Below are 55354 nucleotides of genomic sequence, written 5' to 3'. Positions count from 1 at the left end.
CCAGGTGCTGTCGGGCTGGACGCAGACGAGCACGAGCAGCTACACCAAGTGGGTGGCAGCCCGCGGCAACCAGGCCGCGTGGGCGGCGTACCGCTTCGACTGGACCACCGACTACTGCTCGAAGTCGCCCGACAATCCGCTCGGCTTCCCCTTCCAGATCTCCTGCGCGCGGCATGACTTCGGCTACCGCAACTACAAGGACGCCGGGACCTTCGACGCCAATAAACCGCGTCTGGACAGTGCTCTGTACGAGGATTTGAAGCGGGTCTGCGCGCGCTATTCAGGCGCGAAGAAAGCCTCCTGCAACGGGCTGGCCTGGACGTATTACCAGGCGGTCAGGAAGCTGGGCTGACGACGCCGGGCGGGGGAGGGGCGCGCGGGCCGTACGCCGCGCGCTCCTCCGCCATCGGATGGTCAGCCCTTGTCCGGGCCCGTCCCCGATGCCGGTCCCGGATCCGTGCCCGTCTCGTCGTAGGTCGAGGTGCCCTCGTCCAGCAGCGGTGGCTGGGCCTTGAGATGGGCCGGGGCCAGGGCGCGGAGCACGTGGTAGCCGGAGAGCACCACGATCGTGCCCAGCGCGATGCCGCTCAGCTCGAAGTTGTCGCTGATCTTCAGGCTGACGCCGCCGACACCGATGATGACGCCCGCGGCCACCGGCACGAGGTTGAGCGGATTGCGCAGGTCCACCTTGTTGTGGATCCAGATCTGGGCACCGAGCAGCCCGATCATGCCGTACAGGATCACGGTGATGCCGCCCAGGACACCGCCGGGAATCGCGGCCACGACCGCGCCGAACTTCGGACACAGGCCGAAGAGCAGGGCGAAGCCGGCTGCGGCCCAGTAGGCGGCCGTGGAGTAGACCCGGGTCGCCGCCATCACGCCGATGTTCTCGGAGTACGTGGTGTTGGGCGGGCCGCCGAGCGCGGTGGAGAGCACCGAGGCCGCGCCGTCAGCGGAGATCGCGGTGCCGAGTTTGTCGTCCAGCGGGTCGCCGGTCATCTCGCCGACCGCCTTGACGTGTCCGGCGTTCTCCGCGACCAGCGCGATCACCACGGGCAGGGCGACCAGGATCGCCGACCACTCGAAGGCGGGCCCGTGGAAGGACGGCAGCCCGACCCAGTCCGCCGAGCCGACCGCGGAGAAGTCCAGCCGCCAGTGGTCGACGACCTTGCCCGCGCCGTTCACCGAGTGGATCATCCCGAAGGCGCGGTCGAAGACCCAGGAGAGGGCATAGCCGAAGACCAGGCCGAGGAAGATCGCGATCCGGGACCAGAAGCCGCGCAGGCAGACCACGGCGAGCCCGGTGACCAGCATGGTCAGCAGTGCCACCCACTGGTCCTGCGGCCAGTACGTACTCGCCGTCACCGGCGCCAGGTTGAAGCCGATCAGCATCACCACCGCGCCGGTGACCACCGGTGGCATCGCCGCGTGAATGATCCGCGCACCGAAGCGCTGCACGGCGACGCCCACGAGGAAGAGCGCGACGGCGACCACCAGTACCGCACCGGTGACGGTCGCACTGGTGCCGCCCTGCGCCCGGATGACGGCTGCGACACCGACGAAGGAGAGCGAGCAGCCGAGGTAGGAGGGCACCCGGCCGCGGGTGGCCAGCAGGAAGATGACGGTCGCGACGCCGGACATCATGATCGCGAGGTTGGGGTCGAGCCCCATCAGCACCGGTGCGACGAAGCTCGCGCCGAACATCGCGACCACATGCTGGGCGCCCAGACCGGCGGTCCGCGGCCACGACAGCCGCTCGTCCGGCCTGACCACTGCTCCAGGGGCCGGATTGCGTCCGTCGCCATGCACGGTCCAGCGCACCCCGAGGCCCATGACTGCTCCACTTCTTCCACGGTGATCGACCGGCCAATGTTAGGGCGGGCCACGTTCGCTTCATCCCGATAGGTGGCAATCCGAGAATCATGTTTTCGGTCACGCCGCCCACCGGGCAAAGCATTCTAAGCGTCCGCTTACGATGGCGGAGTCCCAGCGTTTCCCCGTCCCGGCAGCAGCAACTGCACCAAGCACTTCAGGAGCACCACCCGTGAGCGTCGAATCCCTGCAGGCCACCACCCCCGTCCCGTTCGGGCAACTGGTCCCCGTCACCGTCCACTTCGACGACCTCGACGCGCTCGGCATGCTCCACAACTCCCGCTACCCGCTGATGGTCGAGCGCGCCTGGGCCGAGTACTGGCACGGTCAGGGCTTCGGCTTCGACGGCGACTGGGAGGCCGCGGGTGACATGTGCAATGTCATCAAGGAGATGCACGTCTCCTACGAGCGGCCGGTCACCAGGCCCGGCCGATACGCCGCCCACCTGTGGGTCGAACGCCTCGGCCGCACCGGTCTGACGTACGGATTCCGGCTCTGCTCCGCCGACGGCGACGAGACCTACGCCCACGGCCACCGGGTGCTGGTCCGCGTCGACCCGCAGGCCCTGCGCCCCACGCCGTGGTCCGACCGCGCCCGCGCCGTCGCCGCGGACCTGGTGCGTCCGGAGGCCGACGCCGCGGCGATCGCCGAGGCCGACGCGGCCTGAGACGCCACGCCCCAGGACGCCGCCGGCGCCACCGGTACGGCCGGGACCGGGGCCGGCCGCGCGGTGGTGGCCGCCGGGCGGCGTCGGTCAGGGCTGTTTCGCGTCGCTCGCCGGCGCCGCCAGGTGCCGACGCGTCTCGCGGCCCGGCACCCGCAGCACCCCCGCGCCCACGACCAGCCCGAAGGCGAGCAGGGTGACCAGCGCGAACGACGCGGTCAACGAGGTCGCCTGGGCGATCCCGCCGATCGCCGAGGGCGCGATCAGCCCTGAGGCATAGGTGATCGTGGCCACGCCAGCGATGGCCTGGCTGGGCGCGGGGCCGCTGCGGCCGGCGGCGGCGAAGGCGAGCGGGACGACGACCGCGATGCCGAGGCCCATCAGGGCGAATCCGCCCATCGCCATCGCGGGATGCCGCGCCGCCACGATCAGCAGTCCGCCGGCCGTCGCGAGCACCCCGCCGACCCGGACGGTGCGCACCGCGCCGAAGCGGGCCACCACCCTGTCGCCGGCGAGCCGGGCGGCCGCCATGGTGCAGGCGAAGGCCGTGGTGGACGCCGCCGCCAGGCCCGCGTCGGTGCCCAGCGCGTCGCGCAGATAGACCGCCGACCAGTCGAGGCTCGCGCCCTCCGCGAAGACCGCGCAGAACCCGACCGCCCCGATGACGAGCGCCGACCGAGGTGGCAGCGCGAAGCGCGGTGGCGGATGCTCCTCGGGGGAGCTGCGCAGATCCAGCACTCCCTGGCAGGCCAGCGCGCCCAGGGCGGTCAACACCAGGGCGGCGCCGCCCAGATGGAGCCGCGCGTCGGTGCCGGCATGCGCGGCGACGGTGCCGGCCGCGGAGCCGAGGAGTGCGCCCACGCTCCACATGCCGTGCAGCCCCGACATGATGGGCCGGTCGAGCCGGTTCTCGGTCTCCACCCCCAGCGCGTTCATCGCGACGTCCGACATGCCCGCGGTGGCGCCGTAGAGCAGCAGGACCGGGCAGAGCACGTACAGACCGGGGGAGAGGGCGGGCAGGATCAGCGCGAGTGTCCAGAGCGCGAGCAGACCGCGCAGGGCGGTGCGGGCGCCGAAGCGATGGCTGATCCGCCCGGCCAGCGGCATCGCCAGCGAGGCGCCGATCGCGGGGAAGGCGAGGGCCAGGCCGAGTTGCCCGGGGCTGATGCCGGTGTGCTCCTGGATCCAGGGGATACGGGTGGCGAAGTTGCCGGTCACCGCGCCATGGATGCAGAACACCGCGGCGACGGACCAGCGCGCGCGGCGCAGCTCCGCCGGGGAGAAGCGGGAGGGCTGCGGGGAGGGGCTGGCGGAGCTACCGGTACCGACCATGGGCGCTAAATTATCAGGAACCCTGCCTGTTAATAGGACGATCGCCGCGGAGGGTGCAAGGATCCCGCCATGCACGCACCCCGCGCGGCGACCGCAGGCCGCACCGCCTCACCGAGCACCGCACGACGGATCAACGACCGGCTGGCACTCCAACTCCTGCAGTCCGAAGGGCCTTTGACGGCGCATCAGCTCAAGACGATGACCGGCCTTTCCCGTCCGACGGTCGCGGATCTCGTCGACCGTCTCCAGGAGGCCGGCCTGGTCAGCGTCGTCGGCGAGAGCGGCGCGCGGCGGCGCGGACCCAACGCCCGGCTCTACGGCATCGTCGCCGACCGGGCCCACCTCGTCGGCCTGGACCTGCGCACCCGCAGCGCCACCGTCGCGGTCGCCGACCTGCTCGGCCGGGTGCGTGCCGAACGCACCGTGCCGATCGGCCCGGACGACGCCCCCGAAGAGGCCGTCGAGAGGTCGCTGGCCGCCGTGCGCACGGCGCTGGAGGCGGCCGGGGCGGGCACCCCGCACACCGTCGCCGTCGGCGCTCCCGGCCTGGTCGACCCCGCCACCGGACGATTCGGGGACACCGGCTGGATCCCCTCGTGGCACGCCACGCTGGTCGCCGCGCTGCGTGAGCGCACGGCCGTACCGGTGCTGTTGGAGAACGAGGTCAACCTCGCCGCCATCGCGGAACAGCGGGACGGCGCCGCGCGGGACCGCGACACCTTCGTGCTGCTCTGGCTGGGACACGGCACCGGCGCCGCGGTCGTGCTGGAAGGCAAGCTGCGGCGCGGCGCGTCCGGCGGCACCGGCGAGATCGGCTTCCTGCCGGTTCCGGGCACGGCAGCCCTGCCGTCCGCCGACGGCTGCGACGGCGGCTTCCACTCCCTGGCCGGGTCCGCCGCGATCTGCGCGCTTGCGGCGGAACACGGCTTCCCGAACGCGGCCGGCGCCGTGCCCGGGACGCCCGGCGTCGACGGCGCTCCGCCCGCCGAACACCTCGTGAGGGCCGCCGCCGAGGGGGGAGCGGGCGCCGCGTTCCTCGACGCGCTGGCCGCGCGGATCGCCCTCGGAGTGGCGGCCGTGTGTGCCGTGCTCGACCCCGGATGCGTCGTCCTCGGCGGCGAGATCGGCCGCGGTGGCGGCGATGTGCTCGCCGGCCGCGTCGCCGGACATCTGGCCCGGCTGTCCCCGCTGCGTACCGACGTGCGCGCCGGGACGGTCGGTGGGCGGGCGGTGCTGCGCGGCGCGGTGCTCGCCGCGCGGGACGCCGCCCAGGCCGAGCTGTTCGCGCCCGCGGGCTGAGCCGTCCAACGGGTCGCGCCGACCTCCACGGGCCGGCGCGAGGTACACCCGTGGGGGAGAACTACCGGTCGAACAGGGCGAGTTGGGCTGCGGGCAGAGCCCGGAGGCCGCCCGGGAACCCTTCGCCGGAGGGCCGCCAGGCGCCGGGCGCAGGGCGGGCCGTCACCGTGCCGGTCCGGTCCCCGTGCGCTCGGCAAGGAACTCGGCGTACGTACGCCGACCGTCGGCGTGCTCCGGCGTGAGGTTCTCGCCCCGGCGCACCGCCGCGAACGTCGAACCCGGCAGCCACAGCGGCATCAGCAGCCGGCGTCGTCCGCCCGCCTCCAAAGTGGCCTGTGCGAGCTCCTTGAAGTCCAGCACCTCCGGCCCGCCCATGTCGGGAACCCGCCCGGCCGGCTCGCCGGCCGCCAGCTCCGCCAGCCGGTCCGCGACCTCCCGCACGTCGACGGGCTGCAGCCGCACCCCTGTCAGGACCGGCAGTACGGGGGAGCGGGCGCCGGTCTTCACCAGCCCGAGCACCAGATTGTGGAACTGCGTCGTGCGCAGCACCGTCCAGCCGAGGCCGGAGTCCTCGATGGTCCGCTCCACCGCGAGCTTGGCGCGGTAGTAGCCCAACGGGATGCGGTCCACACCGACGATGGAGATGTAGACCAGATGGGGGACCCCCGCCGCCTTCGCCGCGGCCACGAGTCGCCCGGCCGCCTCGGTGTCGCCACCGGTCGGGGAGGTCGCGCAGTGCACGATCGCGTCCACGCCCGCCATCGCGTCGTCCAGCCCGGTGCCGTCCCGCAGGTCGACCGCGAACGCCCGTAGCCGGGGCCGCTCCGCGAAGGTGTGCGGCCGCCGGCTCAGCGACCGGACGTCGTGGCCGTCGTCGAGCAGTCGGTCGACCAGGGCCCGTCCGAGCGTCCCCGTGCCGCCGGTCACCAGAATTGTCGCCATCGCGCATCCGTCCTTGAAAGTGGGAGCCGGGGCGAGTGTTTCCCCCGCCTGCGACGAAACACGCCCCCCGGCTGTGACACCCGGCCCCCGCTCGGCCCTGTGAGACACCCCACAAGGCTTCGCCCGCATGGGCGACGGCCCGACGTGGCAGACTGAAGCCGTACTGACATGAAAGCAGCAGCGCACTCCGGGGTCGGTGTAATTCCGAACCGGCGGTAACAGTCCGCGACCCGTCCGCAGCCAGCGGCCGGTTGAGCAGGTGAAATTCCTGCACCGACGGTGAAAGTCCGGATGGGAGGCAGTGCGCGGCGGGCGAGCTTCGGTACACCGCCGTCGGCGGCGCGTCCGGTTTCCTCTTCGGACGGTCGGCACATCCGGCTCGTGGTGTTCCCGTGGCCTTGTTTCCGCTTCTGTCGTTCCAGACAGCCCCGGAGTCCATGCCCTGAGAGGCAGGAGGACCCGGTGGCCACCCCAGCCCCCGTCGAGACCGCGGCGATGCGCCGGGCCATCGAGCTCGCCGCCCGCGGGCTCGGGCACACCAGCCCCAATCCCGTGGTCGGCTGTGTGGTGCTGGACTCCGAGGGCCGTACGGCGGGCGAGGGCTGGCACCAGCGCGCCGGCGGGCCGCATGCCGAGATCCACGCGCTGCGCGCGGCGGGCGACCGGGCGAGGGGCGGCACCGCGGTGGTGACCCTGGAGCCCTGCAACCACACCGGCCGCACCGGCCCCTGCGCCCAGGCACTCGTCGAAGCCGGTGTCGCCCGCGTCGTCTACGCCGTCCCCGACCCCTACCCGGCCGCCACCGGCGGCGCCGTCACCGTGGCCGAGGCCGGGATCGACGTCGAGGGCGGGCTGCTCGCCGACGAAGCCGCAGCCGGCAACGAGGCGTGGCTGACGTCGGTCCTGCGCGGCCGCCCCTTCGTGCTGTGGAAGTACGCCGCCACCCTGGACGGACGGATCGCCGCCGCCGACGGCACCAGTCGCTGGATCTCCTCGCCCGCCGCCCGCGCCGACGTGCACCGACTGCGGGCCGCCGCGGACGCCGTCATCGTCGGCTCCGGCACCGCCCGCGCCGACGACCCCCAGCTCGGCGCCCGGATCAGCGGGCTGTCCGACGACGAGATCAGCCAGCCGCTGCGGGTCGTCGTCGACTCCGGCGCCACCGCCGTCAAGGCAGGCGCCCGCGTCCTGGACGGCACGGCGCCCACCCTCGTCGCGGTGGCCGAGGACGCCGACGCCGCGCACCTCGAAGGTCTCGCCCCGCTGCTCCGGCTGCCGCGCGCCGCCGACGGGCGCGGCCTGCACATCCCCGCCCTGCTCCAGGCCCTGTACGAGCGCGACGTGCGCTCCGTGCTGCTGGAGGGCGGCCCCACCCTCGCCGGCGCCTTCCTCGCCGCCCGGTCCGTCGACAAGGTCGTCGGCTATCTCGCGCCGGTCCTGCTCGGCGCGGGCCCGACCGCCCTCGGCGACGCCGGAATCGGCACCATCGCCGACGCGTTGCGGCTCGATGTGACCGACACCGAGCGGCTCGGCCCCGACCTGCGCATCACCGCCACCCCCATCCGCCACGCCCTGCACGAGGAGAACTGAAGTGTTCACCGGAATCGTCGAAGAACTGGGCGAGGTCGTCGCCGTGGAGAAGCTCGCCGACGCCTCCCGCTTCCGACTGCGTGGCCCGGTCGTCACCGAGGACGCCGCGCACGGCGACTCGATCGCCGTCAACGGCGTCTGTCTGACCGTCGTGGACACCGCCGACGGCGAGTTCACCGCCGATGTGATGGCCGAGACCCTCAACCGCTCCAGCCTCGGCGCGCTGGCCACCGGCTCGCGGGTCAACCTGGAGCGCCCCATGGCGCTGGGCGGCCGGCTCGGCGGGCACCTCGTCCAGGGCCACGTCGACGGCACCGGCACCATCACCGAGCGCGTGCCCGGTGAGAACTGGGAGATCGTCAAGGTCTCGCTGCCCGCCGCGCTCGCGCGCTACGTCGTCGAGAAGGGCTCCATCACCGTCGACGGCGTCAGCCTCACGGTGGTCGAGGCCGCGCAGGACTACTTCACCATCAGCCTCATCCCCACCACTCTCGCGCTGACCACTCTGGGCATCAAGAAGGTCGGCGACCCCGTCAACCTGGAGGTCGACGTGCTCGCCAAGTACGTCGAGCGGCTGCTCGGCAACGGCGCCACACCCACGGAACCGATCGAGGGGGCTACCTCGTGAGCGCCCTGACCTGGCTCAACGGCGAGGCGTTCACCGCCTTCGGGCAGCACGTGATCTGGTCCGACATGGTCGGCAACACCATCGGCCTGGCCGCGCTCGCCCTCGGCTGGCGGCGATCGCTGTGGACCTGGCCCGCCCAGTTCCTCTCCGGCGTCATCCTCGTCGCCGCCTACGCCTCCGCCCACCTCAGCGGCGGCGTCGGCAAGCAGCTCCTGGTCATCGGCGTGGCCGTGTGGGGCTGGCGGCAGTGGCAGCGCGGCCGTCAGCAGGCGCAGGACGGCTCCATCGCCGTCCGCTTCGCCACCTGGCGCGAGCGCGGCCTGCTGCTGGGCGGCACGGCCCTGGGCACCGTCGCCGTCGGCAGCCTGTTCACCCTTCTCCCGCAGCTCTCCTGGAACCCCTGGCCGGACGCCTACATCTTCGTCGGCACGCTCGCCGCGATGGTCGCCCAGGCACGCGGCCTGGTCGAGTTCTGGTTCGCCTGGCTGCTCGTCGACCTCGTCGGGGTCCCGCTCGCCTTCAGCAGCGGGCTGGCCTTCTCCGGCTTCGTCTACGTCGTCTATCTCGTCCTTGTCCTGTGGGGCATGCGCGACTGGTGGCTGCGCTCGCGTGCGAGCGGCCGCCCCGTCCTGGAAGGAGCACTCCCGTGAGCGACGTACGCGTGGCCGCAGGGCCGCAGGCAGTACAGACATCCGCACTTCAGCGCCGCACCGGCGGGGAAGCGAACGAGGGGGCACAGGCATGAGCGCATTGCAGAGCTGGTACGACGCGGAGGCCTTCGACGGTTCCGAGGCGGCCGAGTTGGCGCTCGACCCGGTCGAGCGGGCCATCGCCGACATCGCCGCCGGCCGCCCCGTGGTCGTGGTGGACGACGAGAACCGCGAGAACGAGGGCGATCTCGTCCTCGCGGCCGAGAAGGCCACCCCCGAGATCGTCGCCTTCATGATGAGCGAGTGCCGCGGTCTGATCTGCGCCCCTATGGAGGGCCCGGAGCTGGACCGGCTGGAACTCCCGCAGATGGTCGAGCACAACACCGAGTCGATGCGGACGGCCTTCACCGTCTCCGTCGACGCCACCGCCGCACACGGCGTCAGCACCGGCATCTCCGCCGCCGACCGCGCCGCCACCCTGCGGCTGCTCGCCTCCGGCGAATCCGTCGCCGGTGACTTCGTGCGGCCCGGCCACATCTTCCCGCTGCGGGCCCGACCCGGCGGCGTACTGGTCCGCGACGGCCACACCGAGGCGGGCGTCGACCTGGCCCGGCTCGCCGGACTGCGCCCGGCCGCCGCGATCGTGGAGATCGCCGGTGAGGACGGCACGATGCTGCGGCTGCCCGAGCTGGTGCCGTTCGCCCGCAAGCACGGGCTGGCGATCATCTCCATCGAGGACCTGATCGCCTACCGCCGGATGTCGGTGCCCACGGTCCGCCGCGAGGCGCAGACCCGGCTGCCCACCGCGCACGGCGAGTACACCGCCTACGGCTACCGGTCCACCGTCGACGGCGTCGAGCACATCGCGCTGGTCGCCGGCGAGATCGGCGACGGCGAGGACGTCCTGGTCCGGGTCCACTCCGAGTGCCTGACCGGCGACATCTTCCACTCGCAGCGCTGCGACTGCGGGCCTCAGCTGGAGGCCTCGCTGGAGCGGATCAGCGAGGCGGGCCGCGGCGTGGTGATCTACCTGCGCGGCCACGAAGGACGCGGCATCGGGCTGCTGTCGAAGCTGCGCGCCTACGAACTCCAGGAGCGCGGCCGGGACACCCTCGACGCCAACCTGGAACTGGGGCTGCCTGCCGACTCCCGCGACTACGCCGCCGGCGCGCAGATGCTCCAGGACCTCGGTGTGCGCTCGCTGCGCCTGATGACCAACAACCCCGAGAAGACCGCCGCCATGGTGCGGTACGGCCTCGACGTCACCGGCCGCGAGCCGATGCCCGTCAAGGTCGGCGAGCACAACCTCCGGTACCTGCGCACCAAGCGGGACCGGATGGGCCACGACCTGCCCTGGCTGGACGGCGACCGCGCCTCCACCTGCGGCAACCAGTAGCACTGCTGCCCGCCCACGGGCAGCAGACCAGCGGCGACACGTCGGAAACGCACCGCAACAGCAGCAGACCGTCAGCACCACCAGCACCATCACCTGTACGAGGAGAATCGTGAGCGGCAAGGGCGCACCCGAACTGACCGTGAAGAACTGTGGCGACCTCCGGGTGGCCGTCATCGCGGCGCAATGGCACCAGCAGGTCATGGACGGCCTCGTGGACGGCGCACTGCGCGCCCTCACCGAACTCGGCATCGACGAGCCGACACTGCTGCGGGTGCCCGGCGCCTTCGAGCTGCCGGTCGTCGCCAAGGTGCTGGCCGGCCGCGGTTACGACGCGGTCGTCGCCCTCGGCGTGGTCATCAAGGGCGGCACCCCGCACTTCGACTACGTCTGCCAGGGTGTCACCCAGGGCCTGACCCAGGTCTCGGTGGACACCGGCGTACCGGTCGGCTTCGGCGTACTGACCTGCGACACCGAGGAGCAGGCGCTGGACCGTGCCGGCATCGAGGGGTCGTCCGAGGACAAGGGCCACGAAGCGGTCACCGCCGCGGTCGCCACCGCGGCCACCCTCCGTTCGGTCTCCGAACCCTGGCGCTGAGAGGGACGGGGCGACCGCGTAGGGTAGGCAGCACCATGTCCAAGAAGACGTTCGAGGAGCTCTTCTCCGAGCTCCAGCAGAAGGCCGCCACCGGCGACCCCGCCACCTCCCGCACCGCAGAACTGGTGCAGGCCGGTGTCCATACCATCGGCAAGAAGGTCGTCGAAGAGGCGGCCGAAGTGTGGATGGCCGCGGAGTACGAATCCGACGAGGCCGCCGCCGAGGAGATCTCGCAGCTCCTCTACCACCTTCAGGTGATGATGGTCGCCAAGGGAATCTCCCTCGACGACGTCTACGCCCACCTGTGATCAACCCCGTCTCCCCAACACCCCCTCGCACGAAGGAATCCGCTCTCATGCTGCGCATCGCTGTCCCCAACAAGGGTTCACTGTCCGAGCCTGCGTCGGCGATGCTCCATGAGGCCGGCTACCGCCAGCGCAAGGACCGCAGGGAACTGGTCCTGGTCGACGCGGACAACGAGGTCGAGTTCTTCTTCCTGCGCCCGCGGGACATCGCGGTGTACGTCGGCTCCGGCAAGCTCGACATCGGCATCACCGGTCGTGACCTGCTGCTGGACTCCGGCTCGCAGGCGGAGGAGATCCTTCAGCTCGGCTTCGCCGGATCGACGTTCCGCTACGCCACCCGCCCGGGCACGGCGAAGGACGTCACGGAGTTCGGCGGCATGACGATCGCCACCTCCTTCTCCGGTCTGGTCACCCAGCACCTCGCCGACAACGGCGTGGACGCCTCCGTCGTCCACCTCGACGGCGCCGTCGAGACCGCCATCCAGCTCGGCGTCGCCGAGATCATCGCGGACGTCGTGGAGACCGGCACCACCCTGCGCAACGCCGGCCTGGAGATCATCGGCGAGCCGATCCTGAAGTCGGAGGCGGTCGTCATCCGCCGTACCGGCGCCCCCGACGACGACCCCAAGGTCCGCCAGTTCCTGCGCCGTATGCAGGGCGTCCTGGTGGCCCGGCGCTACGTGATGATGGACTACGACATCCGCGTGGAGCACGTCGAGAAGGCCGTCGCCCTCACCCCGGGCCTGGAGTCGCCGACCGTCTCCCCGCTGCACCACGAGGGCTGGGTCGCGGTCCGCTCGATGGTCCCCTCCAAGGACGCCCAGCGCATCATGGACGAGCTGTACGACCTCGGCGCCCGCGCGATCCTGACCACCGGCATCCACGCCTGCCGGCTGTGACCGAGCCCCGCTGACCCCGGTACGCCCTGCCCACGACGGAAGACCACGACGTGTCCGCGCCTGACGCCCTGCCCAGCCTCCCGGTGACCTTCCGGCCGACCCGCACCCGGGTCGTCCTGTACGCCGTCGGCATCGCCCAGCTCGCCGCCCTCGCGGCGATCGCGGCGCTGCTGCCGAAGCTGAGCGGTGGCGAGCGGGCCAGCTTCGTGCTCACCGGCTTGCTGGTCCTGGCCGTCCTCCTGCTGCTCGCCCGCCCCAAGGTGGTCGCGCGCCAGGAGGGCGTCACGGTCGTCAACCTCACCACCAAGCGGGAACTGGCCTGGCCCCAGATCCTGCGCGTCAATCTCCGCGTCGGCGACCCGTGGGTCCATCTGGACCTCGCCGACGGCACCAGCCTGCCGGCGATGGGCATCCAGCCCGGTATCGCCAAGGACCAGGCCATCCGTGACGCCCGTGCGCTGCGCGGACTCACCGAGACGCATGGCAGCGGCCGCCACACGGCGCCGTGACCCTGCCCCAATCCGGGCCCTGCTGATTACTCTGTTCTCCGGGGTGCGCTCCGCGCCCCGCCCTTCAGAGGGCCGAACTGCGACCCGAGGAGTGACTCCCTCCGGCAATGGACGGATCGTCCTGTAGTACCTGCGCCGCCCCTTCGAGACCCCCCAGTACCACGGAGGCGGCGGCATGACCGGCCCCCTGCTGCTGCTCGCAGCGGCACTCGTCCTCATCCTGGCCAACGGTTTCTTCGTGGCCGCGGAGTTCGGACTCGTCACCGTCGAGAAGGCGGACGCCGAGCGGGCCGCGGCCGACGGCGACCGCCGCGCCCGCACCGTCGTCTCCGCGCTGCGTGAACTCTCCTTCCAGCTGTCCGGCACCCAACTGGGCATCACCATCACCTCCCTGGTGGTCGGCATGCTCGCGGAGCCGGCCCTGGCCCAGCTGCTGGCCGACCCGCTGCTGGCGACCGGCCTGCCCAAGGGCGCCGTCCCGACCACCGCGGTGGTCATCGGCATGCTGCTGGCGTCCGCCGTCCAGATGGTCGTCGGCGAGCTGGTGCCCAAGAACTGGGCGGTGTCCAGGCCGTTGCAGGTCGCGCGCTTCGTCGCCGGCCCGCAGAACGCCTTCTCGCACCTCTTCCGTCCGGTGATCACGCTGCTCAACACCACCGCGAACCGCCTCGTCCGCTCCCTCGGCGTGGAGCCCACCGACGAGCTGGCGTCCGCCAGGACCCCGGGCGAGCTGGTCTCGCTGGCCCGCCACTCCGCGCAGGCCGGCGCGATCGAGCAGGACACCGCGGACCTCTTCGTCCGCACCCTCTCGCTGGGCGACCTGACCGCGGAGAACGTCATGACACCGCGGGTACGCGTGAGCGCCCTGCAGGCGTCCGCCACCGCCGAGGACGTCGTGAACCTCACCCGCGCCACCGGCCTCTCCCGCTTCCCCGTCTACCGCACCAGGCTCGACGAGGTCGTCGGCATGGTGCACCTCAAGGACGCCCTGGCGGTCCCGGCCCACGAGCGGCTGCGCACCCCGGCGAGCCGGATCGCGGTGCCGCCGCTGCTGGTGCCCGAGACGCTGCCCGTACAGCCGCTCCTGGAGCGGCTGCGCAGCGAACAGCCGATCGCGGTGGTCGTCGACGAGTACGGCGGTACCGCCGGCGTGGTCACGCTGGAGGACATCATCGAGGAGCTCGTGGGCGAGGTGCGTGACGAGCACGACCGGGTGGACCTGCCCGAGCTGGGGCATGCCCCGGCCGAGGAGGGCCGCCCCGCGTGGGACGCCGACGGCGGCTGCCGGGTGGACACGCTGCGCAAGATCGGCCTGGCGGCACCCGACGGGCCGTACGAGACGGTGGCAGGACTGGTGGCACACATACTCGGCCGGATCCCGGCCCCCGGTGACATCGCCGAACTCGACGGCTGGCGATTGCGGGTGCGGCTGGTGTCCCACCACCGCGCCGAGCGGATAAGGATCGTACGGACGGCGCCCCTCGCCTCCGCCACCGCGGCGCCCGCCGCACCCGAAACCCCCCGCGAGCGGGTCCCGGCCGGCGCGGAGGTGGCTCGATGAGCCTGGTCCAACTGCTGTTCGCGCTGCTGCTCGTGCTCGCCAACGGCTTCTTCGTCGGCGCGGAGTTCGCCCTCGTCTCGGTACGCCGCAGCCAGATCGAGCCGCTGGCCACCGAGGGCTCCAAGCGGGCACGCCAGGTGCTGCACGGCCTGGAGAACCTCCCGCAGATGATGGCCGCCGCGCAGTTCGGCATCACCGTCTGCTCCCTGACGCTCGGCGCGGTCGCCGAGCCGACCGTCGCCCACCTCCTGGAGCCGGTCTTCCACGCCGCGCATCTGCCCGAGCCGCTGGTGCACCCGCTCGGCTACGTCATCGCCCTGGCGCTCGTGGTCTTCCTGCACCTTGTCATCGGCGAGATGGTGCCGAAGAACATGGCGATGGCGGCGCCCGAGAAGACCGCCCTGTGGTTCAGCCCCGGCCTGGTCGCCTTCGCGCGGCTGTGCCGCCCGGTGACCGCCCTGCTCGGCGCCTGTTCCCGCGGTGTGCTGCGGCTCTTCGGCGTCGAGCCGAAGGACGAGGTGGAGGCGGTCTTCACCAGCGAGCAGCTGACCCATCTCGTCGAGGACTCAGGTCAAGCGGGGCTCCTCGGCCCCGCCGAGCAGGAGCGGCTCTCCGACGCCCTGGAACTGGGCAGCCGCCCCGTCACCGACGTGCTGCTCGACCCGGCGGGCCTGGTCACCGTCGACGCGACCGTCACGCCCCGCCAGGTGGAGGAGCTGACGGTCAAGACCGGCTACTCCCGCTTCCCGGTGTGCGCGTCCGGCGGTGCGTACATGGGCTATCTCCACGTCAAGGACGTACTGGACCTGGAGGAGCGGGACCGCGCGGTCCCGCAGCGGATCTGGCACCCGATGGCGACCCTGCGCGCCGAGCTGCCCCTGGACGACGCCCTGACGGCGATGCGCCGGGCCGCCTCCCATCTGGCGGCGGTCGCCGACGCGACCGGCCGGGTGCTGGGTCTGGTCGCGCTGGAGGACGTGCTGGAGATGCTGGTCGGCGAGGTCCGCGACCCGGCGCACCGCGACGGGCCGGGCGCCCGGCCGGCACGGCGGAGCGCGGGCGAGCGCATCGCCGAGCCGCGTGCGGAGACGGCGCTGCCGGCGGACGAGCGGGCGCTGGCCGGCTGACCGGGTGTGCGCCGGGGTGTCCCGGCGCACCTCGCTACAGGTCCAGGCCCCTGGGCGGCGTCTGGGGGTCGGGGCCGCGGCCGGAGAGCACCTCGCCGTATGCCTGCATGAGGTCCGGCAGGCGGAGGGTGGCGAGGTCGTCGCGGCTCGGGGTGCCACGCCAGGTGGACAGCCGCAGGTCGCGGTAGGCGCAGCTCTTCTCGTAGAGGGTGCGCAGGAAGCGGCCGTTGCCCAGCTCGTCGATCCAGCCCTGCTCGACCACATGGCCGCTGATGCTGGCCAGCTCGTCGATGGCCTCTTCGTCCCAGCGGTCGCCGTTCTCCGCGGCCAGCACCTCACCGATCGCGGTCAGCTCCGAGGGACGGTAGCTGGGGAAGTCCACGCGGCTGGTGAAGCGGGAGGACAACCCGGGGTTGACGGCAAGCAGCCGGTCCATGCCCTCCGGATAGCCGGCCAGGATGACGACCAGCCGGTCGCGGTTGTCCTCCGCGCGTTTGAGCAGCACCTGCAGTGCCTCGTCGCCGTACGCGTCGCCCTTGCTGTAGCCGGAGTTGGACAGGCTGTACGCCTCGTCGACGAACAGCACCCCGCCCAGCGCCGAGTCGATCAGCTCATTGGCCTTGACCGCGGTCTGGCCGAGGAACTCCCCGACCAGATCGGAGCGTTGAGCCTCCACGAGGTGGTCGCCGCCGAGCAGCCCGAGGGCGTAGAAGACACGGCCGAGTATCCGGGCGACGGTCGTCTTGCCGGTGCCCGAGGGCCCGGAGAAGACGAAATGCCGCTTGGGCGGCTGCACCGGCAGGCCCTGGCTCGCCCGCAGCCGCGCCATCCGCAGCTGCGCCGACAGCGCCCGCACTTGGCGCTTGACCGGCTCCATGCCGACCATCCGCTCCAGCTCGCCCAGGGCCTTTTCCAGCAGTACGGGGTCGGCAGGGCCCGCGGGCAGCCGTTCGGCGCCGCGCGGCCCCGGTGGGGTGGCCTTGACCCGCGCGGCGGTGTCGCTGCCGGCCGGCGGGCCGCCGAGGTCGGCGAAGTCGCCGTCCGGCGCTTCGGCGTCGCCGGCCGCCAGCAGCTCGCGGCCGTCCACCGGGTCGAGGGGCGAGAGCGGGTCGAGGTCGCCGCCCGCCTCCTGGCCGAGCCCGGAGGCGGAGACCGTCGCCAGGTCGGAGCCCTCGTCCAGGCCGTCCGCCTCGGCGATGGCGGCCAGCCGCGCCGCGGTGTCCATGAAGGCAGGGTCGACGCGGTGCACCGCGCGGTAGAGGGGGAGGGCCGCGGCGCTGCGGCCGGTGCCCTCGTGGGCGCGGGCGAGCCAGTAGCGCAGCTCCTTGCGCTGCGGCTGTTCGCTGCGGCAGCGCATCAGCGCGGCGGACAGCAGCGGCTCCGCCTGGCCGTACATCTCCAGCCGCACCCTGGCCATCCCCCCGAACAGCCCGGCCTCGATGCCCAGGACCGGGTCGTCGAGCAGCGGCTCGGTGTGCCGTACGAGCTGGTCCCAGTCCTTGACGAGGTAGGCGCGGCAGGCGTGCAGGAAGCGGACCTGCGGATCGGTGTCCACCGGCGGACAGCCGGCCAGCGCCTGGTCGAGTTCGGCGACATGCCGTCCGTCCAGCCAGTGGGAGGCGTGTGCCAGCAGCAGATCGCGGCCGGATTCCAGCACCGGCTGGACCCACCAGCCCAACCAGTACCAGGAGTTGAGGGTGCGGCGATGGCGGGCGCGCTGCTCACCGAAGCGGTCGCGGTGGCGGTGCATGCGCAGCAGCGCGGTGGAGGTGTCGGCGCGCAGCGCGTGCAGGCCGAGCCAGGCGTCGGCCATGGTGGGGTCGAGGCGCACCGCGGCCCGGAACTCCTCCTCGGCCTGCGGATAGGCGCCCACGGTGTAGGCGTCGACCGCGCGCAGCCAGGCGAGTTCGGCCGGGGCGGGCGAACCTTGCGTGCCGAAATCCATCCCGTCCCCCCACAAAACGTCCCCCCGTGGTGTGCCGCCGGGCCGGTGCCGGGCCGCAGCCCCCCGAACCGGCGTACGACGGGCGGAAGTTGCTCCTCCACACGTACCTCGGTCCGCGCCCTTGGTGGCACAGACCCGCATCGTACCTGCGGGAGAGGGTCGTGCCGTAGAGGGCGGCACGGCGGAGAGCGATACAGAATCCGCAGCTCGGCGGCGCGAAGATTGCGGTGACCGAGGGTGAGGGATTGGCGGGGGACGACACCGCCGGAGGGGGCTTTCGCACAGTACGAAGCCCCCGATCACGGGGGAACAACCGGGGGCTTCGCGCCTGCGGGCGGTCCGTAGAACCGCACATTGAGAACGTAAGTCCTGTACGCCCCACAGGTCAAGCCGAGTTGGGGCACTCGGCGGGACCCTGTCGGCGTCGCCCCGCACCCGGGCCGTCGTCCGCTACGGAGGGTGAGAAGTGGGACGGGTCAGGGCCCGCCGGACGGTCCCACACGTATCTCGTACCCCGTCTGTCCCTGCCGCACCAGGAGATCGGCATGCGGACGCGAGGGATCGGCCGCGAAGTGCCTGCGCTCCGCCGGAATCCAGCCATCCCAGAAGGTGGCCAGCGCCGGGCCGTCCCGCAGTTGACCCCTTTCCCAGGACTGCTCGGGCGTCAGTTCCATCCACAGCAGGCGCGCCAGATGCGGGCGCAGTGTGCGGCGGCCGGTGCCGACCCCCTCGACCACCACGACGGGGGCGGGCGCCAGCTCCCGCCGTTCGGTGAACTCCCGGCGGCCCCAGTCGTAGACGCCGTAGCGGGCGTGTTCCCCCCGCGACAGCGGCTCCAGTACCTGCTCCCGGAACCGGTCGCCCCAGGCGAACAGCTCCTCGTGGGTGGCGAGGTCGTCGGTGTGCAGCACCGGCGCGCCGCCGAGAGCGTCGGCCAGCAGTCCGGCGAAGGTGCTCTTGCCCGAGCCCGCGTGGCCGTCCACCGCGACCAGCCGCACCGGCCCGCAGGAGGGCGGCAGGGCACGCAGCCGGGTCGCGAGCGAGGTCAGATCACGGTCCATCGCGTCAGCGTACGCCAATGGTCCACACCAATATTCGTTGCGCGACGCGCACCGAACCGCCTTCCGCAGGCCGCGCGGAACGGTGATAGTTGAGCCACTGCCGATCCGCCCCGCCCGCTGCCCGGCCCGACTCCTCGTACCGGCTCGCCCGAATCCGACTGGGGGACCTCATCATGACCAGCTCAGCGCCTCGGCGTACCCTCCTGGCCGCCGCGCTCGCCGCCGCGGCCGGCGTCGCCACCCCCTTGGCGCACGCGGCCGGCGGGCCGCGCAAGGCCGCCCCGACCGCCGCCCGGCCCGAGCCCGTAGGCGCCCCGGAAGCCGCCGCGCCCCGATCGAAGAGGCTCGTGGACTATCACGCGTGGACCACCGCCGCCGACTGGAACCGGGGCAAGGACGACGGCACCGGCGTCGCGCACGGAGCCCGCCCCGGCATCCGGATCGAGCGCCCCGCCGGAGCCGTCGACTACCGCGACCCGCACACCGGCAAGAGCGCGACCTGGGAGTACGCGACGTGGACCGGCCCGGTGTATACCCTCAAGGTGCCGGCCACCGAGCTCGTCGCCTCCTGGAACGCCCGCACCCCCGCGGGCACCTGGATCGCCATCGAGTTGCGCGGCACCTACAGCGACGGCGGCCGCACCCCCTGGTACGTCATGGGCCGCTGGACGGCGGGTGACGGAGACGGCGACATCAAGCGGACCTCCGTCGACGACCAGAAGGACGGCAAGAGCAGCGTCTACACCGACACCTTCGCCATCGACGACCCGGCGAGCGGGCTGCGCCTGGCCGCGTACCAGCTGCGCCTCACGCTCCACCGCAAGCCCGGCGCGACCCGCACCCCCGTCGTCTGGCGGGTGGGCGCCATGGGCTCGGACGTCCCCGACCGCTTCGAGGTGCCCGCCTCCACGCCGGGCCCCGCCGCCGGCCGCGAGCTGTCCGTGCCGCGCTACTCCCAGGAGATCCACAAGGGTCAGTACCCGGAGTACGACAACGGGGGAGAGGCGTGGTGCAGCCCCACCTCCTCGCAGATGATCATCGAGTACTGGGGGCGCAGGCCCAGCCGCGAGGACCTGGCGTGGGTCAACCCCGACTACGCCGACCCGCAGGTCTGCCACGCCGCCCGCCACACCTTCGACAGCCAGTACGAGGGCTGCGGCAACTGGCCCTTCAACGCCGCCTACGCCGCCACGTACAAGGACATGCAGGCCGTCGTCACCCGCCTCGGCTCCCTCACGGACGCCGAGCGGCTCATCCACGCGGGCATCCCGGTCATAACGTCACAGTCCTTCCTGAAGACCGAACTGGACGGCGCGGGCTACGGCACGGCGGGCCACCTGATGACCGTCATCGGCTTCACGAAGGACGGCGACGTCATCGCCAACGACCCGGCGTCCCCCGACAACGCCGCGGTCCGGCACGTCTACAAGCGCCGTCAGTTCGAAAATATCTGGCTCCGGACGAAGCGGAAGAACGCCGAGGGCAAGGTCGTCAGCGGCACCGGCGGCGTCTGCTACCTCTACTTCCCCGCGCGGCCTACCGCTGTGCAGCGGCGGGTGCTGGGGGAGCTGGGGATCCGCTGAGCGGGTGCGCCCCGAAGGTCGCCTCGATGACCTGACGGAGGCAGCCGCCGCCGTCGAGGTGAGGTGGCCGCGTTCGGTCCGGCGCGATCTTGTTGGAGCTGTGTGCCCATCCACCGCGACAGCTCGTGGATGGGCACCTGGAAGTAGTCCCCGGGCGAGTCGCCGATGACGGCCGCACCGGCCCAAGGAAGCGCGCCGCCGGTGATCGGCGCCTCCGCGCGTCACCGGCTCGGATGCTCCGGCTGGTGGCAGGGTGCGCAGTGCGTGCACCTGATTGCGCGCCATTGGACCAGTGTGCCGCCATCGAGGAGTCGCGATGCACGTCACCGGCATCACAGCGGACCTGCGCGTCCCGGACATCGCCGCCGCCCGCGATTTCTACACCGGCTACCTCGGCCTGAGTGTCGCGGGCTTCGATCTGGGCTGGGTTGCCCAATACCGGTCACCCGACGGGCGCGCGCAGCTGCAGCTCCTGACACGCGACGCCACCGCGCCCCGGGATCCCGTCGTCTCGGTCAAGGTCGGTGCGGCTGTCGACGAGGCATACGCCGAGGCACGACGGCGCGGATACGAGATCGTGCACCCGCTCACCGACGAACCGTGGGGTTTGCGGCGGTTCTTCGTTCGCGCACCCGACGGCAACATCCTGAACATCGTCAGCCATCGAGATGACTGAGCGCCGCGGATCCTCCCGTCGGCGGCGGCGATTCGAACCGGTAACTCGTGAGAGGCATGTGTACGCGAGGAGAAAGCGCTCGGGTTCATCCTGATGAGGGAGGCCCGGGGGCAGTACCCACTGTCCGAAGCCCCGGCGGGCCTAAGGTCGGCGGATGACCTTGGAATGGGAACAGGTACTTGTTCACTCGGTGGATCCGGCGGCCCTTGGGCAGTGGTGGGCCACGGCTCTTGGCTGGGTCGTGGTGCACTCCTCCGATGAGGAGTTCGAGATCCGCGCCGAGCCGGATCGCCTGCCGGGGTTGGACTTCGTCCGGATCGAGGAGAGCAAGAAGGCCAAGAGCCGACTGCATCTCGACTTCAGGCCTGATGACCAGGACGCCGAGGTGGCTCGTCTGGTGGCTCATGGCGCACAGCGTGTCGATATCGGCCAGGGTGAGCAGCCGTGGGTTGTACTGGCAGACCCCGAAGGCAACGAGTTCTGTGTTCTTGGCCCGCGGCGTCACTGAGGCTCACGCCTGGGTGGGGTGGATGGCGAAGCATTCGGGGTGGGCGTTGCGGCCCTGACGTGGGGGCATCGTTGCCGGCCGGTAGCTCAACGAGGCGGCTTCCCCGGATGGCCTGCGCGATCACATGCGGTGACCCGGGGTGACGAGGATGTCTTCGGACGCGGCGACGACGAGGGTGGGGGCGTCGATGTGCTGGAGGTCGTCGCGGACGTCGAGGCCCAGCGCGAGGTCGATGTGCTGCCGGGTACCGGGAGGCAGGGCGGCGGCTGTCTCCTCGGCACGGCGGTCGGTGTCCGCGGCGCTCAGGTGGGCGAGGGCGGTTGGCCCACAGGACAGGGTGCATAGGGAGCGGCCGAGCAGGCCCGGTTCGGCGTCGCCGTCCAGCAGCCCTCGCCAGGTGCGCAGGGCCAGTTGCGGGCGCGCGTCCGCTCGTGCGAAGCCGGCGACGAGGGCGAGCGCGGCAGTGCGGTCACGGTGGCGGATGGCGTGGCGTACGGCGATGGCGCTGCCCACGGCGTACCCGACGGCGGTGGTACGAGCCTCGGCCCGGGGTGCGTCCTTCAGAGCGATTCGCCGGGCGCGAGATAGCGGTAGCCGTGCCGGGTCTCCTCGGCGAGCCAGCCGTTGACGCTGCTGAGGCCGCGCTCGTTGATCTGGGCGTCGTGAATCGCGAACGCCCGCCGCGGGGCGACGGCCTTGACGAAGTCGATCGCCTCCGCCGTCTTCATCCACGATCCCTGCACCGGCACCAGGAGGGTCTCGACGGGCTGTTCGGGCACGTGCAGCGAGTCCCCCGGGTGGTAGATCGCGTCGTCGACGACGTAACCGAGGTTCGCGCAGTCCGGTTGGCCGCCGTAGACGACCGCGTGGCGACCGCCGACGGCCCGGACGCGGAAGCCGGCCGCGGTGAACTCCGCACCGGGGGAGACCCGGTTGACCTCAAGCCCCCCGGGGATGTCCGCCTCCCGGGGGGCGTGGACCGGCACGCCGAGGCCGGCCAGGCGGAGGACGTCGATGTGATCGGTGTGTTCGTGCGTCACCAGCACGGCGTCGGCTCCGGTCAGGGCGGCGGGCTCGCTCCACGTCCCGGGATCGATGACCAGTACCCGGCCCTCGTGTTCCAGCCGTACGCACGCGTGGGTGTACTTGGTGATGCGCATGACGTCTCAACGTACCGCCGCTGTGGAGGGTGCCCGGCGGGGCGGAGAGCCTTCGCTGTGGCGGGGTTGTGTCCGGTTCTCGCTGCCGGGCCACCCGTCGGATCCGTCGCCCGGCGTCCGTGCCGGGTAGTACGGGCGTGGATACCGCGCGGGCACATACGGCAGGTAACGCGCCGGCGAGGCCGGATCCGCCGTCCGCGCGGAGGCGTTGAGGGCGTGGGGTGAGGTGTCGCCCCAGTGCCCGGTGTGCACGCGGTGGTCGAGAGCCTTCACCGCGGCGGCCAGTTCGCCGGGCGAGAAGGTGCAATGCCCGGCATTGTCGACGTACGCCTGCCGCAGCAGCCGGGAGCTGCCGGTGCGGTCGGCGGCGTGCCGGTAGGCGCTCTCGGTCTGGACCGGCACCAGGGGGTCGCCGGTGGTGTGGATGTTCAGCTGTGGTGTGCGCAGCCGCCCCGACAGGGTCAGGTTGCGCTCGATGTAGGCGACGGCCTCGTGGTCCGCACGGATGCGGGGGGCCTTCGCGAGTGCGCGCAGGTCGCCTTGGAGGGAGAGCCCTGCCGTCTTGTAAAGGTCCTTCACCTGTTGGTAGTTGACCGAGTGGCGCAGCATCTGCGAGTAGTCCACGCCGGTGTTCCAGGACATGTTGCCGCCCGCGCGGGATTCGGCCTCCTGACGCCAGGAGAAGGCGGGACCCGCGATGAGGGACTGGATGACCGGGTACTGCGCGCGCTCCGCGTCCGCCGGGTCCCCGGGCTCGGGGCGGGGCAGGTCCGGGTCGTTCCAGCTGGGGATGTTGTGCAGGGCGGCGGCGAGGGCGATGCGGGCGCGCCCCTGCTCGCCGCCCTGGGCACGCTGGACGACGGCGCTCAGTGCGGCGGACGCGTTCCGGGCCTCCCTCTGGTTCCGGAACCCCACGAGCGGGGTTCCGGAACCGGGGGCCAGCAAGGTCTTGAGGGCGTGGACGGGGTCGAGAGTGTTGTTCCAGTTGGCGACGCCGCCGTGCACGAGCCCGCACACGGACAGCGAGCCGTCGAGGCGATCGGAGTGGCGTTCGGCGAGGGCAGTGGTGACGAGCCCGCCGTACGACTCCCCCCAGGCGAGGGTGGTCCGGGCCCTGCCGACGCGGCGGGCGAACGCGTCGAGGGTGTTCAGCTGGTCGGGCACGGCCTGTTCGCCGGCCCAGCCGGTGGTGGCGTACGAGGATCCGGCGAGCGCGTAGCCGCGTCCGAGGAGCAGTGCGCGGGTCGCGTCGTCGGGTGCGTCGGCGGCCGGGTTGTCCATACCGGCGGGGCGGTAGCCGTGGCTGAAGAGGAGCACGGTGCCGTTCCAGTGGGCCGGCACGTCGATCACGTAGTCGGCGCCGGAGGCGAGCGTGCCGGTCAGATGGCGGGACTGTCCGCCGACTCCGTCGGCGAGGGCGGTGGCGGGCAGCCCGGTGGCGAGCAGTGCGGCGAGCGCGGTGACCGTGGTCCATTGCCTGCCTTTGCGGCGTGCGGTGCTCATCGGTGAGTTGCTCCTTTGGCGGGGGCGAGGGGTGCCGGTGGAGTGGCCGTGTCGAGCTGTACGCCGCTGGTCTCCTTGATGTGCCACAGGGCCAGCACCGTGATCGCCGCGGCGGTGACGAGCATCAGGGCGACCGGGACGCTGCTGTCGTAGGAGGCGACGAGCGCGCCCGCGACGAGCGGCGAGAACCCGGCGCCGACGAGGGTCGCGGTCTGGTAGCCGAGCGAGGCGCCGGTGTAGCGAACCGAGGTGGCGAACATCTCGGTGAGCAGGGCCGCGAGAGGGCCGTACATCGTGGACTGTGCGACGCCGTGGCCGAGCACGCAGGCCACGATCAGCAGCCCGGGGCTGCCCGAGTCGATGAGCGCGAAGACCGGGAAGGCGAGCGAGGCCGAGAGCACGGCGCCCGCCGCCACCACCGGCCTACGGCCGACGCGGTCGGACAGCGCGGCGGCGAGCGGCAGCGCCAGCAGCGCCGTGGCCGAGGCGAGGGTGACGCCGAGCAGCGCCTGGGGGCGGGTGTAGCCGTGCTGGACGGCGTAGGAGATGAGGAAGGTGGTCATGATGGTCTGCGCCGCGAACGGTGCGATCCCCACGCCCGCGCCGAGCAGTACGGCGCGGGGCTTGCGCAGGACGGCGAACAGCGGAGCCTTGGCGGTCTCCGACCGCTGTACGGCGGCCGCGAAGAGGGGGCTCTCGGCGATGGTGAGGCGGACGTAGAGCCCCAGACCCAGCAGCGCGATGCTGAGCAGGAACGGCACGCGCCAGCCCCAAGTGCGGAATTGCTCGTCCGGCAGGGTGGCGAGCGCGGTGACGACGGCCGTGGAGACGACCGTGCCGAGCGGCGCGCCCATCTGCGTCAGCGCCGTCCACCGGCCGCGCGGGCGCTCTCCGGCGTGCTCCGCGGCCATGAGCGTGGCGCCGCCCCATTCGCCGCCGATCGCGAGGCCCTGGACGACGCGGAGTACGACGAGCAGGACGGGCGCCGCGACGCCGAGGGTGTCATAGGTCGGCAGCAGGCCGATGGCGAAACTGCCGCCGCCCATCAGGCCCATGGTGAGCAGCATCATCGATTTGCGGCCCACCCGGTCGCCGAAGTGGCCGAAGAGGATGCCGCCGAGGGGGCGGGCGACGTATCCCGCGGCGAACGTTCCCAGGGATGCGACGGTGCCGACGGCGGGGTCGGCCGAGGGAAAGAACAGGTCGTTGAAGACCAGGGCCGCGAGGGTGCCGTAGACGAGGAAGTCGTAGAACTCGATGGTCGTGCCGAGGAGCCCGGAGAGGGCCACTCTGCGCAGTTCACGGTCGGAGGTTCCGGCGGGTGCGCGGGCAGTCATGGGGAGCCCCTAGGCGTAGAAGCGGGAGAGGCTGCGCAGGACGGCGGCAGGCTTGGGGCCGTTCTCGATCTCGATGGTGCCGTCGACCGCGATCTGCACGCCGTCACCCGGCACCTCGTCCACGGAGGCGAGCCGGGCCGCCAGCCGGATGCGGGAGCCCACCGGGACGGGAGCGGGGAAACGCACCTTGTCCAGGCCGTAGTTGACCTTGGTGGTGACGCCGCGTACGTCGAGCAGGGCGCTGAAGAGCGGGATGAAGAGCGAGAGGGTGAGGTAGCCGTGGGCTATCGGGGCGCCGAACGGGCCGTCGGCGGCGCGCTCGGGGTCGGTGTGGATCCACTGGTGGTCGCCGGTCGCGTCGGCGAAGGTGTTGATCCGCTCCTGGGTGATCTCGATCCACTCGCCGGTGCCGAGCTCGCTGCCGGCGAGCTTCTTGAGTTCGGCGAGGCCGTTGATGGTCACGGTGCTGCTCATGAGGTGCTCCTTGAGGTAAGTGGTATGCGGGTGTGCCGAGTTGGGGGCCTCAGGCGTCGTCGCCGTGGAGCTCCCGCAGCAGGGGCTTGCGGAGCTTGCCCGAGGCCGTGCGCGGCAGCGCGTCGGCGAGCCTCATGGACTTGGGCCTCTTGTAGGAGGCGAGGCGCCCGTCGAGGAAGGTGCGGAGGTCGTCAAGGGAGGGCGGCGCCTGCGGGTCGGCCGGGACGACCACCGCGCGGGGCACCTCGCCCCATGTCGCGTCGGGTACGCCGATGACGGCGCACTCCGCTATCGCGGGGTGGCCGGCCAGGGCGTCCTCGACCTCGGCGGGATAGATGTTCTCGCCGCCAGAGATGATCATGTCTTTGAAGCGGTCGACGATGGTGATGTAGCCGTCGGCGTCGACCCGCGCGGCGTCGCCCGTACGCAGCCATCCGTCGGCGCGCGCCCGCGCGCCCGCCTCCGGCAGGCCCCAGTACCCGGCCATCACGTGCGGCCCGCGCACCAGGACCTCCCCGGGCTCGCCGACGGCGGCGTCGGTGAGGTCGGCGCGTACGACGCGTACGTCGGTGAAGAAGTGCGGCACCCCGGCCGAACCCGCCTTGGCGACGGCGTGTTCGGAGTCCAGGAAGAGGACGCCGGGGGCGGCCTCGGTCATGCCGTAGCCCTGCTGGAAGGTCAGGCCGCGCCGCAGGTAGGTGTCGATCAGCGCGGTCGGTACGGGCGAGCCGCCGCACTGGAGGGTGCGCAGCGAGGACAGGTCGGCGGACGCCCAGCGCGGGCCTGCGGCGATCCGCTCGTACATGGTGGGGACGCCGAACATGGTGGTGATGCGCTGTTCCTCGATCAGGTCGAGGGTGCTGTCCGGGTCGAAGGACTCCACGAGGACGCAGGTGCCGCCCTTGAGCAGTACGGGGAGGGTGAGCATGCCGAGCCCTGCGGTGTGGAAGAGCGGGGCGGTCACCAGGGCCCGTTCGTCGGCGGCGAGGTCGGCGTCGACCAGGACGTTGACGCTGTTCCACACCAGGTTGGCGTGGGTGAGCACGGCGCCCTTGGGCCGCCCGGTGGTGCCCGAGGTGTACATGATGAGGCAGGTGTCGGTGCCGGCGACCGCCTCGTCCAGGGGAGTCGCCGGCGCGGCGGCGAGCAGCCGTTCGTACTCCTCGCCGGTCTCCACCGTCCGCTCCGGTGCGACGCTCTTCGGGACCAGGTGCGCGAGCTGCGGGGCGCGGATCAGCAGGCGGGCGCCGGAGTCGGTGAGCTGGAAGCCGAGTTCGTCCGGTGCGAGGCGGGTGTTGAGCGGAACGAAGACCGCGCCGAGGAGCCCTGCGGCGAACAGCGTCTCCAGATAGGAGGGGTGGTTCGGGCCCAGGTAGGCGACCCGGTCGCCCCGGCGGACGCCGTCGCGGCGGAGGGCGTGGGCGAGCCGGGCGGTGCGGTCGTGGAGCTGTGCGTAGGTGACGGTGGTGCCCTCGTGGACGAGGGCGGTGCGGTGGGGGGTCTTGCGTGCCCGGTGTGCGGGCCACGACCCCAGCCCCTCGTTGCGCATCGTCGCGCCCCTCTACGAGTTACGGGTGGGTAAGCCCGAGCAGGCGGGCGGCGTTGTCCTTGAGGATCTTCGGCCGGACGTGGTCCTTGATCGTGAGCTTGTCGAAGTCGGCGAGCCAGCGGTCCGGTGTCAGGACGGGGAAGTCCGAGCCGAACAGCACCTTGTCCTGGAGCAGGCTGTTGGCGTAGTGGACCAGCTGTGGCGGGAAGTACTTCGGGGACCATCCGGACAGGTCGATGTGCACGCCCGGCTTGTGGGTGGCCACGGCGAGCGCCTCGTCCTGCCAGGGGAAGGACGGATGGGCCAGGATGATCTTCAGGTGCGGGAAGTCGGCGGCGACGTCGTCGACGCACAGGGGGTTGGAGTACTTCAGGCGGATACCGCCGCCACCCGGGACGCCCGCGCCGATGCCGGTCTGGCCGGTGTGGAAGAGGGCGATGGTGCCGGTCTCCTCGATGACCTCGTAAAGCCCGTAGGCGAGCCGGTCGTTGGGGAAGAAGCCCTGGATGCTGGGGTGGAATTTGAAGCCCCGGACGCCGTACTCCGTCACCAGCCGGCGGGCCTGCCGGACGGCGGCCTTGCCGCGGAACGGGTCGAGGGAGGCGAACGGAATCAGCACGTCGGGATGGGCCGCGGCGGCCTCGGCGACCTCTTCGTTGGGCACCGGCGCGGTGCCGGTGGCGGACTCGGCGTCGACGGTGAACACGACGGCGGCCATGTTCCTTTCGCGGTAGTAGGCCGCCATCTCCTCCAGTGTCGGCTTGCGCTTGCCCTCGACCTTGAAATAGGCGCCGGACGCGTCGTGCAGGTCGTCGGCGAGGGAGGAATGCCCCCGGGCGGAGACCTCGGCGTGGGTGTGTACGTCGATCGCGGTGAGCGTGCTGACGTCCATCCTGTTCAGACCTCCGGGACGCGCGGGGCGGGGATGCCGACGGACTCCGGGCGGGCGCCCACCGAGGTGTGCCAGGCGTCGGCGATGGCCTGCGGGCTCCAGCCGCCGTCGGCGTACGCGGTGGCGGCCTCCCGCGGATGCGACCACAGTGCGAGCCGGTCCCCGCCGATGCCCACGCACTGCCCGGTCACATCACGCGCCGCGTCGGAAGCGAGGAAGGGGACGAGCGCCGCGCAGTCCTCGGCGGTGCCGAAGCCCTCGCCCTTGCGCAGGAAGTCCGGCAGCGGCGTGCCCTGGCCCAGCGCTCCGACGTACGGCGCGAAGGCGGGAATGGTCTCCGTCATCGCGGTGGCGGCCACCGGCACGACGGCGTTGACCGTGATCCTCGCCTTGGCCAGCTCCATCGACCAGGTACGGGTCATCGCGGCGATCCCGGCCTTGGCCGCGGCGTAGTTGGTCTGCCCGAAGTTGCCGCGCTGGCCCGCGGGGGAGCCGACGAGGATCAGGCTGCCGCCGTCGCCCTGTTCGCGCATCCGGACGGCGGCGGCGCGGGCACAGGTGAAGGTGCCTTTGAGGTGAGTGGTGATCACCGCGTCGAAGTCGTCGTCGGACATCTTCCACAGCACCCGGTCGCGGAGGATGCCCGCATTGGTGACCAGGACGTCCAGCCGCCCGAACTCCTCGACGGCACGGCCCACCAGGCGGTCGGCGGCCTCGGCCGTGCCCACGGCGACCGCCTCGGCCACGGCGCGCCCGCCGCTGTCGCCGGCGGCCTCGGTGACGGTCTTGGCGGCGTCCTCGGCGACGGCCTCCTCCAGGTCGTTGACGACCACGGATGCCCCGGCGCGGGCGAGGGCGGTGGCGTAGGCGAGGCCGAGGCCGCGGCCGGAGCCGGTGACCACAGCGACCTTGCCGGACAGGTCAACAGTGTGGGAAGCAGGGGGAGTTGGGGCATTGCTCGGTGCCATGCGGGAGGTCCCTTCGGTATGCGGTCCGGCGAAAGGAAGCTAAGTCCAATAGTTGTTGACGTCAATAGTTGTTGCCGACTCGAATGTGTGGCATGCTGACCCTGGCGGCGCCCCGCCGTTCCCCGTGCACGGCCACGACCACGGAGTACGTCATCAGCACCGAACCCACCCCCAGCGCGCCCCTCGACGCGGACGAGCCCTGGATGCGGGGCCTGTACGCCGACACCGGCTACCTGCTCTACCGGCTCGGTCTGCGCTCCGGTCAGCTCTTCAACGCGGCCCTCCAGGAATCAGGCCTCCGGCTCCGCCACTACGCCCTGCTGCGCTACCTCGCCACCGTCGAAGGCGCGCTCCAGCGGGAGTTGAGCGCCCGGCTCGGCTACGACCCGAGCGCCATCGTCGGACTCGTCGACGATCTGGAGGAGCGGGGCTTCGTCGAGCGCGCGCCAGCTCCCTCGGACCGTCGCAGCCGGGTCGTCGTGCTCACCGAAAAGGGCGAGGCGTTCCTGCGTGACACGGACGAAGCGAGCCGCCGCGTGACGGAGAGCCTGACGGCACCCCTGCCCGCCGCCGACCGCGAAACCCTCCAAAACCTGCTGCACCGCCTCGCGCGCCCGGAGGCGACCTGACGGGACGGGCCGGCGCGACGCCGCGCCGCCGGAGCTCGATCGCCGCGTCGATGCCTGGGATGACCGCCACGGCCCCGTATCCGCGGCCGGCTCGGGCCTAGTCGCCGGAGGTGCCGGTGGAGTTGCCGCTCCCGGTCGTGTCGAGGCCCAGTTCGCGGGTGAGGGCGTCCTCGACCCACGCCGGCATCGTGCGGCGTGGCAGCGCACCCGCGTAGGTGATCGCCTGTACGGCGAAGCCGTCGAGCAGGGCGGTCAGCCGCCATGCCGCGCCCTCCGCGTCGGTGCACGCGAACTCGCCGGCGGCCGCGCCCTCCGCGATGACCTCGGCGAGTGCCGCCTTCCAGCGCCGGTCGAGGTCCTGGGCCACGTCGCGCAAGACGGGCTCGCGCAGCGAAGCGGCCCAGCCCTCGATCCACAGCTTCCAGCCCTTGGCCTGCCCGGTGGGGGAGTACCAGCGCAGCGCGGCGCGCAGGCGGCGCAGGGCGCTGCCGCGCCGGCCGAGGAGGGACCGGAGGTGGGCCAGATCGGCCTCGGCGGCGTAGCGGAAGGCTGCCGCGACGAGCTTCTCCTTCGTCGCGAAGTGGTAGAGCACCAGCGCGTTGCTCACCTCGAGTTCGGCGGCGACGTCGGCCACCCGCAGTGCCGCGACGCCGCGCTGCTCGATCTGCCGCACGGCGGCGCGCAGGAGTTCCTCGCGCCGCTCTTCCACGCTCAAACGTACCCTCGCCACTCCGTCACCCTACTCAGTGGTCGGAGCCCGGCGTCCGCTCGTCGTTCCCGAAACATCGCGACGACCCCTTGACCGGCCTGTGCGGCGGCCTCCACAGTCTGCTCTTACTGACTGCGCGTTCAGTCAGTTTAGTTGGTCGCCGCTGAACGCCACGCCCGTAGGAGGCCGTGCCCGTGACCCCACCCCCGTCCCCGCCGGAAGGCAACGCACCCGATCTGTCCGCGGGTTGGCGCGAGCAGCGCTCCCGTCTACGAAAGGACCTGCGCCGGCTCGATGTCTTCTTCTTCCTGGTCTGCACCCTCGTCGGTCTGGACACCATCGGCTCGGTGGCCGCCGCCGGGCCACAGGGGCTGACCTGGATGGCCGTGCTGGCCGTCGTTTTCTTCCTGCCGTACGGCCTGCTCGTCGCCGAGCTCGGTTCGTCCTTCCCCGTGCAGGGCGGGCCCTACGTCTGGACCCGGCTCGCCTTCGGGCGGCTGACCGCCGGGGTCAACCAGGTGCTCTACTGGCTCTCCAACCCGGTCTGGCTGGGCGGCAGTCTGTGCATCATCGCGCTGACCACCTGGGAGCAGTTCTTCACGCCGCTGCCGGGGGTGTGGAAGTACCTCGCCGGGCTGGTGTTCATCTGGGCGGGTGCGCTGGCGGTCGTCCAGTCCGTGCGGATCGGCAAGTGGGTGCCCATCGCCGGTGCCGTGGCCCGGATCGTGCTCCTCGGCTTCTTCCTCGTCTCGGTGATCCTCTACGCCGTCCGGCACGGCGTGCACCCGCTGCCTCCCGCCGAGTTCGCCCCCACGTACGTCGGGTTCGTGGCCCTCGTCCCCGTCCTGATCTTCAACTACGTGGGCTTCGAACTGCCCAGCACCGCCGCAGAGGAGATGACCAACCCCAAGCGCGACATCCCGCTGTCCATCCTCCGCTCCGGGATGGCCTCGCTGGTGCTCTACGGCGGTCCGATCCTGGGCATCCTGTTCGTCCTGCCCAGCGACCGGATCGGCAGTCTCGGCGGCTTCATCGACGCCTGCAAGGCGGTGTTCACCGTCTACGGGGGGCACATCTCGGACGACGGCGCCGTCACCCTGACCGGTTTCGGATCCGTCCTGGGCAGCATCGCGGCTGCCGGGATGATCGTCGGCGTCCTCACCAGCGGCGTCACCTGGGCCATGGGGGCCCACCGGGCACAGGCCGTCGCCTGCGCCGACGGCGCCGGGCCCGCCTGGCTCGGCCGGTTCTCCGAGCGTCACGGCACTCCGGTCCGGGTCAATCTGCTGTCGGCGGTCCTCGCCTCCGTTCTGCTGATCGTGGCGCTGAACCTGACCGACGGGGACGGGGAGAAGTACTTCGCGGCGGGCCTCGGGCTGACCATCAGCACCACGTTCATCTCCTACGTGATCACTTTCCCGAGTCTGCTCGTGCTGCGCCGCAAGTACCCGGACACGCCCCGCCCGTACCGCGTGCCGGGAGGCCGCGCCGGGGTCTGGGTGGTCACCGTCCTCGCGACCGGGATGGTCGCCTTCACCGTCGTGGTGCTGATCTGGCCCGGCTTCGGGGTCGGCTGGTTCGGTACGGAGGGCTCGTCGGCGGCCTCCCTCCCCGAGAGTTTCGCGGGGCAGCGGCTGCAGTACACCCTCAGCCAGGTCCTGCCGTTGCTCCTCTTCCTCGGGGTGGGCCTGCTGTTCGCCGTACTGGGGGCGCCGGCCCGCCGCCGTAGCCGGGCCATCGAGGCCGCCGCCCGCGCCGAGCGGGGTGAGGACGCGGGGGAGCAGGCCGCGTCGCCGGTGGAGCAGTAGCGGCGGGTGCGGGGGCCGGGCCGGGAACCGGGGGCGGTGGATGCCCCCGGCCTCCTGTGATGGTCGGTAGGGCGCGCTGGGGACCGACGTTCAGGCGACCCTCTCGGCATGCGAAAGTCCCACGGCCCGCGCCCGGTTCGACGGGAACGGGCCGCGGAGGCCGATGGGGGCGGCTACACGCCCGGGACGGTGGTCCGCCCGTACACCTGCTTTCCGAGCCACTGTCCGCCGTCCACGGTCAGGCACTCGCCCGTCACGTACGCCGCGCGGTCGCCGAGCAGGAAGAGCGCGGTATCGGCGATCTCCCGCGGGGTGGCGAAGCGTCCCGCAGGGACGCCGGAGAGGACCGCCGCACGGGCCTCCTGCGTCGCCCACAGTGCCGCGCCCGCGCCCTCGGTCTCCGTGGGGCCCGGAGCGATGCAGTTCAACCGGATGCCGAGCGGGGCGAGTTCGACGGCCAGGGTGCGGGTCATGGCCAGCACGCCGGCCTTGGCGGCGGCGGAGTGCACCGTGCCGGGGTGGCCGTGCCAGGCGTAGGTCGCGATCACCGACAGGATCGCGCCGGGCGTGCCCTGCTCGCGGAGTTGCCGGGCGGCGGCCCGGGTGCAGAAGAAGGAACCGTTGAGCACGATGTCGACGACGGCGCGCCAGCCGTTGGGACTGAGGTCGATGCCGGGCGTGACGAAGTTCCCGGCCGCGTTGTTGACCAGGCCGTCCAGGGCGCCGAAGTGGTCCACGGCGCGGGCCACGAGCGCGTCGACGGCTTCGGGGTCGCGTACGTCGGTCGGTACGGCCAGGCCCTGGGCGCCTGCCTCATGCAGCAGGCGGACGGTCTCCGCCAGCTTTCCGGGGGTGCGTCCAGCGACGACGACGCGCGCACCCGCCGCCCCCAGGGCGAGTGCGATGGCGCGCCCGATGCCGCTGCCGCCGCCGGTCACGACGTAGGTGCGGCCCGGGAACTCCTGGGTGGCGGGGGTCATGGTCGATCGCCTTTCGTGCGGGCCGCCGCCGGAACGGCGTGGGCGTCCAGCGCCAGCACGCCACCGGGATGGCAGAGCAGGGGGTTGATCTCGATCTCGGACAACTCGGGGTGCTCGCAGGCGAGTCGGCCGAGCGCTACCAGTGCGTGTGCCGTGGCGTCGAGATCGACCGGCGGCGCACCACGCCAGCCGGCCAGCAGGGGCGCGCCCCGCAGCGAGCGCAACAGGTCGCGAGCGCGGTCGAGCGTCAGCGGGGCGAGCGCGAGCGCGGTGTCGGCGAGCAGCTCGGCGGTCACCCCACCCATGCCGGCCATCAGCACGGGACCGAACGCCGGGTCCCGGCGCACGCCCGCGATGAGCTCGACCGCGTGCGGCGGCGCGGCCATCGCCTCGACCGCGAACGCCGAGGCGCCGGTCACCGCTGCCATCCGGGCGAACGCCGCACGCAGCGCGGCCTCGTCGCGCAGCCGCAGCGCAACGCCACCTGCCTCGGTCTTGTGGGCCAGGCCCATGGCCTTGAGGACCACGGGATAGCCGATCCGGCGGGCGGCGCGCGCCGCCTCCTCGGCGCTGTGCACGAATGTTGCCTCCGGGAAGTCCACGCCGTACGAGCGCAGCAGGGCGCGCATCACCGGGTACGAACCGTCGGCGACGGGCCGCGCGAGGCTGCCGGGGCCCGCCCCCGCCGGCGGCGGATGCGAGGAGCGCCGTTGCCACAGCGCGGCGTTGGCGAGGGCGACGGCGGCCTGTTCCATGCGTTCGTAGACCGGTATGCCGTGCTCGCGCAGGACGGACAGGGCCGCGGTGTCCCGCGCCATCGAATGCACCAGCAGCGGCCGTCCGTGTGTCGTGACCAGCGCCGCCAGCTCACGGGCGGTCGCGCACTCACGCTCCTCCTGAGCCGCGTTGGCCGTCGCGTAGTCCCCGAAATAACCCGTCAGGACAGCGGCATCGGCCTCGCCGCTCGCGAGCAGGGCCCCGCTGACGCGCACGTAATTGCCGAGATCGGCCTCGCCCGCTCCGGCCAGGTCGACGGGATTGCCGGCCGGGACGCCGGCCGGCAGGTGCGCCGCGACAGCAGCCGCCGCGCCCGGTGAGAGCCGCGGCACGTCGAGACCGTGTGCCGTCAGCGTGTCCGCCGCCAACGCCCCCTGGCCGCCGCTGTCCCCCGCGACGGCCACCCGACGCCCCCGGGGGAGTCGGGGGGCGAGCAGGGCGACGGCCGTGTCGACCAGCTCGCCCGCGCTGTTCAGCAGCAGTGCGCCCGCGTCCCGGCAGACGGCCGCGACGGTGGCGTGCGCGCTGACCAGGGCACCCGTGTGGGAGGCTGCGGCCCGCCCGGCGGCCTCGCTGCGGCCCGCCGACAGCAGGAGCACGGGCTTGCCCGCCGTCCGTGCCGCCGCCAGGGTCGCGGCCATGCGACGCCCGTCCCGGAAGTCCTCCACGTACGCGGCGATCACCCGGGTCGGCGGGTGCGGGATCAGTGCTTCGAGGGCGTCGGCGGCATCGAAGTCCGCCTGGTTGCCGAGCGAGACGAAACGGGACACGCCCTGTCCGGCACGGGCGAGCAGCCGCGCCGTCTCCAAGGCGAGGTTGCCGCTCTGGGAGACCATGCCGACGTCCCCCCGGGGGAAGTCGCCCCAGGTGAGCCTGAGTTCGCTGGCGGTGTCGACGACGCCCATGCAGTTGGGGCCGAGCAGCCGAGCCCCGTGCGCGGTGACGAGCGCGGCCAGTTCCCGGTCCTCGGCCGCCGTCCCGGGACCCGACGTGATGACGGTGAACCAGCGGGCGCCGGCCGCCACCCCGTCCGCGACCACCTGGCGGACGCCGGACCGCGGCACCGCCACGACGATGTGCTCGGGCGGGCCCGGCAGCGCCGTGAGAGCGGGCAGGAAGGGCACGCCCCGCAGGCTGCCGCCGCGCCGGTTGACGAGGTGGACGGTGCGGCGATGGCGTCCCGAGAGGGCGCCCACCGCGAGCCGGTAACCCCATTTCTCCGGGTTGTCGGACGCCCCGACGACGGCGACGCTACGTGGATCGAACAGCGGCTCCCAGGCCGTGGCGTCGGGTGGGGAGCCGGTCACCTGTGGTATCCGTAGCGCTCGGTGATCTCGGGGAGCCGGTCGGCGACCAGGGCGTGCGCGGCGGCGCGCGGCGTGCTGCCGTCGGCCGCGGCACGGGCCAGCATCCGGTCGATCAGCCGCCGCATCGAGGTGCGGATATGGGTGAACGCCTCCTCCGGATCGGCGCCGATGTCCCCGAAGAGGGTCCACCACCACCACGCGTTGGTGGCGGAGTTCACGACGACGTCCGGCAGCACGGTGATGCCGCGAGCCGCCAGCAGCGCCTCCGCCTCCGGCACGACCGGCATGTTGGCCGCCTCCACGATCCAGCGTGCGGTGATGCGTTCCTGGTTGGCCGCGTGCACGCAGTAGGAGACGGCCGCGGGGACGAGGACGTCGGCGTCGGCCGCGAGCCACGCCTCGGGCGGCAGTTCCACATCACCGGGACGCAGCGCCGTACGGTCCATGGCGCCGAAGGCGTCGCGACCGCGCAGCAAGGCCTCGACGTCCAGACCGCGCGGGTTGGCGACCGTTCCCTTCACATCGGCGACGGCGACGATCCGCAGACCGGCGCGGGCCAGGAAACGGGCGGTGGCTCCTCCCATCGTGCCCAGCCCCTGGAGCGCGACGCGGGTGCCGCGGTACGGCGTCCCGGCTCGGTCGAGGGTGGCCAGCACCGCCTCGGCGACCCCGCACCCCCCGGCCAGCTCGTCCAGTCCGATGCCGTCCACCTCGGCGGCGAAGGCGTCGGCCAGCCGCTTCCGGGCGGCACGTTCGTCGTCGAGCAGTGGGTAGACGGCCTGGATCGAGGAGACCAGCCCGGCCTCCGCCGCCGCCTTGTCCACCAGGTCCTGGGTCAGGCCCAGGTCCTCGCCGGTCGTCCAGAACTGCTCGATGTAGGGGCGCGTCGCCTGGAGGTAACGGGTCAGCACGCCGTACGCGGCGGGGTCGTGCGGGTCGCAGTCGATGCCGCCCTTGGCGCCGCCGAGCGGGATGTAGCGGGCCTCCGGGTCGTAGTGGAGGGCTTCCTTCATGGTCATGCCGCGGGCGAGTCCGGTGACCTCCTCCAGGGTGCAGCCCGCCCGCATCCGCAGTCCGCCGCTGGCCACACCGCGCACCAGACGGTCGACGACGAGGTGGCCACGGTGGCCGGTGAGCGGGTCGGTCCAGGTCAGGGAGATCAACGGGGCGGTGCCTGCGCTCATGGGTGTGCTCCTCCGGTGGGGGCGGGGCCGGTGCGGTCGGTGTGTCGGGTGCGCTCGGCCGGTCCTGTGGACCCGGTCGGCTCGGGGACGGTGATCACGGTGGGGCCCGGCACCGTCAGCGCGGTGCGCAGCGCGTCGGCCAAGGCGGCGGGCGTGTCCGCCCGGGTGCCCTGTCCGCCGTACGCCCGGGCGAGGGCGCTCAGATCGAGCGGCGGACGGTCGACGGCCACCGGGGCATCGCCACGGGCGGCCATCTCGTCGCGGATCTCCCCGTAACCGCCGTTGTCGAAGACCACGACGGGCAGGGGCATGCCGAGGTCGGCCGCGGTCGCCAACTCCTGCACGGTGAACTGCAGTCCGCCGTCGCCGCTGAGCGCGACGACCGGCCGTTCGGGGGCGCCCGCCTTGACCCCGACGGCCGCGGGCAGCGCGTAGCCCAGCGTGCCGAAGCCCGTGGGGTGGAGGTAGCGGCCCGGCGGGTCGACGGGGAGGTGCGGGAGCGCGCCGTGGTAGCAGCACTGCGCGCTGTCGGAGGTCCAGACCGTGTCGGGCGGCAGAACGGACCGCATCGCCGCGAGGAAGGGCAGCCGTCGGGTGTCGCGTGTGTCGAGCGTGGCGTCGGCGGCCGACCGCAGTGCGGCAGTCGAGCCGAGGACGGGCACGGACCCGCCCGGTTCCGTATCGGGGCCCGACCCACCGGCCGGCAGGGCGAGTTCGCCGAGGAGTCCGCGCAAGGTCTCCTGCGCGTCACCCACCAGCGGGATGTCCGCGGGGTGGCCCGCGTACATCTGGGCCGGGTCGATGTCCACGCGGATCAGCGCGCCGGTGAGCGCGGGCAGCGCGGACCACAGGTCCGATTCGGCGAGTTCGGTGCCCACGGCCAGGATGGCGTCGCATTCGGCGAGCCACTTCTGGACTTCCGCACTGTGCAGGCGGACACCGAGCGCGAGCGGATGCGACTCGGGGAACGCCCCCTTGCCGTTGGCGGTGGTGACCACCGGGACGCCGAGGCGTCCGGCCAGCTCCCGCACCTCGTCCTGCGCGCCGTGGGCGCCGCCGCCGAGCACCAGCGCCGGCCGCCGGGCCCGGCTCAGGACCTTCGCCGCCGCCCGCAGGCTCTCGGGCCGCGGGCGCGGTGGCAGGTGCGGCGGCGCGAGGCGGGCCGGGCCGGCGGGGGCCTCGGCCGTCAGCAGGTCGAGCGGGACCTCGATGTGTACGGGCCGGGGCCGCCGGGAGCGGAAGCGGGTGAAGGCACGGGCGACCGCCGCGTCGATCTCCTCGACCGAGGTGACGCGGTGGCTGAAGGCGGTGAGATGCCCGAACGCCTCGCTCTGGCCCGGCATCTCGTGCAGGGCGCCGGTGGCCAGGCGCGGGTGACGCAACGGCATGCCGGGGGAGACGACCAGCAGCGGAACGCTGTCGGAGTGGGCCTGGCCGACCGCCGCCGCGATGTTGAGCAGGGCGGGCCCGGTGGTGGTGATCGCGACGCCGGGGCGGCCGGTCGCGCGGGCGTAGCCGTCCGCGGCGTACCCGGCGCCCTGTTCGTGGCGGGGCGCGATGTGCCGGATCCCGTGGGCCGCGAGATGCCGGTAGATTTCCAGGTTGTGCGTGCCCGGGATGCCGAAGGCCAGGTCGGTGCCGTGGGCGGCGAGGGCGCGGACGAGAGCCTCGCCTCCGGTGACCGTGCGCGCGGCCATCACAGGCCCCGGGCGATGACGAGCCGCATGATGTCGGAGGTGCCCTCCTCGATCTCCTCCAGCCGGGCGTCGCGCATCCACTGCTCGACCGGGTACTCCCGTGAGTACCCCCAGCCGCCGAGGGTCTGAACCGCGGCCCAGGTGCAGTACGCAGCCGTCTCGGAGGCCGTCAGCTTCGCCATGGCGGCCTCGGTCGTGGCGTCCAGTCCGGCGTCCAGCCGCTTGGCGGCGCGCCAGGTCATCAGCCGGGCCTGCTCCAGCCGGTTGCGCATGTCGGCGAGCCGGAAGGCGACGGCCTGGTGCTCGATGATCGGCTTGCCGAACTGCGTCCGCGTGCGCGCGTAATCGACGGCGTACTCGTAGGCGGCGCGGGCAACTCCGGTGGCGGCGGCACCGAGCACGGTGCGGGAGATGTCGAAGGTGCGCATCAGCCCGCGGAAGCCCTCGCCCTCCGCGCCGAGGCGGTTCTCCGCCGGCACGAAGGCGTCCTGAAAGAAGATCTCGCGGCAGACGATGGCGCGCTGGCCCATCTTGCGCATCGGCTCGCCGAAGGCGACGCCGGGAGTGCCCTTGCGGAGCAGGAACGCGGACACGCCGCGCGCGCGTCGGGTGGGATCGGTCTTGGCGAAGACGACGTATCGATCGGCTTCACCGGCGTTGGAGATCCAGGCCTTCTGACCGTTGAGCAGGTAGCCGCCGTCCGTCCTGGTCGCGGTGGTGGTGATGGCTGCGGCGTCCGAGCCCGCGCCCGGTTCCGTGGTGGCGAGCGCGGTCATGGGTGTGTCGGCCCCGGCCAGGGGTGTGAGCCAGGTCCGCTGCTGTTCCTCGGTGCCGAGGGCGAGCACCGGGTCGGCGAAGAAGCCGTTGGAGCACAGGAGGTTGCCGATGCCGAGGTCGCCGACGCACAGCTCCTCCTGGACAAGGACCTGGGTGAAGACATCCGTGAAGCCGCCGCCGCCGTACGCCTCGGGGAGCATGAAGCCGGTGATGCCGACCTCGGCGGCGGCTCGCCACAGGTCCCACGGGGTGACGGTGTCGGCCTCGTCGACCGCGCGGGCCCGCGGCCGGATCTCCTCACGCGCGAAGGCCCTGGTGAGGTCGACGATGTCGGACTGCTCGGGGGTGAGCGGGACCAGTTCGACGGGGAGCACGGACACGGTGCCTCCAGGAGGGGCGGGCGGCAGAAGAGTTGCTGAACCGCGAGTTACTGAACCGCCAGTCAGTATCCGGAGCGGCGAAGGGGGGTGTCAACGGATGTGGTGCTGAATTCCCGTTCAGTAATAGGGAGGAGACGGGGTCCTCTCAGGTGCGGCGGCACTGCGGGCCCCTTGCCGGTCACACGGCGACCGCCGCCCCGTGACCGGCCCGCCGGCAGGCCCCCGAAGCCTCCCGGGGAGACGGCCCGCCCCGCCTCAGCCCACCAGGTCCAGTACCGGCCGCAAGCCGTCGGGACGCTGGTGTACCGGGAGGTGGTCGACCTGCATGAACCCGCAGCCGATCTGCGTGGCGCCGCCGTCCGCGGTGCGACTGTCACCGACCATCAGGACGTGGGCCGGGGGGAGTTGCAGGGAGTCGCAGGCCAAGCCGAAGAGCCGTGGGTCCGGCTTCTGCATGCCGTGCTCGTAGGACAGGACGAAGCTGTCGACATACCGGGCCAGGCCGTGGGCGCGTAGCACCGGCCGCAGGTCCCAGCCGATGTTGCTGAGCACGGCGGTGCGGATGCCGCGCCGATGGAGCTCCGCCAGCACCTCGGCGGCATCCGGGTAGGGCGCCCAGGCGTCCGCCGTCTTGTGGCGGTCGTAGAGCGCGTCGTACAACTCGGGCCTGGGCAGGGGCACCTGGCGGGCCAGGCCGGTGTACAGCTCGCGGTGGTGGGTGGCGTCGCTGTCGCGGATCGGCCACAGGTCCGCCAGTTCGGTGGGCAGTTCCTCCGGCGCGGGGCCGCCGGGCAGGGCGCCGGCCCGTTCCAGGGCGGCGGCCAGGCGGAGGATCTCGGCCTCGTCCAGGGGTGTACGGGACGCGGCCGACGACGCCCGCAGCCAGGATTCGGCGGACTCGATGCGCAGCAGGGTCCCGGAGAAGTCGAAGAGCACACCTTTGATCGTCGTCATGCCGCCATCTTGCCGCGTACCGGATCCGCCCGCGGCTCCCTCAGCGATCTGCCCCTGCGCCCGGACCCGTTCCGGTTCCTGTCGTCGTTCCGGTTCCCGCCCCCGGGCCGGGGGCGTCCGTGCGGCGCTGCAGCGCCCCGTACGCGCTCGCCGCGCCTGCCACCAGGGCGCCGCCCAGCAGCCACCCGCCGACGACATCCGAGAGCCAGTGCACCCCCAGGTAGACGCGGGTGAAGCCGACGCCGACCACCGAGAGCCCGGCCACCGCGCCGGCGGCCCATCGCCACAGCGGGCGCGCCCCGTGGAGCCGCAACAGCCACAGCATCAAGGCCCCGGCGACCAGGGCGGACATGGCGTGGCCGGAGGGGAACGCGGCGTAATGAGCATGGTCGACCGGGTCCTCCCACACCGGCCTGGCCCGGTCGACCAATGCCTTCAGCGCCTGCTGCAGCGCCGTACCGGCGAGCGCGGTGCCCGCCACGCACCAGGCGAGACGCCGTTCACCACGGCGCAGCAGCCACCAGAAAGCCGCGGCGAGCATCGCGCGCATCGCCCATGGGTCCCACACCCAGTCGCTGAACAGGCGGTTGACCCGCGTCAAGCCCGGGGAGGACACCGCGACACGGTGCAGTGCGTGCGTCACGGCCGCGTCCACGGACATCAGGGGACCCCAGTCCAGCACGACCAGGACGGCGAGCAGTCCTGCCGCGGCCGCCAGGAGGACGGCGAACGAGGCCGGGGGGACGAGGGCGGCGGGGATGCGCGCGGGGGAGGCTTGGGTGGCGGTGGACGTGTGGGCGGGGGGCTGCGGCGTCGGTGCCATACACCGATCCTCACCGATCGACGCCCGGACATGCCATGACCGCGCTGTTCCGGCACGCCGGGCGGCGCCGGGACGGCAGGCACGGCTCCGGTGCGCCGTGGCCGGTGCTACGCCAGCGCGCTGAGCCCCGGTATGAAGGTCACCAGCAGCGGGACGGCGGGGACCAGCGCCGCGCAGGCCGTCATGCGCAGCCGGCGGCCGGGCGTGAAGCGGGGTGCCGGCGTCAGCAACCGGTCCACCCGCTGCGGCACCTGCGCGAGCTGCGTCGGGCAGGGGCCGAACACACCGCGGTCCTCGTTGAGTTCGACCAGTGCCAGGGCGAAGGTCATCCGCCCGAAGCGACGCGAGGCGACATCGTCGGCGGCCAGCTCGACCAGGCGGTGCACCTGGTCGCGGAACGCGGCGAAGACCGGGATCTGCGGGAAACCGACGGCCAGGGCCGAGGCCCAGTGCAGCAGAAGGTCGTGACGGGCCCGCGCGTGTCCCTGCTCGTGGGCGATCAACGCATCGAGCTGACGGCCTTTCAGTCGGCGCAACGCCGCTGTGGTGATGACCAGTTGGGGTGAGGAGTGCTGCAGCCACCACGCCTCCGGGCGGTCACCCTCCAGGACCACCAGGCGTTCCCCGGCAGGCTCTTCGCCCGGCAGCAGTGGCGAACGGCGGAGGAGGTCGGCCCTGCGGTGCCGCAGCCGGGCCCGGACGGCGCGTACCTCACGGGTCAGCGCGAACGCGGTCCATGCCGCGCCACCCGCCAGGAGCAGGGCCAGTGCGCCGGCCCACGGTCCGTGCGCCTTGAGGGCGTACGCCTCGACGACCACCTGCGGGGCGAATCCGAAGACCGGGCCCCGTACGGCTTCCCAGGCGGCGGCCGCGCTGAGCGACATGGCGAGGGCGCAGCACAGCAGGACACCGGCGACCACGCACTGCCACACCCACAGGGCGAGCACCGGTTCGCGGTCGGGCCAGTCGGAACGGGCCATCAGCCGCGGCGCCGTCGCCGCGGCCAACACGCCGAGAAACATCAGCGCGAGGGGGACCATCATGGCGCCAGCCTATGAGCGCCTGCCTACCAGTGGGTACGGTCAGGCTGGGGAAGTGACGCACACCACCCTCGTCCGAGGAGGGTGCCTTTCGCGGCCGCGGGGCCCGCAATTGCGCCGTGGGAAGCCGCTCGCCGCAGGTCAGAGAGCCAGCAGCATCGCGAACATCGCCATGCCCATCGCCACCTGGCACGCCCGCACCATGGCGGGCCGCTCCGGGCCCGCCGCGGGCGCCGGGCCGTCGGCCGCCACGGCCGCGGCCGGGACCAGCCGGACGCCCGCCGCGAGGACGAAGACGATGTAGTAGACCAACAGCAGCCCGGTGAGCAGGGGTGCCCCGCCCGGTGCGGTGTGCTGCGCGTGCGTCAGGTCCGCCGAGTGCCCGTCGGCGCCCTGGCCTGCCGCCATCGTGAGCGCCATGTGGACCATCGCCAGTGCGCCCACCGCGTGGTGGCCGTGCCGGCGGGTCAGCGCCCACAGGCCGACCGCGCCGAAGACGGCCGTGAACGCCCACGGGGACCACCACGGCGCCGCCACCGCCGACACCGGCAGCGCCATCGCCGCCATGCCCAGTCCCATCAATGCCTCGCCGCGCGCCGCCACCCGGTGGGCGGCCGGGCCGGTGCGGACCTGTGCCAGGCAGTAGCCGCCCGCGGCGGCGCAGAGCAACACGAGCAACCAGCCGACCAACGGCGGACCGTGCACGGCGCACCTCCCGGGGACGCGTACGGCTCACGCGTACGGCTCACTTCTGCCCGCAGGCTGCCCGGCGGGGACACCGCGCACGGGAGCGCATGGGCGCAACGGGGGAGCACGTCGGCGGGCGCGTGCGCGCATGACGGGCGCTGCCGCGGCGAAGGCCTCCGGATCCGGCAGACGGCAGACGGCAGACCGCGGTCGGATGCCGTGCACGCGGGATCGTGGGGTCGCGGCCCGCAGGCCGTCAGGGGCGGTAGCGCAGTGGGTGGTCCGCCGGCACCTGGGTCAGCACGATCCGGTGGCCGTCCGGATCCGCGATCCACATCTCGATCAGTCCCCACGGCTCCTGAACCGGCGGCCGCAGCACCTCCACCCCGCGCGCCGCCAACTCCTCGTGGGCGGCGGCGGCGTCCGCGACCTGGAGCCACAGCTGGAGCGTGCCCGTGGCGGGCTCCGCGGAGCGCCCGGAGACCTCCAGGAAACCCCCGCCGAGGAAGTACACCGTGCCGCGCTCCGGTCCGGTGCCGAATTCCCGGTAGATCTCCAGACCCAGCTTCTCGCCGTAGAACGCACGCGACCGCTCGGGATCCGACGGCCGCAGAAGCACCCTGCTGCTCAGTACCTGCACCATGGCACGGACCCTACGCCGCCGGGCCGCGCGGCCCCGGGACCCGTGCCGGGACGAGCCGGGCGAGGCGCGGCGGCGTGCGGTGCCCGGGACGATTCCGGCTGCCGAAAGGCCCTGACATGGACGGCAAACGACTTGTTAGCCTCCCTTCCAGCCCTTCGTCCGGCCCGAGAGGACCCCGCCCGCCATGCCCACCAGCCAGCTGACCTTCCGTACCGCCACCGACGCCGACATCCCCGAGCTCGTCGGGCTCATCGAGTCGGCCTACCGCGGGGACACCAGCCGGGCCGGCTGGACGACGGAGGCGGACCTGCTGGAGGGGCAGCGCACGGACCCCGAGGGCGTCGCCGCCGTGGTGCGCAACGAGACCGGGCTGCTGCTGATCGCCGAGCGCGACGGTGAGCTGATCGCCTGCTGCCAGCTCGAACACCGCGGCGAACACGCCTACTTCGGCATGTTCGCGGTGCGCCCCGCGCTGCAGGGCGGCGGCCTCGGCAAGGTGATCATCGCCGAGGCCGAGCGGACCGCGCAGGCCACGTGGGGCGCGCGCGAGATGCACATGACCGTCATCCGGCAGCGCGAGGAGCTGATCGCCTGGTACGAGCGCCGCGGCTACCGACGCACCGGACAGCTCACGCCGTTCCCGTACGGCGACGAGCGGTTCGGCATCCCGCAGCGCGACGACCTGGAGTTCGAGCTGCTGGTCAAGCCGCTCGGCTGAGCGGCGCCCGGCCGCCGGGCTGCGTGTCGTACCGCCCGGATCAGGCGGTGAACCGCACCGCCCTGCGGATCTCGGGCTGATCGGTCACCACGCCGTCCAGGCCCAGACCGCGCGCGAGCCGGAGGTGATCGTGGGTGTTCACCGTCCAGCCCAGCACCCGCAGCTGCGCGGCGTGCGCGCGCTCGACGAGTTCGAGGGTGAGCCGGCGGATGTTCAGCGAGAGCATCGACGCGCCGACGGCCTGCGCGCGGTCGACGATGTCTGCCCCGTAGCGGCTGCCGACCAGAGCGGTGCGCACGCCGGGCAGGAGGGTGCGGATGGCGGCGAGGGCCTCGTCGTGGAAGGAGATCACGTCGACGCGGCCGACCAGATCGCGGGACCGCATCACCTCCGCCAGCGCCTGCGCGGCCGCCACATCCTTGATCTCCGCCTGGAGCGGCGCCCCGACCGCCTCCACGACCTCCTCGAACACCGGGATCCGCTCACCGCGCCCGGCGTCCAGCTCACGCAGCTCGGCGAGGGTGCGCTCGGCGATCGGACCGGTGCCGTCGGTCGTACGGTCCACATCCGCGTCGTGCATCACCACGAGCGCGCCGTCCTTGCTCAGGTGCAGGTCAAGTTCGATGACGTCGAGGCCCTCGTGCTCTGCGCGCACGAAGGACCGCAGGGTGTTCTCCGGCTCCACGCCCATGATCCCGCGGTGTCCGATGGTGAGAAAGGACAAGGCTGCCTCGCTTCTGTCGGCTCGGTGAAATGGCGACTGTTCGACAAATGGCTGGACGAAATGGCGCACAGCCTAACGGGCCCGGATCGCGGCGGACCGGCCGTCGGACGGGCCGTGCGGTGTGTCCGGGACACCTACCCGGCACATCCGCGATCAGGCCCCCGAAGGCGGTACGGCCGGTGACGGTACAGGCCATCTCGCGGACGCCTGCCACGGCCCGGCGGGGGCGCGGAGAGCGTCGTACGGACTCCTTCCCCTGGCCGGGCCGGGAATCGGCTCACCCGTGCGTGGGCGATTCCTCCCCGCGCTGACGACGCTCCGCCGCGAGCCGGTCGAGGTCGGCGAGCACGGCCTCGGCCAGCTCCAGCTCCGCCTGCTGGTGGCGCTCGCTCCAGCTGAGCGCCACCCGGGGGAACTCCCACTCGGCGACCTGTCCGGCCCGCCGCCGCGCCTCCCGCACCTCCGCCAGCTCGGCGCGGGTCCGTTCGATGTGGCGTTCCACCAGGCCGCGCAGCGTGCCGGGGGCCGCGAGGTGGCCCAGCCAGAGGCGCAGCACGAGCGGATGCTTGAGCACCGGCGTACCGGGGTCGTCGGTGCCGTCCGCCCATGAGGCGAGGGCCGCGCGCCCCTCGTCGGTGATCGTGTAGCGGCGGGTGGCCCGTGGTTCCTCCGGGCCCGAGCGCCGGGAGGTGGCGAGGCCCAGCTCCTCCAGGCGGCGCAGCTCCGCGTAGATCTGGCTGATGGCGGGCGACCAGTAGAAGAACCGCAGCGAGGAGTCGGCCCATTTCTTCAGCTCGTACCCGGTGCGCTCGCCGCGGAAGGACAGCAGGCCCAAGACCGCCCACGCGGTGAGCGGCAGCCGGGGCGGTGGCGGCTGTCCGCCCGTGGGTCCGCGCGGTCGCACCTCTTGCTTCCTCGATACCTGACGGCTAGTCATATTCCTGATTGAAATAAGGAGTTCGCCGGAACGCAACCCCCGGGAGGCGGAATGAAGTTCTCCATCATCTTCGAGGCGCAGCTGGCCGATCCGACGGTCGAGCGCGAGCACCAGCTCTTCCACGACAGCGTCGAACAGGCCGTCCTGGCCGAGCGGATGGGCTTCGACCGCGTCTGGGCCGTCGAACACCACTCCCTGAAGTGGTACGCGCACATGAGTGCCCCGGAGATCTTTCTGACCTGGGTGGCGGCCAGGACCAGCACCATCCGCGTCGGGCACGGCGTGGTCTGCATGCCGTTCGCCTTCAACCACCCGGCGCGGGTCGCCGAGCGCGCGGCCACGCTCGACCTCCTCTCCGGCGGCCGGCTCGACCTCGGGGCCGGGCGTGGCGGGACCGAGCAGGAGACCTCGCTGTGCGGCGTCGACCGGGACCGCACGGCCCAGGAGGTGGAGGAAGCGCTGCGCATCGTCGGCAAGGCATGGCAGCACGAAGAGCTGGAGTACCACGGCGAATTGATCGACATCCCACCGCACCCGATCCTGCCCCGGCCACGGCAGACCCCGCACCCGCCGCTGTTCCTCGCGTGCAGCCGCACCGAGACCCTGCGGCAGGCCGCCGAGCTGGGCATCGGCGCGCTCGTGATGGGCTTCGCCGGGCCGGAGGCCATCGCCGCGATGCGGACCGCGTACGACGCCGCACGCGCCGAGCGGCGTGGAGACCGGCTGGTCTCCACCGAGATCAACGACCACTTCGCCGTGCTCTGCCCGACCATCGTGCTCGACGACCGCGAGCGGGCGCGCGCGGTCGGTCTGCGCGGTCAGCGCTTCTTCGCCCAGTCCATCGGCCACTGGTACGGGGGCGCGGGGCTGCCGGACGAGGCCGTGGTGGAGGGTGCGGGCCCGGAGCAGGCCGCGGCCGAGCTCAGGCAGGCAGCCGAGCAGGTCGTGGCCCGGCTGAACGAACAGCGCATCCCCGTCCGCCCGACGTCCACCGCCACCTTCCACGCCGACCACGCCTACGGCACGGCCGACGATGCCATCGCCTACGTGGAGCGCCTGCGGGCCGCGGGTGCCGACGAGGTCATGTGCCTGATCCAGATGGGCACGGTCCCCCAGGAGGCGTGTCTGGAGACCATCCGCCAGTGGGGTGAAAAGGTGATCCCGCACTTCGCCGCGGACCGCCGGCGCATCGCGGACCGGGCCACCGGGGACCGGACGTGAAGCCGGCGCCCGACCGGCTCGCCCCGCACGCGCGCCCGTACGCCGACGCGCTGAGCGCCGTCTTCCCTGACCTGGGCGGCACCGTCACCGACGCCCGGGAGGCCCGCCGGATCCTCGCCGCGGCACCCGGCGGCGACCGGCCCCCCTCCGGAGCCGTCTCGACCCGGGACCGAACGGTCCCGGGCCCCGCGGGTGCGCCTCCGCTGCCCGTACGCGTCTACCGCCCGGCGAGGGCGGTCGGGCCGCGGCCCACCGTGGTCTTCTTCCACGGCGGCGGCTATGTGCTCTGCGGCCTCGACACCCACGACAGCACCTGTCGGGCGCTGTGCCGGGAGTCCGGCGCGGTGGTGGTCTCCGTCGGATACCGGCTGGCGCCCGAGGCGCGGTATCCGGCGGCGGCCGAGGACGCCTACGCGGCGCTGCAGTGGGCTGCGGCGCATATCGCCGAACTGGGGGACGATCCGGCCGCCCTGATCGTCGCGGGGGACAGCGCAGGTGGCGGGCTGGCGGCCGGCGCCGCCTTGCGTGCCCGCGACCGCGGCGGCCCGCCCCTGGCCCTGCAACTGCTCATCTACCCGATGCTGGACCCTGCCGCCGACACCCCCTCGTACGCGGCCAACGCCACCGGCTACTACCTGACCGCGGCCCATCTGCGGTGGTTCTGGGACTGCTACCTCGGCCCGGACGCCGACCGGACCGATCCGTACGTCTGCCCGGCGCGGGCGGAGCCGGCGGGCCTGCCGCCCGCGCATGTGATCACCGCGGGGTGCGATCCGCTGTGCGACGAGGGTGTGGGATATGCCACGCGCCTGCGGAGTGCGGGCGTGCCGGTGACCGAGGGGCACCACCCCGGGATGTTCCACGGCTTCATGGCGCTGCCACATGCGCTGGAGGAAGCGCGGGAAGCCTTGGCATCACTGGCAGAAAGCGTCGCCCGGACCTCTCGGCACAGGAAAAATGTGCGTGACCAGGGGGTGTCCACAGAATAATTTTCACCGCCTCCACTTGAGCGGGCGATCCTTTGTTGGTTACCGTGAGCTGACAACACGATCTACCGCCGGAGGGCAGTCATGACGGAAATTCTTTCGCCTGTGGGTGTCCCGGGGGGCACCGCGGCCCGCGTCGTCGAGCACCCGGCCTGGCCCGCGCTCAAGGATGCGGTCGAGACCATCCGTCCCTGGCAGTCCAAGGACGGCTCGATCGACCTCGCGGCCGAGGGCGCGCCGCGTGCCGACGACGTCCGCCGCGAGGTGGACCGCGCGATAGCCGCCGTCGAGCAGCTCGCCCCGCTGCTGCCGCACGACGCGGCCTACCACCAGGCGCTCACCGTCGATCTGCGCCGCTGGGCCGACGACGGCTTCGGGGTGCCGGACTTCCTCGACTCGCTGCTCGCCTTCCAGCCCGCTCAGCAGCGCGCCGACGGCCTCCAGCACCTCGTCCTGTTCCCGATGTACACGCAGAACGGCAACCCCGACCGCAACTTCGAGGCCGTCGTGCTCCGGATGGTCTGGCCCGACTGGCTCGCCGAGCTGGAGCGCACGCGCTACGACAACCCGCTGTTCTGCGGCATCTCCTTCGAGGACTTCACCGCCGGCTACGACACCAACTCCGCGGTGCTCTTCCCGGAGACCATCGCCGTGCGCGAGGCGCCCGAGCGGTTCACCTGGGGCGGCATCTTCTGTGACCGCGAGGCCGCGCGCTTCCGCCGGGTCAGCGAGGCCGCCGTCGAGACGCTCGGTGTGGAACTGCCGCAGGACGTCCGCGAGATGCTCGGTGACCAGGACCGCTGCCAGCAGGCGTTCGTCCTGTGGGACATGGTCCACGACCGCACCCACAGCCACGGCGACCTGCCGTTCGACCCCTTCATGATCAAGCAGCGCCAGCCGTTCTGGATGTACGGCCTGGAGGAGCTGCGTTGCGACCTCACCGCCTTCAGGGAGGCGGTGAAGCTGGAGGCCGAGGGGTACCCCCAGGCGCGTGACGTGCAGTTCGCGGTGATCTTCGACCGGATGTTCCGCTTCCCGGTCACCGGCGACCGGGTGCGCAACTACGACGGCCTCGGTGGGCAGCTGCTCTTCGCCTACCTGCACAAGCACGACGTCGTACGCTGGACGGACAACACACTGCACATCGACTGGGAGCGCGCGCCCAAGGTCACCAATCAGTTGTGCGGCGAGATCGAGCAGCTCTACCGCGACGGCATCGACCGGCCCAAGCTGGTCCACTGGTTCGCCGCGTACGACCTCGTCTCGACCTACCTCGCACCGCACCCGGGCTCGGTCTGGGCCAAGGGCCCCGATGCCCTCGACCTGGATCAGCCGCCGCGCAAACTCGTGGACGACGTCCTCCCGGACGAGTTCCCGCTGAGTATGTTCTATGAGGCGCTGCGCAAGAAGTTGCGTTCGGTGATCGCCTCGACCAAGGGCATCACGGCCGACAGCGACGCGTTGGCGGCGGCGTGAGTACCGACCGTGACACCGGCCGGACGGCCGTCCAGGAGCAGAGGGAGGCGACGGAGATGACAACTTCGACGGGCGGACAGGGGCCGCTGGAGGGCGCCGTCGTCGCGGTGGCCGGAGCGGCAGGACCGGCCGGCCGGGCCACGCTGCTGCGGCTGGCCGAGGCGGGCGCGGTCGTCGTCGGCTCGGACTCGAATCCCGAGCGCCTCGCGGACGCCGTGGACGCGGCTCGCTACGCGCACGGCGGGGCCACCGTCATCGGTGACACGGTCGACCTTCTCGACCTCGAGCAGACCCGCGAATGGGCGAACCGCACCGAGAAGGAATTCGGCCGGATCGACGGTCTGGTGCATCTCGTCGGCGGCTGGCGCGGTTCCGCGAGCTTCGCCGAGACCGACCTGTCGGACTGGGACCTGCTGCACAAGCTCCTGGTCCGTACCGTCCAGCACACCTCGCTCGCGTTCCACGAAGCCCTCGAACGCAGTGGCAACGGCCGCTTCCTGCTGACCAGCGCGGCCGGCGCGAGCAAGCCCACCGCGGGCAACGCCGCCTACGCCGCCTCGAAGGCCGCGGCCGAGGCGTGGACACTCGCCCTGGGAGACGCGTTCCGCAAGTCGGGGGGCGAGGCCGGGCCGCGTGCCGCGGCTGCCATCCTGATCGTCAAGGCGCTCGTCAACGATCAGATGCGCGCCGAGCGACCGAACGCAAAGTTCGCGGGCTTCACCGATGTCACCGAGTTGGCCGAGGCCATCGCCGGGGTCTGGAGCCGGCCCGCCCAGGAAGTGAATGGAAAGCGTCTGTGGCTGACCCCCGAGCCGTGACCGGAGAGAAGACCGACGCCCGGCAGCACCACGACAACCGGGTACGCGGCTTCGCCAGCGACAACTACGCGGGTGCCCACCCGGAGATCCTCGCGGCCATCGCCCTCGCCAACGGCGGCCATCAGGTCGCCTACGGCGAGGACGACTACACCGCGCACCTCCAGCGCGTCGTCCGCAGCCACTTCGGGCAGAGCGCCCAGGCGTTCCCGGTGTTCAACGGCACCGGCGCCAACGTGGTGGCGCTGCAGGCCGTGACCGACCGCTGGGGCGCGGTGATCGCAGCCGACAGCGCGCACATCCACGTCGACGAGTGCGGTGCGCCCGAGCGGGTCGGCGGACTGAAGCTGCTCACGGTCCCGACCGAGGACGGCAAGCTCACGCCTGATCTGATCGACCGTGAGGCGCACGGCTGGGACGACGAACACCGCGCCATGCCGCAGGTCGTCTCGATCACCCAGAGCACCGAGCTGGGCACCGTCTACACCCCGGACGAGGTCCGGGCGATCTGCGAACACGCCCATGAGCGCGGCATGCTGGTGCACCTCGACGGCGCGCGGATAGCCAACGCCGCGGCGTCGCTGGATGTCCCGATGCGGGCCTTCACCAACGCCGTCGGCGTCGACATCCTGTCCTACGGGGGCACGAAGAACGGCGCGCTCTTCGGTGAGGCCGTGGTGGTCGTGAACCCCGACGCGGTGCGCGCGATGAAGCACCTGCGGAAGCTGTCGATGCAGCTGGCATCCAAGATGCGCTTCGTCTCGGTGCAGTTGGAGGCGCTGCTCGCCCGCGACCTGTGGCTGCGCAACGCCCGGCACGCCAACACCATGGCGCAGCGGCTGGCCGCCGGCGTCCGGGAGATCGACGGCGTCGAGATCCTCTATCCGGTGCAGTCCAACGCGGTGTTCGCGCGGCTCCCGCACGACGTCAGCGAGCGACTGCAGAAGCGTTACCGCTTCTACTTCTGGGACGAGCGGGCCGGCGATGTGCGCTGGATGTGCGCGTACGACACCGCCGAGGAGGACGTCGACGGATTCCTCGAAGCCCTGCGCGAGGAGATCGCCCGATAGACGCAGCGGGTATCCGCCCGAAACTGAATAGCTATGCGCTCGACTGGAAATTCATTGGCATCCGGTCGGGCGCATCGCTACGCTCCCGGGTCATGGAGCTGGTACAGAACACCCCGGAAATCGCTGCCTACTTGGCGCGCTGCGATGTCATCGACCATGACCATCCGCTCGTACGGGAGGCGGCGGACTCGCTGCGCGCCGATGCCCCCGATGTATATGCATACGCCGAAGCCGCCTTCACCTTCGTCCGCGACACCATTTCGCACTCCATGGACGTGGCCGATCCGCGGGTCACCTGGCGCGCCTCGGACGTCCTCGCGCAGCGCACCGGCATCTGCTACGCCAAGGCCCACGCGCTGGCCGCCCTGCTGCGCGCGGAGGGCATCCCGGCGGCGCTCTGCTACCAGAAGTTGGAGGTCCTGCACGGGCTCATCGCGCTCAAGCTCCCCGGGGAGCGTTGGGCGCGGCAGGATCCGCGGGGCAACAAGCCCGGCGTCGACGCGCAGTTCCGCATCGACCGGGAGCAACTGGCGTTCCCGGTGCGGCCGGAGTGCAATGAAGTGGACTATCCGGTCCTGTTTGCTGAACCGCACCCTGCCGTGCTCCAATGCCTCCGGGAGGCAGCCGACGGGTCTCGTCTCCAGCAGACGCTCCCCACCGAATTCTGAGGAATGCCCCGATGCCCCGCGCCCTGCACGTCTCCGACGAGGTCCACGCCCTCGCCCCCGGCTTCGCCTATCTCCCCGTCGAAGCGCACGGTCTGACCAACGGACCCAGCGACGCGGCCAGTTCGGCGCTGCTGGACGAGGCCGGGCGCCGCCTGGCGGAGCGCCTGGGCGGCCGGCCTCCCCAGGACGACCCGCACATCGCCGCCTGGCGCGCCGCGTACACCGCCTTCGGCTGCAAGCCATCGCGCACCCGGAACTCCGCCGAGGCACTGGCCAAGCGGGCCCTCGCGGACGGCGGCCTGCCGCGCATCAACCGCCTGGTCGACCTCTACAACGCCATCAGCGTCGCCCACCTCCTCCCCGTGGGCGGCGAGGACCTGGACCGCATCCAGGGCGGCATGAGGCTGGTACGCGCCACCGGCGAGGAGCCGTTCGCAACCGCGGCGGGCGGCGCGGAGGTCGTCGAACACCCTGAGCCGGGCGAGGTCGTCTGGTGCGACGACGAGGGGGTCACCTGCCGCCGCTGGAACTGGCGGCAGGGCGTGCGCACCCGCCTGACCGAGCAGTCCGTGAACGCGCTGTTCCTGCTGGAGGGGATGGAGCCCATGACGACGGCGGAGCTGGAGACCGCGGGCGCGGAACTCGCCGAGGCGCTGCACAAGGCCTGCCCCGAGGCGCGGATCGAGATCGGCGACGTCCGGCACCGGTGATCCGGACACCGGGCCGGCCCGGTCGCGGGCTCTGCCGGTGGCGGACACACCCGCGGCTCGGCGGCGGAAACGCCTCGGCCCAGGAGCGTCGTTGAGACGCTTCCTGGGCCGAGGGGAAGACTGACGGGCTCGTGGGCCGTTACGCGGTGCTGCCGGGAGCGGCCGGTGCGGTGCCACCGAGGTGAGCCGGGACCCACCAGGTGTCCTCGGGGCCCCTGGGGCGCACGGGGTAGGCGCGCTGCGCCGCCTCGACGAGGTCCTGCACCCGGGCACGCAGCCGGTCGGTGACCTTCTCGGCGTGCTCGGCCGGATCGGCCTCCATCGGCTCGCCCACCCGAATCGTGATCGGGAAGTGGTTGCGGCCCAGGTCGCGCTTGTGGCCCTTGGTCCACAGCCGCTGGGTGCCCCACAGCGCCATCGGCAGCAGCGGCACACCGGCCTCCTGCGCCAGCCGCGCCGCACCGGACTTGAAGTTCTTCAGCGTGAAGGACTCCGAGATCGTCGCCTCGGGGAAGACGCCGATGATCTCGCCCGAACGCAGGGCGGACAGGGCGTGCTTGTAGGCGTGCATGCCTTGCGCGCGGTCCACCGGGATGTGCTTCATGGCGCGCATCAACGGCCCCGACACCTTGTGCCGAAAAACCGATTCTTTCGCCATGAAACGCACCAGCCGCTTGGCCGGTCGCGCCGCCAGACCGCAGAAGACGAAGTCCAGGTAACCGATGTGATTGCTCACCAGCACCGCGCCGCCGCGGCGCGGGATGTTCTCCGCTCCGGCGATGTCGAACTTCAGGTCGAGCGACTTGAAGACGGTGCGGGCCGCACCGATCACCGGGGGATAGACGAGCTCTGCCATATCGGGGGACCCCTTCTCTGTGCCTGGGGAGGGTTCTCCCGGCGGAAACCTACGCAGCCGTAAGTGTGCGGCCTTCGGGAGATCGTGCCCGATGACTGCCCCGGCGGCTACCGCGTGAGCCGCTGAGGCCGGGAGATTCTCGTCACGTGAGGGCTCATGCCGTCCGCGTCCCCGCCGCCGCTGACGGTATCCCGGACGGCCCCGGTGCGACAGGGAGGAGACTCGGCCGGGAATCATTACGGTCCACCGAGTGCTGCACCCCGCGATGGGCGGACGTACGGTGCGTCTCGCGCAGGGCGCGCCGCGGGCCGCAGTCACGACGCGCGGCGAGCGGCAAAGCGACGAGCGACACGAAGCAAGTGGGAGAGGGAGGCCGACGGTGCAGGCGCGGGATGCGGGCGAGCGGCTGGGCGCCGCGGAGATCGGCACGGCACTCGGCGAGCGCGCCACCCTCGTGCAGTTCTCCAGCGCCTTCTGTCAGCCCTGCCGGGCGACCCGGCGCACGCTCACCGAGGTCGCCGACATGGTCGCGGGGGTGGCACACGTCGAGATCGACGCCGAGGCCCACCTCGACCTCGTGCGGACGCTGAACATCCGCGCCACCCCGACCGTTCTGGTGCTCGACGCGGACGGCGCGGTGGTGCGCCGCGCCTCAGGTCAGCCGCGCAAAGCCGACGTCATCGCTGCTCTGGGCGCTGCCGTCCGTGATTGATCTCCCAGATGCTGGGCGCCACTTGACGCTGTGGGTCACACATCGTCACTCTGACGTGATGCGGCCAGTAATCCTTCTGTACGGACGCGCGCACGTGGACCTTCTGCGGACCGCCAGCGCGCGCTGTCCGAGCGTGTGAGCAGCGACGACATCAGCGCTGCCGGTAGCTGCACGGCTGTCGGCGGCTCCGCTCGGGTTCGTACACCACCTCAGAAGGACAACTCCATGACGGCCTCGCCCGACCTCGGCACGCCTCGCACCGCCACCCCCGAACTTCTGCGCTCCGTCTTCCGGCAGCATGCCGCGGGCGTCGCGGTGATCACCGCGCACGGCTCCCGGCCGGTCGGCTTCACCGCCACCTCGCTCACCTCCGTCGCCGCCGAGCCGCCGCTGCTCTCCTTCGGCATCGGCACCGCCTCCTCCAGCTGGCCCGTGGTCGCCGAGGCCGAGTACGTCGGCGTCCACATACTCGGCGAGCACCAGCAGGATCTCGCCGCCACCTTCGCGCGCAGCGGGGCGGACCGTTTCGGCCCCGCCACCTCTTGGCGCGCCGGTCCCGAGGGGGTGCCGCTCCTCGACGGCGTGCTGGCCTGGCTGGTGTGCAAGGTCGTCGCGCGGGTACCGGCGGGCGATCACCGCATCGTGCTCGCGCAGCCCACCCTCGGCGACCCCGCGGGACCCGGCAGGCCACTGCTCTACCACCAGGGTCGCTTCAACGCGCTGCGGGACTGAGAGGTTCCCGTTCCGCTTCGTCGTCACCGGGTCGAGGTCGTTGGCAAGGTCACAGTTCGGCGGCCTTGATTCGGGGCACGAGACTGGATGTACTGGCGAGTAATATGACGGTCGGCGTGGGGAACCGCATCCGACCCGGAGCCGCCCCAACAGGCGCCTATGCTGCCAGCACAAAGGCAGTTCCGAAGAGACGAAGCAGGTAGGAGAGTCGGCGTGAGCTTGAGGATCGTTGTCTGTGTGAAGTACGTGCCCGACGCCACCGGCGACCGGCACTTCGCCGAGGACCTGACCGTCGACCGTGACGACGTG

55 protein-coding genes, 1 pseudogene and 1 riboswitch (1 of these 57 cut by a window edge) are annotated in these 55354 nt (G+C 72.3%); of the genes and pseudogenes, 29 read left to right on the top strand and 27 right to left on the bottom strand.

Features of this window, described 5'->3' with window-relative positions; translation table 11 throughout:
• Positions 1 to 352, top strand: partial view of a phospholipase gene (locus ACGFZW_RS18380; protein ID WP_393894177.1) — the 3' portion only. It extends 101 nt beyond the left edge of the window; the window shows 352 of its 453 coding nt (coding positions 102–453); the start codon falls outside the window, past its left edge; its stop codon occupies positions 350 to 352.
• Positions 353 to 414: 62 nt separating this feature from the next.
• On the opposite strand, the gene ACGFZW_RS18375 is transcribed toward ACGFZW_RS18380, so the two are convergent.
• Entirely contained in the window at positions 415 to 1833 is a 1419-nt protein-coding gene (locus ACGFZW_RS18375; RefSeq protein WP_393894176.1) for a uracil-xanthine permease family protein, read from the bottom strand.
• A 211-nt stretch (positions 1834 to 2044) separates the two neighbouring features.
• On the opposite strand from ACGFZW_RS18375, the gene ACGFZW_RS18370 reads away from it, so the two are divergent.
• Positions 2045 to 2539: an acyl-CoA thioesterase gene (locus ACGFZW_RS18370; RefSeq protein WP_393894175.1), complete on the top strand. Its 495-nt coding sequence runs from the start codon at positions 2045 to 2047 to the stop codon at positions 2537 to 2539.
• A gap of 87 nt (positions 2540 to 2626) precedes the next feature.
• Here the strand turns inward: ACGFZW_RS18370 and ACGFZW_RS18365 are convergent, their stop codons facing one another.
• Complete coding sequence (locus ACGFZW_RS18365; protein ID WP_393894174.1) at positions 2627 to 3868, bottom strand: MFS transporter; 1242 nt, start codon at positions 3866 to 3868, stop codon at positions 2627 to 2629.
• A gap of 69 nt (positions 3869 to 3937) precedes the next feature.
• Between ACGFZW_RS18365 and ACGFZW_RS18360 the strand changes: the two genes are divergently transcribed.
• A complete protein-coding gene (locus tag ACGFZW_RS18360; RefSeq protein ID WP_393894173.1) occupies positions 3938 to 5167 on the top strand; it encodes an ROK family transcriptional regulator in 1230 nt (409 codons plus the stop codon).
• A 162-nt stretch (positions 5168 to 5329) separates the two neighbouring features.
• Here ACGFZW_RS18360 and ACGFZW_RS18355 read toward each other — a convergent pair whose 3' ends face one another.
• Positions 5330 to 6109 carry an SDR family oxidoreductase gene (locus ACGFZW_RS18355; protein WP_393894172.1) on the bottom strand — a complete coding sequence of 260 codons (780 nt, stop codon included), beginning with the start codon at positions 6107 to 6109 and terminating at the stop codon, positions 5330 to 5332.
• A 178-nt stretch (positions 6110 to 6287) separates the two neighbouring features.
• A riboswitch (FMN riboswitch) is annotated at positions 6288 to 6418 on the top strand.
• 186 nt (positions 6419 to 6604) lie between these two features.
• On the opposite strand from ACGFZW_RS18355, the gene ribD reads away from it, so the two are divergent.
• The 10 genes from ribD to ACGFZW_RS18305 all read left to right on the top strand — a co-directional run bounded on the left by ribD (position 6605) and on the right by ACGFZW_RS18305 (position 15369).
• Positions 6605 to 7699: a bifunctional diaminohydroxyphosphoribosylaminopyrimidine deaminase/5-amino-6-(5-phosphoribosylamino)uracil reductase RibD gene (gene ribD / locus ACGFZW_RS18350; protein WP_393894514.1), complete on the top strand. Its 1095-nt coding sequence runs from the start codon at positions 6605 to 6607 to the stop codon at positions 7697 to 7699.
• Position 7700: 1 nt separating this feature from the next.
• Positions 7701 to 8327 carry a riboflavin synthase gene (locus tag ACGFZW_RS18345; protein ID WP_393894171.1) on the top strand — a complete coding sequence of 209 codons (627 nt, stop codon included), beginning with the start codon at positions 7701 to 7703 and terminating at the stop codon, positions 8325 to 8327.
• Entirely contained in the window at positions 8324 to 8977 is a 654-nt protein-coding gene (locus tag ACGFZW_RS18340) for a nicotinamide riboside transporter PnuC (protein WP_393894170.1), read from the top strand. The genes ACGFZW_RS18345 and ACGFZW_RS18340 overlap by 4 nt, the downstream gene beginning before the upstream one ends.
• Positions 8978 to 9068: 91 nt before the next feature.
• Positions 9069 to 10373 (top strand): bifunctional 3,4-dihydroxy-2-butanone-4-phosphate synthase/GTP cyclohydrolase II, encoded by a 1305-nt coding sequence (locus tag ACGFZW_RS18335; protein ID WP_393894169.1) that lies wholly within the window; start codon positions 9069 to 9071, stop codon positions 10371 to 10373.
• A 109-nt stretch (positions 10374 to 10482) separates the two neighbouring features.
• The gene (gene ribH / locus ACGFZW_RS18330) at positions 10483 to 10968 is read left to right on the top strand and encodes a 6,7-dimethyl-8-ribityllumazine synthase (RefSeq protein ID WP_393894168.1); all 486 of its coding nucleotides are present in this window, start codon (positions 10483 to 10485) and stop codon (positions 10966 to 10968) included.
• A 35-nt stretch (positions 10969 to 11003) separates the two neighbouring features.
• Positions 11004 to 11276 (top strand): phosphoribosyl-ATP diphosphatase, encoded by a 273-nt coding sequence (locus tag ACGFZW_RS18325; RefSeq protein WP_086720687.1) that lies wholly within the window; start codon positions 11004 to 11006, stop codon positions 11274 to 11276.
• Between the two features lie 47 nt (positions 11277 to 11323).
• Positions 11324 to 12172 (top strand): ATP phosphoribosyltransferase, encoded by an 849-nt coding sequence (gene hisG / locus ACGFZW_RS18320; RefSeq protein WP_393894167.1) that lies wholly within the window; start codon positions 11324 to 11326, stop codon positions 12170 to 12172.
• Positions 12173 to 12222: 50 nt separating this feature from the next.
• Positions 12223 to 12681, top strand: coding sequence for a PH domain-containing protein (locus tag ACGFZW_RS18315; protein WP_393894166.1), 459 nt, complete (start codon positions 12223 to 12225; stop codon positions 12679 to 12681).
• Between the two features lie 175 nt (positions 12682 to 12856).
• Positions 12857 to 14242, top strand: a complete 1386-nt coding sequence (locus ACGFZW_RS18310) for a hemolysin family protein (protein ID WP_393894165.1) — start codon at positions 12857 to 12859, stop codon at positions 14240 to 14242.
• Entirely contained in the window at positions 14239 to 15369 is a 1131-nt protein-coding gene (locus ACGFZW_RS18305; RefSeq protein WP_393894164.1) for a hemolysin family protein, read from the top strand. The genes ACGFZW_RS18310 and ACGFZW_RS18305 overlap by 4 nt, the downstream gene beginning before the upstream one ends.
• Positions 15370 to 15403: 34 nt before the next feature.
• On the opposite strand, the gene ACGFZW_RS18300 is transcribed toward ACGFZW_RS18305, so the two are convergent.
• Both ACGFZW_RS18300 and ACGFZW_RS18295 read right to left on the bottom strand, forming a co-directional pair.
• Positions 15404 to 17314: an AAA family ATPase gene (locus ACGFZW_RS18300; RefSeq protein ID WP_393894163.1), complete on the bottom strand. Its 1911-nt coding sequence runs from the start codon at positions 17312 to 17314 to the stop codon at positions 15404 to 15406.
• Positions 17315 to 17790: 476 nt separating this feature from the next.
• Complete coding sequence (locus ACGFZW_RS18295; RefSeq protein ID WP_393894162.1) at positions 17791 to 18375, bottom strand: uridine kinase; 585 nt, start codon at positions 18373 to 18375, stop codon at positions 17791 to 17793.
• Positions 18376 to 18548: 173 nt separating this feature from the next.
• On the opposite strand from ACGFZW_RS18295, the gene ACGFZW_RS18290 reads away from it, so the two are divergent.
• The 3 genes from ACGFZW_RS18290 (at position 18549) to ACGFZW_RS18280 (ending at position 21142) form a co-directional block, all read left to right on the top strand.
• Positions 18549 to 19958 carry a peptidase C39 family protein gene (locus tag ACGFZW_RS18290; protein WP_393894161.1) on the top strand — a complete coding sequence of 470 codons (1410 nt, stop codon included), beginning with the start codon at positions 18549 to 18551 and terminating at the stop codon, positions 19956 to 19958.
• 316 nt (positions 19959 to 20274) lie between these two features.
• Positions 20275 to 20634, top strand: coding sequence for a VOC family protein (locus tag ACGFZW_RS18285; protein WP_393894160.1), 360 nt, complete (start codon positions 20275 to 20277; stop codon positions 20632 to 20634).
• 154 nt (positions 20635 to 20788) lie between these two features.
• On the top strand, positions 20789 to 21142 hold the full coding sequence (locus tag ACGFZW_RS18280; RefSeq protein ID WP_393894159.1) for a VOC family protein: 354 nt from the start codon (positions 20789 to 20791) through the stop codon (positions 21140 to 21142).
• Between the two features lie 120 nt (positions 21143 to 21262).
• Here the strand turns inward: ACGFZW_RS18280 and ACGFZW_RS18275 are convergent, their stop codons facing one another.
• From ACGFZW_RS18275 to ACGFZW_RS18240, 8 genes are read right to left on the bottom strand one after another with little or no spacing between them, the layout of a single operon-like run.
• Positions 21263 to 21655, bottom strand: coding sequence for a hypothetical protein (locus ACGFZW_RS18275; RefSeq protein ID WP_393894158.1), 393 nt, complete (start codon positions 21653 to 21655; stop codon positions 21263 to 21265).
• Positions 21656 to 21702: 47 nt separating this feature from the next.
• On the bottom strand, positions 21703 to 22302 hold the full coding sequence (locus ACGFZW_RS18270) for an MBL fold metallo-hydrolase (protein ID WP_393894157.1): 600 nt from the start codon (positions 22300 to 22302) through the stop codon (positions 21703 to 21705).
• Positions 22303 to 22308: 6 nt separating this feature from the next.
• The gene (locus tag ACGFZW_RS18265; protein ID WP_393894156.1) at positions 22309 to 23805 is read right to left on the bottom strand and encodes an alpha/beta hydrolase family protein; all 1497 of its coding nucleotides are present in this window, start codon (positions 23803 to 23805) and stop codon (positions 22309 to 22311) included.
• Positions 23802 to 25142, bottom strand: a complete 1341-nt coding sequence (locus ACGFZW_RS18260) for an MFS transporter (RefSeq protein ID WP_393894155.1) — start codon at positions 25140 to 25142, stop codon at positions 23802 to 23804. The genes ACGFZW_RS18265 and ACGFZW_RS18260 overlap by 4 nt, the downstream gene beginning before the upstream one ends.
• Before the next feature lie 9 nt (positions 25143 to 25151).
• Positions 25152 to 25616 (bottom strand): MaoC family dehydratase, encoded by a 465-nt coding sequence (locus tag ACGFZW_RS18255; RefSeq protein ID WP_393894154.1) that lies wholly within the window; start codon positions 25614 to 25616, stop codon positions 25152 to 25154.
• A gap of 49 nt (positions 25617 to 25665) precedes the next feature.
• Positions 25666 to 27165 (bottom strand): long-chain fatty acid--CoA ligase, encoded by a 1500-nt coding sequence (locus ACGFZW_RS18250; RefSeq protein ID WP_393894153.1) that lies wholly within the window; start codon positions 27163 to 27165, stop codon positions 25666 to 25668.
• A gap of 19 nt (positions 27166 to 27184) precedes the next feature.
• Entirely contained in the window at positions 27185 to 28057 is an 873-nt protein-coding gene (locus tag ACGFZW_RS18245; protein ID WP_393894152.1) for an amidohydrolase family protein, read from the bottom strand.
• A 5-nt stretch (positions 28058 to 28062) separates the two neighbouring features.
• The gene (locus ACGFZW_RS18240) at positions 28063 to 29025 is read right to left on the bottom strand and encodes an SDR family NAD(P)-dependent oxidoreductase (protein ID WP_393894151.1); all 963 of its coding nucleotides are present in this window, start codon (positions 29023 to 29025) and stop codon (positions 28063 to 28065) included.
• A gap of 203 nt (positions 29026 to 29228) precedes the next feature.
• On the opposite strand from ACGFZW_RS18240, the gene ACGFZW_RS18235 reads away from it, so the two are divergent.
• On the top strand, positions 29229 to 29654 hold the full coding sequence (locus ACGFZW_RS18235; protein ID WP_393894513.1) for a MarR family winged helix-turn-helix transcriptional regulator: 426 nt from the start codon (positions 29229 to 29231) through the stop codon (positions 29652 to 29654).
• 97 nt (positions 29655 to 29751) lie between these two features.
• Here the strand turns inward: ACGFZW_RS18235 and ACGFZW_RS18230 are convergent, their stop codons facing one another.
• Positions 29752 to 30384 (bottom strand): TetR/AcrR family transcriptional regulator, encoded by a 633-nt coding sequence (locus ACGFZW_RS18230; RefSeq protein ID WP_393894150.1) that lies wholly within the window; start codon positions 30382 to 30384, stop codon positions 29752 to 29754.
• A 173-nt stretch (positions 30385 to 30557) separates the two neighbouring features.
• Between ACGFZW_RS18230 and ACGFZW_RS18225 the strand changes: the two genes are divergently transcribed.
• Positions 30558 to 32171, top strand: a complete 1614-nt coding sequence (locus ACGFZW_RS18225; protein WP_393894149.1) for an APC family permease — start codon at positions 30558 to 30560, stop codon at positions 32169 to 32171.
• Between the two features lie 173 nt (positions 32172 to 32344).
• Here ACGFZW_RS18225 and ACGFZW_RS18220 read toward each other — a convergent pair whose 3' ends face one another.
• From ACGFZW_RS18220 to ACGFZW_RS18175, 10 genes are all read right to left on the bottom strand, one after another.
• Complete coding sequence (locus ACGFZW_RS18220; protein WP_393894148.1) at positions 32345 to 33151, bottom strand: SDR family oxidoreductase; 807 nt, start codon at positions 33149 to 33151, stop codon at positions 32345 to 32347.
• Positions 33148 to 35235: an acetate--CoA ligase family protein gene (locus ACGFZW_RS18215; RefSeq protein ID WP_393894147.1), complete on the bottom strand. Its 2088-nt coding sequence runs from the start codon at positions 35233 to 35235 to the stop codon at positions 33148 to 33150. The genes ACGFZW_RS18220 and ACGFZW_RS18215 overlap by 4 nt, the downstream gene beginning before the upstream one ends.
• Positions 35232 to 36419 carry a Glu/Leu/Phe/Val dehydrogenase dimerization domain-containing protein gene (locus tag ACGFZW_RS18210; RefSeq protein ID WP_393894146.1) on the bottom strand — a complete coding sequence of 396 codons (1188 nt, stop codon included), beginning with the start codon at positions 36417 to 36419 and terminating at the stop codon, positions 35232 to 35234. Before ACGFZW_RS18210 ends, ACGFZW_RS18215 begins: the two co-directional genes overlap by 4 nt.
• The gene (locus tag ACGFZW_RS18205; protein ID WP_393894145.1) at positions 36416 to 38116 is read right to left on the bottom strand and encodes a thiamine pyrophosphate-binding protein; all 1701 of its coding nucleotides are present in this window, start codon (positions 38114 to 38116) and stop codon (positions 36416 to 36418) included. The genes ACGFZW_RS18210 and ACGFZW_RS18205 overlap by 4 nt, the downstream gene beginning before the upstream one ends.
• Entirely contained in the window at positions 38116 to 39273 is a 1158-nt protein-coding gene (locus ACGFZW_RS18200; RefSeq protein WP_393894144.1) for an acyl-CoA dehydrogenase family protein, read from the bottom strand. Before ACGFZW_RS18200 ends, ACGFZW_RS18205 begins: the two co-directional genes overlap by 1 nt.
• Before the next feature lie 255 nt (positions 39274 to 39528).
• The gene (locus tag ACGFZW_RS18195) at positions 39529 to 40227 is read right to left on the bottom strand and encodes an HAD family hydrolase (protein ID WP_393894143.1); all 699 of its coding nucleotides are present in this window, start codon (positions 40225 to 40227) and stop codon (positions 39529 to 39531) included.
• 40 nt (positions 40228 to 40267) lie between these two features.
• Entirely contained in the window at positions 40268 to 41050 is a 783-nt protein-coding gene (locus tag ACGFZW_RS18190; protein WP_393894142.1) for a phosphatase PAP2 family protein, read from the bottom strand.
• A 107-nt stretch (positions 41051 to 41157) separates the two neighbouring features.
• Complete coding sequence (locus tag ACGFZW_RS18185; RefSeq protein ID WP_393894141.1) at positions 41158 to 42093, bottom strand: M56 family metallopeptidase; 936 nt, start codon at positions 42091 to 42093, stop codon at positions 41158 to 41160.
• A 138-nt stretch (positions 42094 to 42231) separates the two neighbouring features.
• On the bottom strand, positions 42232 to 42795 hold the full coding sequence (locus ACGFZW_RS18180) for a DUF5134 domain-containing protein (RefSeq protein ID WP_393894140.1): 564 nt from the start codon (positions 42793 to 42795) through the stop codon (positions 42232 to 42234).
• A gap of 238 nt (positions 42796 to 43033) precedes the next feature.
• Positions 43034 to 43420: a VOC family protein gene (locus ACGFZW_RS18175; protein WP_393894139.1), complete on the bottom strand. Its 387-nt coding sequence runs from the start codon at positions 43418 to 43420 to the stop codon at positions 43034 to 43036.
• A 184-nt stretch (positions 43421 to 43604) separates the two neighbouring features.
• Between ACGFZW_RS18175 and ACGFZW_RS18170 the strand changes: the two genes are divergently transcribed.
• Entirely contained in the window at positions 43605 to 44138 is a 534-nt protein-coding gene (locus ACGFZW_RS18170) for a GNAT family N-acetyltransferase (RefSeq protein WP_393894138.1), read from the top strand.
• A 40-nt stretch (positions 44139 to 44178) separates the two neighbouring features.
• On the opposite strand, the gene ACGFZW_RS18165 is transcribed toward ACGFZW_RS18170, so the two are convergent.
• Positions 44179 to 44862 (bottom strand): glycerophosphodiester phosphodiesterase, encoded by a 684-nt coding sequence (locus ACGFZW_RS18165; RefSeq protein ID WP_393894137.1) that lies wholly within the window; start codon positions 44860 to 44862, stop codon positions 44179 to 44181.
• 277 nt (positions 44863 to 45139) lie between these two features.
• Complete coding sequence (locus ACGFZW_RS18160) at positions 45140 to 45799, bottom strand: PadR family transcriptional regulator (RefSeq protein WP_393894136.1); 660 nt, start codon at positions 45797 to 45799, stop codon at positions 45140 to 45142.
• A gap of 51 nt (positions 45800 to 45850) precedes the next feature.
• Between ACGFZW_RS18160 and ACGFZW_RS18155 the strand changes: the two genes are divergently transcribed.
• The 7 genes from ACGFZW_RS18155 (at position 45851) to ACGFZW_RS18125 (ending at position 52745) form a co-directional block, all read left to right on the top strand.
• Complete coding sequence (locus tag ACGFZW_RS18155) at positions 45851 to 47020, top strand: LLM class flavin-dependent oxidoreductase (RefSeq protein WP_393894135.1); 1170 nt, start codon at positions 45851 to 45853, stop codon at positions 47018 to 47020.
• Positions 47017 to 48009 carry an alpha/beta hydrolase gene (locus tag ACGFZW_RS18150; RefSeq protein WP_393894134.1) on the top strand — a complete coding sequence of 331 codons (993 nt, stop codon included), beginning with the start codon at positions 47017 to 47019 and terminating at the stop codon, positions 48007 to 48009. Before ACGFZW_RS18155 ends, ACGFZW_RS18150 begins: the two co-directional genes overlap by 4 nt.
• Before the next feature lie 81 nt (positions 48010 to 48090).
• A complete protein-coding gene (locus ACGFZW_RS18145; RefSeq protein ID WP_393894133.1) occupies positions 48091 to 49482 on the top strand; it encodes a DUF6421 family protein in 1392 nt (463 codons plus the stop codon).
• Between the two features lie 56 nt (positions 49483 to 49538).
• Positions 49539 to 50300, top strand: coding sequence for an SDR family NAD(P)-dependent oxidoreductase (locus ACGFZW_RS18140; protein ID WP_393894132.1), 762 nt, complete (start codon positions 49539 to 49541; stop codon positions 50298 to 50300).
• The gene (locus ACGFZW_RS18135) at positions 50279 to 51367 is read left to right on the top strand and encodes a threonine aldolase family protein (protein ID WP_393894131.1); all 1089 of its coding nucleotides are present in this window, start codon (positions 50279 to 50281) and stop codon (positions 51365 to 51367) included. Before ACGFZW_RS18140 ends, ACGFZW_RS18135 begins: the two co-directional genes overlap by 22 nt.
• Before the next feature lie 92 nt (positions 51368 to 51459).
• Positions 51460 to 52035, top strand: a complete 576-nt coding sequence (locus tag ACGFZW_RS18130) for a transglutaminase domain-containing protein (RefSeq protein ID WP_393894130.1) — start codon at positions 51460 to 51462, stop codon at positions 52033 to 52035.
• An 11-nt stretch (positions 52036 to 52046) separates the two neighbouring features.
• Entirely contained in the window at positions 52047 to 52745 is a 699-nt protein-coding gene (locus ACGFZW_RS18125; RefSeq protein WP_393894129.1) for a B3/4 domain-containing protein, read from the top strand.
• 139 nt (positions 52746 to 52884) lie between these two features.
• Here the strand turns inward: ACGFZW_RS18125 and ACGFZW_RS18120 are convergent, their stop codons facing one another.
• The gene (locus ACGFZW_RS18120) at positions 52885 to 53601 is read right to left on the bottom strand and encodes a lysophospholipid acyltransferase family protein (protein WP_393894128.1); all 717 of its coding nucleotides are present in this window, start codon (positions 53599 to 53601) and stop codon (positions 52885 to 52887) included.
• Between the two features lie 379 nt (positions 53602 to 53980).
• Between ACGFZW_RS18120 and ACGFZW_RS18115 the strand changes: the two genes are divergently transcribed.
• The 3 genes and pseudogenes from ACGFZW_RS18115 to ACGFZW_RS18105 form a co-directional block, all read left to right on the top strand.
• Positions 53981 to 54313 carry a thioredoxin family protein gene (locus ACGFZW_RS18115; RefSeq protein WP_393894127.1) on the top strand — a complete coding sequence of 111 codons (333 nt, stop codon included), beginning with the start codon at positions 53981 to 53983 and terminating at the stop codon, positions 54311 to 54313.
• A gap of 225 nt (positions 54314 to 54538) precedes the next feature.
• On the top strand, positions 54539 to 55045 hold the full coding sequence (locus ACGFZW_RS18110) for a flavin reductase family protein (protein WP_393894126.1): 507 nt from the start codon (positions 54539 to 54541) through the stop codon (positions 55043 to 55045).
• A 213-nt stretch (positions 55046 to 55258) separates the two neighbouring features.
• A pseudogene (locus tag ACGFZW_RS18105) lies at positions 55259 to 55354 on the top strand (electron transfer flavoprotein subunit beta); the annotation flags it as partial.

The sequence above is a fragment of the Streptomyces sp. NPDC048248 genome, from assembly GCF_043201875.1.
Classification (GTDB): Bacteria; Actinomycetota; Actinomycetes; order Streptomycetales; family Streptomycetaceae; genus Streptomyces.
Note: the sequence above shows the minus strand (reverse complement) of the source record. Positions and strands in the feature narration are given on the sequence as shown.

Bases quoted from the DNA above. Each gene is read 5' to 3' on its own strand.
- ACGFZW_RS18375 (WP_393894176.1), bottom strand. From the start codon at position 1,833: ATGGGCCTCGGGGTGCGCTGGACCGTGCATGGCGACGGACGCAATCCG.
- ACGFZW_RS18365 (WP_393894174.1), bottom strand. From the start codon at position 3,868: ATGGTCGGTACCGGTAGCTCCGCCAGCCCCTCCCCGCAGCCCTCCCGC.
- ACGFZW_RS18360 (WP_393894173.1), top strand. From the start codon at position 3,938: ATGCACGCACCCCGCGCGGCGACCGCAGGCCGCACCGCCTCACCGAGC.
- ACGFZW_RS18355 (WP_393894172.1), bottom strand. From the start codon at position 6,109: ATGGCGACAATTCTGGTGACCGGCGGCACGGGGACGCTCGGACGGGCC.
- ribD (WP_393894514.1), top strand. From the start codon at position 6,605: ATGCGCCGGGCCATCGAGCTCGCCGCCCGCGGGCTCGGGCACACCAGC.
- ACGFZW_RS18335 (WP_393894169.1), top strand. From the start codon at position 9,069: ATGAGCGCATTGCAGAGCTGGTACGACGCGGAGGCCTTCGACGGTTCC.
- ACGFZW_RS18325 (WP_086720687.1), top strand. From the start codon at position 11,004: ATGTCCAAGAAGACGTTCGAGGAGCTCTTCTCCGAGCTCCAGCAGAAG.
- hisG (WP_393894167.1), top strand. From the start codon at position 11,324: ATGCTGCGCATCGCTGTCCCCAACAAGGGTTCACTGTCCGAGCCTGCG.
- ACGFZW_RS18310 (WP_393894165.1), top strand. From the start codon at position 12,857: ATGACCGGCCCCCTGCTGCTGCTCGCAGCGGCACTCGTCCTCATCCTG.
- ACGFZW_RS18305 (WP_393894164.1), top strand. From the start codon at position 14,239: ATGAGCCTGGTCCAACTGCTGTTCGCGCTGCTGCTCGTGCTCGCCAAC.
- ACGFZW_RS18300 (WP_393894163.1), bottom strand. From the start codon at position 17,314: ATGGATTTCGGCACGCAAGGTTCGCCCGCCCCGGCCGAACTCGCCTGG.
- ACGFZW_RS18295 (WP_393894162.1), bottom strand. From the start codon at position 18,375: ATGGACCGTGATCTGACCTCGCTCGCGACCCGGCTGCGTGCCCTGCCG.
- ACGFZW_RS18290 (WP_393894161.1), top strand. From the start codon at position 18,549: ATGACCAGCTCAGCGCCTCGGCGTACCCTCCTGGCCGCCGCGCTCGCC.
- ACGFZW_RS18285 (WP_393894160.1), top strand. From the start codon at position 20,275: ATGCACGTCACCGGCATCACAGCGGACCTGCGCGTCCCGGACATCGCC.
- ACGFZW_RS18280 (WP_393894159.1), top strand. From the start codon at position 20,789: ATGACCTTGGAATGGGAACAGGTACTTGTTCACTCGGTGGATCCGGCG.
- ACGFZW_RS18270 (WP_393894157.1), bottom strand. From the start codon at position 22,302: ATGCGCATCACCAAGTACACCCACGCGTGCGTACGGCTGGAACACGAG.
- ACGFZW_RS18265 (WP_393894156.1), bottom strand. From the start codon at position 23,805: ATGAGCACCGCACGCCGCAAAGGCAGGCAATGGACCACGGTCACCGCG.
- ACGFZW_RS18260 (WP_393894155.1), bottom strand. From the start codon at position 25,142: ATGACTGCCCGCGCACCCGCCGGAACCTCCGACCGTGAACTGCGCAGA.
- ACGFZW_RS18255 (WP_393894154.1), bottom strand. From the start codon at position 25,616: ATGAGCAGCACCGTGACCATCAACGGCCTCGCCGAACTCAAGAAGCTC.
- ACGFZW_RS18250 (WP_393894153.1), bottom strand. From the start codon at position 27,165: ATGCGCAACGAGGGGCTGGGGTCGTGGCCCGCACACCGGGCACGCAAG.
- ACGFZW_RS18245 (WP_393894152.1), bottom strand. From the start codon at position 28,057: ATGGACGTCAGCACGCTCACCGCGATCGACGTACACACCCACGCCGAG.
- ACGFZW_RS18240 (WP_393894151.1), bottom strand. From the start codon at position 29,025: ATGGCACCGAGCAATGCCCCAACTCCCCCTGCTTCCCACACTGTTGAC.
- ACGFZW_RS18235 (WP_393894513.1), top strand. From the start codon at position 29,229: ATGCGGGGCCTGTACGCCGACACCGGCTACCTGCTCTACCGGCTCGGT.
- ACGFZW_RS18220 (WP_393894148.1), bottom strand. From the start codon at position 33,151: ATGACCCCCGCCACCCAGGAGTTCCCGGGCCGCACCTACGTCGTGACC.
- ACGFZW_RS18210 (WP_393894146.1), bottom strand. From the start codon at position 36,419: ATGAGCGCAGGCACCGCCCCGTTGATCTCCCTGACCTGGACCGACCCG.
- ACGFZW_RS18205 (WP_393894145.1), bottom strand. From the start codon at position 38,116: ATGGCCGCGCGCACGGTCACCGGAGGCGAGGCTCTCGTCCGCGCCCTC.
- ACGFZW_RS18195 (WP_393894143.1), bottom strand. From the start codon at position 40,227: ATGACGACGATCAAAGGTGTGCTCTTCGACTTCTCCGGGACCCTGCTG.
- ACGFZW_RS18190 (WP_393894142.1), bottom strand. From the start codon at position 41,050: ATGGCACCGACGCCGCAGCCCCCCGCCCACACGTCCACCGCCACCCAA.
- ACGFZW_RS18185 (WP_393894141.1), bottom strand. From the start codon at position 42,093: ATGATGGTCCCCCTCGCGCTGATGTTTCTCGGCGTGTTGGCCGCGGCG.
- ACGFZW_RS18175 (WP_393894139.1), bottom strand. From the start codon at position 43,420: ATGGTGCAGGTACTGAGCAGCAGGGTGCTTCTGCGGCCGTCGGATCCC.
- ACGFZW_RS18170 (WP_393894138.1), top strand. From the start codon at position 43,605: ATGCCCACCAGCCAGCTGACCTTCCGTACCGCCACCGACGCCGACATC.
- ACGFZW_RS18160 (WP_393894136.1), bottom strand. From the start codon at position 45,799: ATGACTAGCCGTCAGGTATCGAGGAAGCAAGAGGTGCGACCGCGCGGA.
- ACGFZW_RS18155 (WP_393894135.1), top strand. From the start codon at position 45,851: ATGAAGTTCTCCATCATCTTCGAGGCGCAGCTGGCCGATCCGACGGTC.
- ACGFZW_RS18145 (WP_393894133.1), top strand. From the start codon at position 48,091: ATGACGGAAATTCTTTCGCCTGTGGGTGTCCCGGGGGGCACCGCGGCC.
- ACGFZW_RS18140 (WP_393894132.1), top strand. From the start codon at position 49,539: ATGACAACTTCGACGGGCGGACAGGGGCCGCTGGAGGGCGCCGTCGTC.
- ACGFZW_RS18130 (WP_393894130.1), top strand. From the start codon at position 51,460: ATGGAGCTGGTACAGAACACCCCGGAAATCGCTGCCTACTTGGCGCGC.
- ACGFZW_RS18125 (WP_393894129.1), top strand. From the start codon at position 52,047: ATGCCCCGCGCCCTGCACGTCTCCGACGAGGTCCACGCCCTCGCCCCC.
- ACGFZW_RS18120 (WP_393894128.1), bottom strand. From the start codon at position 53,601: ATGGCAGAGCTCGTCTATCCCCCGGTGATCGGTGCGGCCCGCACCGTC.
- ACGFZW_RS18110 (WP_393894126.1), top strand. From the start codon at position 54,539: ATGACGGCCTCGCCCGACCTCGGCACGCCTCGCACCGCCACCCCCGAA.